This window comes from Microcoleus vaginatus HSN003 (genome assembly GCF_022701255.1).
In the GTDB taxonomy this organism is placed as follows: domain Bacteria; phylum Cyanobacteriota; class Cyanobacteriia; order Cyanobacteriales; family Microcoleaceae; genus Microcoleus; species Microcoleus vaginatus_B.
In genome coordinates, this window is sequence record NZ_CP031705.1 from 5,714,283 (window position 1) to 5,771,953 (window position 57,671).

Annotated in this window: 50 protein-coding genes, 1 tRNA gene and 1 pseudogene (2 of these 52 cut by a window edge); 27 read left to right on the plus strand and 25 right to left on the minus strand. The window is 44.8% G+C overall.

The window, feature by feature from the left end; all coding sequences use genetic code 11:
- The 5 genes from D0A37_RS24605 to D0A37_RS24625 all read left to right on the plus strand — a co-directional run.
- Window positions 1-1,187: the 3' portion of a tetratricopeptide repeat protein gene (locus D0A37_RS24605; protein WP_242718396.1), read on the plus strand. Its footprint begins 1,126 nt before the window's first position; only the last 1,187 of its 2,313 coding nucleotides appear in the window; its start codon lies off the left edge, out of view; its stop codon occupies window positions 1,185-1,187.
- Window positions 1,133-1,279 carry a TPR end-of-group domain-containing protein gene (locus tag D0A37_RS24610; RefSeq protein ID WP_242718398.1) on the plus strand — a complete coding sequence of 49 codons (147 nt, stop codon included), beginning with the start codon at window positions 1,133-1,135 and terminating at the stop codon, window positions 1,277-1,279. The genes D0A37_RS24605 and D0A37_RS24610 overlap by 55 nt, the downstream gene beginning before the upstream one ends.
- Window positions 1,280-1,719: 440 nt before the next feature.
- Window positions 1,720-2,922, plus strand: coding sequence for a tetratricopeptide repeat protein (locus D0A37_RS24615; protein WP_242718400.1), 1,203 nt, complete (start codon window positions 1,720-1,722; stop codon window positions 2,920-2,922).
- A 79-nt stretch (window positions 2,923-3,001) separates the two neighbouring features.
- Entirely contained in the window at window positions 3,002-4,525 is a 1,524-nt protein-coding gene (locus D0A37_RS24620) for a carboxypeptidase M32 (protein WP_242718402.1), read from the plus strand.
- A gap of 128 nt (window positions 4,526-4,653) precedes the next feature.
- Window positions 4,654-7,074 carry a sucrose synthase gene (locus D0A37_RS24625; RefSeq protein WP_242718404.1) on the plus strand — a complete coding sequence of 807 codons (2,421 nt, stop codon included), beginning with the start codon at window positions 4,654-4,656 and terminating at the stop codon, window positions 7,072-7,074.
- A 214-nt stretch (window positions 7,075-7,288) separates the two neighbouring features.
- Here the strand turns inward: D0A37_RS24625 and D0A37_RS24630 are convergent, their stop codons facing one another.
- Window positions 7,289-7,426: a hypothetical protein gene (locus tag D0A37_RS24630; RefSeq protein WP_242718406.1), complete on the minus strand. Its 138-nt coding sequence runs from the start codon at window positions 7,424-7,426 to the stop codon at window positions 7,289-7,291.
- 567 nt (window positions 7,427-7,993) lie between these two features.
- Here D0A37_RS24630 and D0A37_RS24635 point away from each other — a divergent pair.
- From D0A37_RS24635 to D0A37_RS24650, 4 genes are all read left to right on the plus strand, one after another.
- On the plus strand, window positions 7,994-8,701 hold the full coding sequence (locus tag D0A37_RS24635; RefSeq protein ID WP_242718408.1) for a peptidoglycan-binding domain-containing protein: 708 nt from the start codon (window positions 7,994-7,996) through the stop codon (window positions 8,699-8,701).
- A 487-nt stretch (window positions 8,702-9,188) separates the two neighbouring features.
- Window positions 9,189-9,270 (plus strand) — tRNA-Leu (locus D0A37_RS24640).
- Between the two features lie 459 nt (window positions 9,271-9,729).
- Window positions 9,730-9,897 (plus strand): hypothetical protein, encoded by a 168-nt coding sequence (locus D0A37_RS24645; RefSeq protein WP_242718410.1) that lies wholly within the window; start codon window positions 9,730-9,732, stop codon window positions 9,895-9,897.
- Window positions 9,898-9,932: 35 nt separating this feature from the next.
- Window positions 9,933-10,409: a hypothetical protein gene (locus D0A37_RS24650; protein WP_242718412.1), complete on the plus strand. Its 477-nt coding sequence runs from the start codon at window positions 9,933-9,935 to the stop codon at window positions 10,407-10,409.
- Window positions 10,410-10,428: 19 nt separating this feature from the next.
- Here D0A37_RS24650 and D0A37_RS24655 read toward each other — a convergent pair whose 3' ends face one another.
- From D0A37_RS24655 to D0A37_RS24680, 6 genes are all read right to left on the minus strand, one after another.
- Entirely contained in the window at window positions 10,429-10,959 is a 531-nt protein-coding gene (locus tag D0A37_RS24655) for a TniQ family protein (RefSeq protein ID WP_242718414.1), read from the minus strand.
- Window positions 10,959-11,255, minus strand: coding sequence for a TniB family NTP-binding protein (locus tag D0A37_RS24660; RefSeq protein WP_242718416.1), 297 nt, complete (start codon window positions 11,253-11,255; stop codon window positions 10,959-10,961). Before D0A37_RS24660 ends, D0A37_RS24655 begins: the two co-directional genes overlap by 1 nt.
- Before the next feature lie 23 nt (window positions 11,256-11,278).
- Complete coding sequence (locus D0A37_RS24665) at window positions 11,279-13,645, minus strand: transglutaminaseTgpA domain-containing protein (protein ID WP_242718418.1); 2,367 nt, start codon at window positions 13,643-13,645, stop codon at window positions 11,279-11,281.
- A gap of 359 nt (window positions 13,646-14,004) precedes the next feature.
- On the minus strand, window positions 14,005-15,075 hold the full coding sequence (locus D0A37_RS24670) for a hypothetical protein (protein ID WP_242718420.1): 1,071 nt from the start codon (window positions 15,073-15,075) through the stop codon (window positions 14,005-14,007).
- Window positions 15,068-16,249, minus strand: a complete 1,182-nt coding sequence (gene hetZ / locus D0A37_RS24675; protein WP_242718422.1) for a heterocyst differentiation protein HetZ — start codon at window positions 16,247-16,249, stop codon at window positions 15,068-15,070. The genes D0A37_RS24670 and hetZ overlap by 8 nt, the downstream gene beginning before the upstream one ends.
- Window positions 16,250-16,627: 378 nt before the next feature.
- A complete protein-coding gene (locus D0A37_RS24680) occupies window positions 16,628-16,858 on the minus strand; it encodes a hypothetical protein (protein WP_242718424.1) in 231 nt (76 codons plus the stop codon).
- Window positions 16,859-17,663: 805 nt separating this feature from the next.
- Here D0A37_RS24680 and D0A37_RS24685 point away from each other — a divergent pair.
- The 3 genes from D0A37_RS24685 to D0A37_RS24695 all read left to right on the plus strand — a co-directional run bounded on the left by D0A37_RS24685 (window position 17,664) and on the right by D0A37_RS24695 (window position 19,724).
- Window positions 17,664-18,203 (plus strand): Dps family protein, encoded by a 540-nt coding sequence (locus tag D0A37_RS24685; protein WP_242718426.1) that lies wholly within the window; start codon window positions 17,664-17,666, stop codon window positions 18,201-18,203.
- A gap of 436 nt (window positions 18,204-18,639) precedes the next feature.
- Window positions 18,640-19,143 (plus strand): helix-turn-helix domain-containing protein, encoded by a 504-nt coding sequence (locus D0A37_RS24690; RefSeq protein WP_242718428.1) that lies wholly within the window; start codon window positions 18,640-18,642, stop codon window positions 19,141-19,143.
- 5 nt (window positions 19,144-19,148) lie between these two features.
- The gene (locus D0A37_RS24695; RefSeq protein ID WP_242718430.1) at window positions 19,149-19,724 is read left to right on the plus strand and encodes an IS630 family transposase; all 576 of its coding nucleotides are present in this window, start codon (window positions 19,149-19,151) and stop codon (window positions 19,722-19,724) included.
- A 224-nt stretch (window positions 19,725-19,948) separates the two neighbouring features.
- On the opposite strand, the gene D0A37_RS24700 is transcribed toward D0A37_RS24695, so the two are convergent.
- The gene (locus D0A37_RS24700) at window positions 19,949-21,052 is read right to left on the minus strand and encodes a glycosyltransferase family 2 protein (protein WP_242718432.1); all 1,104 of its coding nucleotides are present in this window, start codon (window positions 21,050-21,052) and stop codon (window positions 19,949-19,951) included.
- A 57-nt stretch (window positions 21,053-21,109) separates the two neighbouring features.
- On the opposite strand from D0A37_RS24700, the gene D0A37_RS24705 reads away from it, so the two are divergent.
- From D0A37_RS24705 to D0A37_RS24730, 6 genes are all read left to right on the plus strand, one after another.
- Window positions 21,110-21,289 (plus strand): hypothetical protein, encoded by a 180-nt coding sequence (locus D0A37_RS24705; RefSeq protein ID WP_242718434.1) that lies wholly within the window; start codon window positions 21,110-21,112, stop codon window positions 21,287-21,289.
- 372 nt (window positions 21,290-21,661) lie between these two features.
- Entirely contained in the window at window positions 21,662-22,693 is a 1,032-nt protein-coding gene (locus D0A37_RS24710; RefSeq protein WP_242718436.1) for a glycosyltransferase family 2 protein, read from the plus strand.
- Between the two features lie 128 nt (window positions 22,694-22,821).
- Window positions 22,822-24,273 (plus strand): NAD(P)/FAD-dependent oxidoreductase, encoded by a 1,452-nt coding sequence (locus D0A37_RS24715; RefSeq protein WP_242718438.1) that lies wholly within the window; start codon window positions 22,822-22,824, stop codon window positions 24,271-24,273.
- Between the two features lie 268 nt (window positions 24,274-24,541).
- Complete coding sequence (locus D0A37_RS24720; RefSeq protein ID WP_242718440.1) at window positions 24,542-25,936, plus strand: branched-chain amino acid ABC transporter substrate-binding protein; 1,395 nt, start codon at window positions 24,542-24,544, stop codon at window positions 25,934-25,936.
- Entirely contained in the window at window positions 25,903-26,070 is a 168-nt protein-coding gene (locus D0A37_RS24725; protein ID WP_242718442.1) for a hypothetical protein, read from the plus strand. The genes D0A37_RS24720 and D0A37_RS24725 overlap by 34 nt, the downstream gene beginning before the upstream one ends.
- 33 nt (window positions 26,071-26,103) lie before the next feature.
- Window positions 26,104-27,180: a branched-chain amino acid ABC transporter permease gene (locus tag D0A37_RS24730; RefSeq protein ID WP_242718444.1), complete on the plus strand. Its 1,077-nt coding sequence runs from the start codon at window positions 26,104-26,106 to the stop codon at window positions 27,178-27,180.
- 129 nt (window positions 27,181-27,309) lie between these two features.
- On the opposite strand, the gene D0A37_RS24735 is transcribed toward D0A37_RS24730, so the two are convergent.
- Window positions 27,310-27,882 (minus strand): Uma2 family endonuclease, encoded by a 573-nt coding sequence (locus D0A37_RS24735; RefSeq protein ID WP_242725743.1) that lies wholly within the window; start codon window positions 27,880-27,882, stop codon window positions 27,310-27,312.
- A gap of 251 nt (window positions 27,883-28,133) precedes the next feature.
- Here D0A37_RS24735 and D0A37_RS24740 point away from each other — a divergent pair, with 251 nt between their 5' ends.
- From D0A37_RS24740 to D0A37_RS24750, 3 genes are all read left to right on the plus strand, one after another.
- Window positions 28,134-29,699 carry an ABC transporter permease subunit gene (locus D0A37_RS24740; RefSeq protein ID WP_242718446.1) on the plus strand — a complete coding sequence of 522 codons (1,566 nt, stop codon included), beginning with the start codon at window positions 28,134-28,136 and terminating at the stop codon, window positions 29,697-29,699.
- A 70-nt stretch (window positions 29,700-29,769) separates the two neighbouring features.
- Window positions 29,770-30,657, plus strand: a complete 888-nt coding sequence (locus D0A37_RS24745; RefSeq protein WP_242718447.1) for a class I SAM-dependent methyltransferase — start codon at window positions 29,770-29,772, stop codon at window positions 30,655-30,657.
- An 89-nt stretch (window positions 30,658-30,746) separates the two neighbouring features.
- A complete protein-coding gene (locus D0A37_RS24750) occupies window positions 30,747-31,526 on the plus strand; it encodes an ABC transporter ATP-binding protein (RefSeq protein ID WP_242718449.1) in 780 nt (259 codons plus the stop codon).
- Window positions 31,527-31,614: 88 nt separating this feature from the next.
- On the opposite strand, the gene D0A37_RS24755 is transcribed toward D0A37_RS24750, so the two are convergent.
- Complete coding sequence (locus D0A37_RS24755) at window positions 31,615-31,761, minus strand: PEP-CTERM sorting domain-containing protein (RefSeq protein WP_242725745.1); 147 nt, start codon at window positions 31,759-31,761, stop codon at window positions 31,615-31,617.
- Between the two features lie 152 nt (window positions 31,762-31,913).
- Entirely contained in the window at window positions 31,914-33,056 is a 1,143-nt protein-coding gene (locus D0A37_RS24760) for an IS4 family transposase (RefSeq protein ID WP_242715560.1), read from the minus strand.
- Between the two features lie 314 nt (window positions 33,057-33,370).
- Between D0A37_RS24760 and D0A37_RS24765 the strand changes: the two are divergent.
- Window positions 33,371-34,104: pseudogene (locus D0A37_RS24765) on the plus strand (IS1 family transposase).
- On the opposite strand, the gene D0A37_RS24770 reads toward D0A37_RS24765, so the two are convergent.
- Window positions 34,015-34,602 carry a hypothetical protein gene (locus tag D0A37_RS24770; RefSeq protein WP_242718451.1) on the minus strand — a complete coding sequence of 196 codons (588 nt, stop codon included), beginning with the start codon at window positions 34,600-34,602 and terminating at the stop codon, window positions 34,015-34,017. The pseudogene D0A37_RS24765 and the gene D0A37_RS24770 overlap by 90 nt on opposite strands.
- Before the next feature lie 317 nt (window positions 34,603-34,919).
- On the opposite strand from D0A37_RS24770, the gene D0A37_RS24775 reads away from it, so the two are divergent.
- Window positions 34,920-35,627, plus strand: coding sequence for an ABC transporter ATP-binding protein (locus tag D0A37_RS24775; protein ID WP_041623339.1), 708 nt, complete (start codon window positions 34,920-34,922; stop codon window positions 35,625-35,627).
- 180 nt (window positions 35,628-35,807) lie between these two features.
- Here the strand turns inward: D0A37_RS24775 and D0A37_RS24780 are convergent, their stop codons facing one another.
- The 5 genes from D0A37_RS24780 to D0A37_RS24800 all read right to left on the minus strand — a co-directional run bounded on the left by D0A37_RS24780 (window position 35,808) and on the right by D0A37_RS24800 (window position 44,552).
- Window positions 35,808-41,300, minus strand: a complete 5,493-nt coding sequence (locus tag D0A37_RS24780; protein ID WP_242718453.1) for a response regulator — start codon at window positions 41,298-41,300, stop codon at window positions 35,808-35,810.
- A 91-nt stretch (window positions 41,301-41,391) separates the two neighbouring features.
- On the minus strand, window positions 41,392-41,604 hold the full coding sequence (locus D0A37_RS24785; RefSeq protein ID WP_242718455.1) for a hypothetical protein: 213 nt from the start codon (window positions 41,602-41,604) through the stop codon (window positions 41,392-41,394).
- Between the two features lie 245 nt (window positions 41,605-41,849).
- On the minus strand, window positions 41,850-43,292 hold the full coding sequence (locus tag D0A37_RS24790) for a hypothetical protein (RefSeq protein ID WP_242718457.1): 1,443 nt from the start codon (window positions 43,290-43,292) through the stop codon (window positions 41,850-41,852).
- 580 nt (window positions 43,293-43,872) lie between these two features.
- Window positions 43,873-44,226, minus strand: coding sequence for a hypothetical protein (locus D0A37_RS24795; RefSeq protein ID WP_242718459.1), 354 nt, complete (start codon window positions 44,224-44,226; stop codon window positions 43,873-43,875).
- Between the two features lie 26 nt (window positions 44,227-44,252).
- A complete protein-coding gene (locus D0A37_RS24800; protein WP_242718461.1) occupies window positions 44,253-44,552 on the minus strand; it encodes a hypothetical protein in 300 nt (99 codons plus the stop codon).
- A gap of 902 nt (window positions 44,553-45,454) precedes the next feature.
- On the opposite strand from D0A37_RS24800, the gene D0A37_RS24805 reads away from it, so the two are divergent.
- Window positions 45,455-45,904, plus strand: a complete 450-nt coding sequence (locus D0A37_RS24805; protein WP_242718463.1) for a pyridoxamine 5'-phosphate oxidase family protein — start codon at window positions 45,455-45,457, stop codon at window positions 45,902-45,904.
- A gap of 95 nt (window positions 45,905-45,999) precedes the next feature.
- On the opposite strand, the gene D0A37_RS24810 is transcribed toward D0A37_RS24805, so the two are convergent.
- Window positions 46,000-46,872, minus strand: coding sequence for an alpha/beta fold hydrolase (locus tag D0A37_RS24810; RefSeq protein ID WP_242718465.1), 873 nt, complete (start codon window positions 46,870-46,872; stop codon window positions 46,000-46,002).
- Between the two features lie 297 nt (window positions 46,873-47,169).
- Here D0A37_RS24810 and D0A37_RS24815 point away from each other — a divergent pair, with 297 nt between their 5' ends.
- Together D0A37_RS24815 and D0A37_RS24820 are read left to right on the plus strand one after the other, a co-directional pair.
- Window positions 47,170-48,240 (plus strand): IS630 family transposase, encoded by a 1,071-nt coding sequence (locus D0A37_RS24815; protein WP_242717882.1) that lies wholly within the window; start codon window positions 47,170-47,172, stop codon window positions 48,238-48,240.
- A gap of 213 nt (window positions 48,241-48,453) precedes the next feature.
- Window positions 48,454-48,948 (plus strand): GAF domain-containing protein, encoded by a 495-nt coding sequence (locus tag D0A37_RS24820; RefSeq protein WP_242718467.1) that lies wholly within the window; start codon window positions 48,454-48,456, stop codon window positions 48,946-48,948.
- Window positions 48,949-49,230: 282 nt separating this feature from the next.
- Here the strand turns inward: D0A37_RS24820 and D0A37_RS24825 are convergent, their stop codons facing one another.
- From D0A37_RS24825 to D0A37_RS24855, 7 genes are all read right to left on the minus strand, one after another.
- Window positions 49,231-49,989 carry a hypothetical protein gene (locus D0A37_RS24825; protein WP_242718469.1) on the minus strand — a complete coding sequence of 253 codons (759 nt, stop codon included), beginning with the start codon at window positions 49,987-49,989 and terminating at the stop codon, window positions 49,231-49,233.
- 317 nt (window positions 49,990-50,306) lie between these two features.
- A complete protein-coding gene (locus D0A37_RS24830) occupies window positions 50,307-50,627 on the minus strand; it encodes a XisI protein (protein ID WP_242718471.1) in 321 nt (106 codons plus the stop codon).
- Window positions 50,615-51,031 carry a XisH family protein gene (locus D0A37_RS24835; protein WP_242718473.1) on the minus strand — a complete coding sequence of 139 codons (417 nt, stop codon included), beginning with the start codon at window positions 51,029-51,031 and terminating at the stop codon, window positions 50,615-50,617. Before D0A37_RS24835 ends, D0A37_RS24830 begins: the two co-directional genes overlap by 13 nt.
- A 219-nt stretch (window positions 51,032-51,250) precedes the next feature.
- Complete coding sequence (gene uvrA / locus D0A37_RS24840; protein WP_242718475.1) at window positions 51,251-54,211, minus strand: excinuclease ABC subunit UvrA; 2,961 nt, start codon at window positions 54,209-54,211, stop codon at window positions 51,251-51,253.
- Window positions 54,212-54,284: 73 nt separating this feature from the next.
- Entirely contained in the window at window positions 54,285-54,704 is a 420-nt protein-coding gene (locus D0A37_RS24845) for a pepsin/retropepsin-like aspartic protease family protein (RefSeq protein ID WP_242718477.1), read from the minus strand.
- A 145-nt stretch (window positions 54,705-54,849) separates the two neighbouring features.
- Window positions 54,850-55,476, minus strand: coding sequence for a 7-carboxy-7-deazaguanine synthase QueE (locus D0A37_RS24850; protein ID WP_242718479.1), 627 nt, complete (start codon window positions 55,474-55,476; stop codon window positions 54,850-54,852).
- A gap of 220 nt (window positions 55,477-55,696) precedes the next feature.
- Entirely contained in the window at window positions 55,697-56,395 is a 699-nt protein-coding gene (locus D0A37_RS24855) for a class I SAM-dependent methyltransferase (RefSeq protein ID WP_242718481.1), read from the minus strand.
- A gap of 958 nt (window positions 56,396-57,353) precedes the next feature.
- Between D0A37_RS24855 and D0A37_RS24860 the strand changes: the two genes are divergently transcribed.
- Window positions 57,354-57,671: the 5' portion of a hypothetical protein gene (locus tag D0A37_RS24860; RefSeq protein WP_242718484.1), read on the plus strand. Its footprint extends 453 nt past the window's final position; only the first 318 of its 771 coding nucleotides appear in the window; it begins with the start codon at window positions 57,354-57,356; its stop codon lies beyond the right edge, outside the window.

The window sequence follows — 57,671 nt, forward strand, 5'->3', positions numbered from 1 at the left end:
ATGATTTAGGAAGAGGGGAAGAAGCGATATCTTCCTACGACAAAGCCTTAGAAATCAAACCAGATTCCTACGAAGCCTCGTACAATCGAGGCAATGCACTCCGTAATTTAGGAAGATTGGAAGAAGCGATCACCTCCTACGACAAAGCCTTAGAAATCAAACCAGATTTACAGGAAGCCTGGTACAGTCGGGGCATTAAATTGGGTAATTTAGGAAGATGGGAAGAAGCGATCGCCTCCTACGACAAAGCCTTAGAAATTAAACCAGATTTACAGGAAGCCTGGAACAATCGGGGCTGTGGACTGGGTAATTTAGGAAGATTGGAAGAAGCGATAGCCTCCTTCGACAAAGTTTTAGAATTCAACCCCGATGATGACTTTGCTTGGGAAAATCGGGCCATTGCACTGAATAATTTAGGAAGATTGGAAGAAGCGATAGCCTCCTACGACAAAGCCTTAGAAATCAAACCAGATGATGACGCAGCCTGGCACCAGCGGGGCATTGCACTGGGTAATCTAGGAAGATGGGAAGAAGCGATAGCCTCCTTCGACAAAGCCTTAGAAATCAAACCAGATTTACACGAAGACTGGTTTAATCGGGGCAGGACACTGGATAAGTTAGGAAAATTGGAAGAAGCGATCGCCTCCTACGACAACGCCTTAGAAATCAAACCAGATTTACACGAAGGCTGGTTCAATCGGGGCCATACACTGGATAAGTTAGGAAAATTGGAAGAAGCGATAGCCTCCTACGACAAAGCTTTAGAAATCAAACCAGATTTACAACAGCTTGTCTGGTACATTCGGGGCCATGCACTATGTAATTTAGGCTTATTAGAAGAAGCCATCGCCTCCTACGACAAACCCTTAGAAACCAAACCCGATTTACACGTTTTCTGGTACCTTCGGGGCCATGCACTATGTAATTTAGGCTTATTAGAAGAAGCCATCGCCTCTTATAACAAAGCCTTAGAAATCAAACCCGGCGATCACTTTGCCTGGTTATTTTATTTAGGCTTATTAGAAGAAGTCATCGCCTCCTATGACAAGGCCTTAGAAATCAAACCCGGCGATCACTTTGCCTGGTACAGTATTAGACATCTGCGTTTTATAATAAAGCTTGCTGTTATGCGTTGCGTAGTCAAATTGACCAAGCGATTCAGAAGTGGCAGCAAGCCATCAATCTGAATCCTGACAGATACCGAGAAATGGCAAAAACTGACTCGGATTTTGACAGCATTCGATCGCATACTCGGTTTCAAGCCTTGATTCAAGAATAGGGATTTGCCCTTGGGCGGGGCGGGTTTATGAGATTGTCGGTTTTAGGCAATTATTGTTGGTAAAACCCGCCCCTACAGCATCAAAAATACTCTTATTATTTATTAGTCTGCAAAGGCGGACTTCGCTTGACAAGAGGCGCTTTCAACCGCGGATCGCTCAAAAGGGTTACGTGAAAATTATATCTTGGGCGAGGTTTGTCACACCTCAGTACGATCGCCCTTTTCTATTTTCTACGCAGTCCTATAAAAAAATAGTATTAATCTATACCTACAAATCCAAACTCTAGAATTATAATGAAAAAAATTGAAAAAGCTCCCAAATTCCTGTAAAATTGCCATAAATAACCAAATAGTTGCGATCAAAAGCACTCAAACGCGAAAAAGATCGCATATAAAAAAGAAAAGAATCAATTAGACAGAAAATAAAGAGGTGAAACCCCTTGCAAAAATTAGCCAGCATAGAAAAGCCGATCGACTCAGGGGAACAATCCATAGCAGTCAACACCCAAAAGGCTCAAACATTGTACGAACGCGGCAACGCCCTAGAAGCAATGGGACGATTCCAAGCTGCGATCGAATCTTGGGAAGAAGCGATCGAACTCGAACCAACATTTTATGAAGCCTGGTACAACCAAGGCGTAGCCCTCAAAAAATTGGGCCAGCTAGAAGAAGCGATCACAGCCTACAACAACTCCCTAAAAATCAAACCCAACAATCCCGAAGCGTGGTATAATCGCGCCAACGTTTTACGGAAACTCAACAGACTCTCAGAAGCGATCGCATCCTACGAAAAGGCGATCGCACTCAACCCCAGCTACCCCGAAGCTTGGACGAACCGCGGCAACACCCTCGTCAACTTAGAAAAATTGTCAGAAGCGATCGACTCCTACGACAAAGCCATAGCCATCAAACCCGACTACTGCGAAGCTTGGTATAACAAAGCATTTGCCCAGAGAAAATCCGACCAAAATACAGCGGCGATCGCCTCCTACGACAAAGCGATCGAACTCAAACCAGACTTGCATCAAGCCTGGTACAACCGCGGCTTAGCCCTAGCCGATGAAAAACTATACCCGGAAGCCATCGCCTCCTACGACAAAACCCTGCAACTGTGGCCGAATTCTGCCGAAGCCTGGAACAAACGCGGCAAGGCGATCGCACAAATGGGACAATTTGAATTAGCGATCGCATCCTGGGATCAAGCCCTGGCACTTAACCCAAACGACAGCGAAACCTTTTACAACCGCGGCTTAGCATTCGCCAACTTACAACGCTTTGAAGAAGCAATTGCCTCTTGGGACAAAACCCTAGAGTTGCAGCCAGACAACATCGAAGCCTGGTACAACCGCGCCATAGCCCTCACAAAAATCCAACGATTTACCGAAGCCATCGCCTCCTACGATAAAATCATCGCGATCAAACCCGACGATGCAAACCTGTACTATCAAAAAGCTTGCATTTACGCCCTGGAAAAACAAGCAGGCGAGCTCACAAACAGCCAGGAAATTGTAGCTACCAGCATCCGGCTGGCGATCGAAAACTTATCCAAGGCGATCGAACTCAATCCGCAGAAATACCGGAAATTGTGCAAAAATGACTCTAAATTGCGTACAATACGGGAAGAAGTGCGGTTTTTAGCTTGATTTCAGGGTAGCTATGATTGATGGAGACGGATGCCGCACTGCAACCTTTGTAGGCAAAACAGCACCATAAACCCCAATCATGCAAACCCTAGATAAAACTCAAGCAAAATTCGCTCAACTGGCAGCCCACCTGAGAGAAGTTACGGACATCGAATCAGCCTCGTCGTTGCTGCATTGGGATCAATCAACTTATATGCCCCCCAAAGGTGCAACTGCCAGAGGCCGCCAGTTGGCTACTCTCAAACAAATATCCCACGAAAAATTTACCGATCCAAAAATTGGTGAACTCCTAGAAGACTTGCGTTTCTACGAACAAACCCTCCCCTACGACTCCACCGCAGCCAGCCTGATCCGCATAGCCCGCAGAGACTACGATCGCGCCGCCAGAGTCCCCGCAACCTTCATGTCCGCACTCTGTCGCCACCAAGCCGACTGCTACGAAGCTTGGGCAACAGCCAGGGCAGCCAACAACTTCGCAGCCGTTGAGCCGTATCTCGAAAAAACCCTAGAATTAAGCAGGCAATACGCCGACTTTTTCCCCGGCTACGAACACATCGCCGATCCGTTGATCGATCGTAGCGACTACGGCATGAAAGTATCTCTGCTGCGCCCGCTTTTCGCCAAACTGCGTGAAGAATTAGTGCCGATAGTCGAAGCCATCACCTCCCAACCTCCCGCCGACGACTCCTGCTTGCACCAAGACTTCCCAGAATCCCAGCAACTAGAATTCACCCGCAAAGTCGTAGAACGCATGGGGTACGACTTCCAACGGGGACGGCAAGACACCACCCTGCACCCGTTCATGACCAACTTCTCCATAGACGATGTACGCATAACCACCCGCGTCTATGAAGACCACCTGGATCAAGCACTGTTCAGCAGCATCCACGAAGCTGGACACGCCCTCTACGAACTCGGAAATTCCCCGGAATTTGAGGGCACGCTGCTTGCAGGCGGCATTTCCTCCGGCGTGCACGAAAGTCAGTCGCGACTTTGGGAAAATATGGTCGGGCGCAGCCGCGGTTTTTGGGAATGTTTCTACCCGCAACTCCAAGGCGTATTTTTGCGACAGTTGGGACACGTATCCACTGACGCATTTTACCGGGCAATTAACAAAGTCTCGCGATCGCTCATCCGCACCGACGCCGACGAAGTAACCTACAACCTCCACGTCGCCATCCGCTTTGACCTAGAATTGGCAATGGTAGAGGGAAAACTAGCAGTGCGAGACCTCCCCGAAGCCTGGAACGAACGTTATAAAACCGACCTCGGCGTTGTCCCAGCCACCGACAGCGAAGGCGCGATGCAAGATGTTCACTGGTATGTTGGTACGATCGGCGGAATGTTCCAAGGTTACACCCTCGGCAACTTGATGAGCGCTCAATTTTACGAAACAGCAGTAAAAAACAATCCTGAAATTCCCGTAGAAATAGAAAGGGGAAATTTTACCGTACTCCACGACTGGCTAAAACAAAACATCTACCAGCACGGCCGCAAATACACTGCTGTCGAATTGATCGATCGCGTTACAGGTTCACCTTTAACTATCGATCCATTTATCCGTTACATTCGCCACAAATACGGGGAGTTTTATGTCATTTGAGGGATAGCAACTTCACTTTGCAGACTTTAAAATTACAAAAAAAGTAGCCGTTTAGAAAAAGGGCGATACTGTTTGAGTATCGCCTAATTTCACAGCGGAAATCAAAAGTCTTAAATAAGGGAGTATGTATGTCTGAACTCTTTCAGGCTGTGATTGCCAGCGACGAAAAAACCGAGTTGCGTCAGTTTATCAGCGATTTACGCGCTTTGGGTAACAAATATTTACTGCGAAACGACATAGTTAACGCTTTTGCCGCCTACTGCACCAAATACAAAAAGCCCGAACAGTTTCATCAATCTTCTCTTTTAAGCAAACTGATTTACTACGTTCAGGAAATTATTCTCGAAGATGACAGCTTTTGCGTCCTGCTGCGGCCAAAAATTGCTACAATGGAAATAGTGCGAGTTGCAGACGACTTGACTGTTGAGCAGATGACAGTGCAAGAATTGCTCGACGTGCGCGATCGCTTCGTCAACCATTTTCACCCCCAAGAAGGCGACATTCTCGAACTAGATTTCGGCCCTTTTTACGATTATTCCCCCACAATTCGCGACCCAAAAAATATCGGCAAAGGAGTGCAATTCCTCAACCGATACCTGTCCAGCAAACTGTTTCAAGACCCCAGACAGTGGCAGGAAAGTCTATTTAATTTCTTGCGGATTCACCGCTACAACGGCGTACAATTACTAATTAACGATCGCATAAAATCCCAAGAACAACTTTCAGAACAAGTCAAAAAAGCCCTCACCTTTGTCAGCGATCTTTCTGAAGAAGAAGGCTACGAAAGATTTCGATTGGTGCTGCAATTGATGGGCTTCGAGGCAGGTTGGGGAAATACCGCCGCCCGCGTGCAAGAAACCCTAGGAATTCTTGACGAATTAATTGATTCCCCCGATCCGCAAACCCTAGAAGCATTTATTTCTCGCATCCCGATGATTTTCAAAATCGTCCTAGTTTCTCCTCACGGCTGGTTCGGCCAAGAAGGAGTTTTGGGGCGGCCGGATACGGGAGGGCAGGTAGTTTATGTCCTTGATCAAGCTAAGAGTTTAGAGAAACAACTGCAAGAAGATATTCATCTTGCAGGTCTCGATAGTTTAGGAGTCAAACCTAAAGTAATTATTCTCACCCGGTTAATTCCTAACAGCGACGGTACGCGCTGCAACGAACGTTTGGAAAAAGTTCACGGCACAGACAATGCTTGGATTTTGCGGGTTCCCTTCCGGGAGTTCAATCCCAAACTGACTCAAAATTGGATTTCTAGATTCGAGATTTGGCCTTATTTAGAAACTTACGCGATCGATTCAGAAAAAGAACTGCTGGCTGAGTTTCAGGGCAAGCCAGATTTAATTGTGGGCAACTATTCCGACGGCAACTTGGTAGCGTTTTTGCTGTCTCGCAAACTCAAAACTACTCAGTGCAATATTGCCCATGCGCTGGAAAAATCTAAATATTTGTTCAGCAATCTCTACTGGCAAGAATCAGAGGAGAAGTACCATTTTTCGCTGCAATTTACGGCCGATATAATTGCCATGAATGCAGCTAATTGTATTGTCAGCAGCACCTATCAAGAGATTGTGGGCCAACCCGATAGTGTCGGTCAGTACGAATCTTACCATTGTTTTACCATGCCGGATTTGTACCACGTTGTGAACGGGATTGAACTGTTCAGCCCTAAATTCAACGTCGTGCCGCCGGGAGTTAACGAAAGTGTGTACTTTCCCTACACGCGGATTGAAGACCGGGTGCAAGGCGATCGCGATCGGCTCAACGAACTGCTGTTTACTCTAGAAGACCCAGAACAAGTCTTTGGAACCCTCGACGACCCGCACAAGCGCCCTTTATTTTCGATGGCCAGGCTCGATCGCATTAAAAACATGACCGGCTTAGCAGAATTGTTTGGAAAAAGCCAGGAATTGCAAGAAAAATGCAACTTAATCCTAGTTGCTGGCAAGCTGCGGGTCGAAGAAACCGAAGACTACGAAGAAGCAGAAGAAATTAAAAAGCTCTACGCAATTATCGACCAATACAACCTTCACGGTAAAATTCGCTGGCTGGGAGTGAGGCTTTCCAAAAGCCTGTCCGGCGAAATCTACCGGGTAATCGCCGACACCCAAGGTATATTTGTTCAGCCAGCCTTATTTGAAGCTTTCGGCTTGACAATTCTCGAAGCAATGATTACCGGTATTCCCACTTTCGGGACGCAGTTTGGCGGCCCGCTGGAAATCATTCAAGATGGAGTAAATGGGTTTTATATCAACCCGACCAACCACGAGGATACTGCCCAAAAACTTCTCGATTTTTTATCGAAGTGCGAACACAATCCCAACTATTGGTATGAAATTTCAACGCGAGGAATTGACCGAGTTTACAGCACGTATACCTGGAAAATTCACACTACCAAGCTGCTGACGCTGGCGCGCACTTACGGTTTTTGGAACTACTCATCCAAGGAAAACCGCGAAGATATGCTCCGCTACATAGAATCGCTGTTTTATCTGATTTACAAGCCGAAAGCGAAGGCTTTATTGGCAGAACACGCAAATCGATAACTGCCGAGTTTTGCTTTTTATATCCACTCGGTTGGTATCGGAATTATTCATCTCTCTCTTCCCTTTCTCTGTATCCTCTGCGTCAAGAGGGGTTTAATAATTCCGATACAACTGAGATGTTGCACCATTGTCAAGAACGGGCTCTCCGGCCCGTTCCACAAAGAATGAGTTTTCTTGTGGAACAGGCATCTTGCCTGTTCCTAAACAAGTAATATCAATTCCGGTTGCACTCCTTATGATGTTGACTGTTGACTGTTGACTGTTGACTGTGAATCGAACAACTGAAAATTGCGTCAAGAACGGGCTCTCCGGCCCGTTCCACAAAGAATGAGTTTTCTTGTGGAACAGGCATCTTGCCTGTTCGTAAACAAGTAATTGAGAATGGTGCAACATCTCCCATACAACCGAAATTGATATTAGGGGGGGATTAAAGGAAAAAACTTCGCCTTTCATAGAGCAACTTTGTACAAAATCTGCCTGTAAAGATTTATGAATGACGGCAGGTTTTGTACCATAAGACTGAGGCTAAAACACGTGGTTTATACGAAAATATTAGGTTTAGTAACGAAAAATATCGGAATCAACCGGGTGTATTAGGAATAGTGCGAACAGGCCCCTACTTCTAACAGGTAACTTCCAACTCGTAAATCCTGAGTGCGTCTGTCCCCATTGCCTAAATTCTAGAAGCAGCAGCAGATATAGCAACCGCGCCACACGCTTAGAACTTTCTTAATGGCCCAAACCTATGCGGTCTATTACCCCTTCCCTCGGACTTCTTGTTACCCAATCGCCAAGTGAAATGGCCTTGTTCCTTCTTCCTTTTGCTATATGTCTCAGAAAGCAGTCCGGGTAATACAATTAGATTTAGAAACATGAAAACAGGGAAACCTTGTCAAACCTCACTAACAGGATGAAATTTATGCGTGTGACTACTGTTACGATTTTCAGCTTGATTGCTCTGCTCGTTCCCGCGTTGACCAAAAAGGCAACTGCTGCTTTTGACTCCGAACCCTTGGTGCAGGAACAGTACCGCAGAGATTTTACGGCTCCGGCCGATCCGGGTGCGTCAGCATCGCCGGAGGGAAATTCCCAAGGAGATATGTTTCACAAGCCTTTTTACGCGGGCGAGCAGCCAGTGAGAAAGGAAAAAACTATCTCGGCGGGAGCTGACGGGCCAGAAGTTGCAGCCATACAGCAGCGGTTGCAGGTGCACAGTTTCAAGGTGGGGACGATCGACGGTTCCTATGGATCTCGCACCACATCGGCTGTGAGTGCCTTCCAGCAGTCTAAGGGTTTGAAGGCAGATGGCATTGTGGACAAAGAAACTTGGACAGCTTTAGCAACAGATCCGGCGTCTGCTCCTGAAACTGTGCAGAGCAACCCTCCAATTCTGAGCAATGCTGCTGTTCCGGGCAATCCTCCAACTCTTCTCAATAAAGGCGCTGTCGGTTCCAAGGTGAAGACGCTACAGGTGCGTTTGGAAATACAGGGTTACGATCCGGGCCCGATCGACGGCATTTTTGGCGCTCGCACTGCTACGGCTGTCAAGAACTTTCAGAAATTTAAGGGTTTGATGGCGAACGGCATGGTGGACGAAACAACCTGGAAATCGCTCGGCCAAAAGTAAGTGACAAGTAAAAAATACGGAAAATTGCTGTGGCGATAACTCATGATTGAACCCGGTGTCCAAAAATGACCGGGTTTCTCGATGTGGGGCGATCGAGCAATTGGGTCATCAGCCTGGGAATTTATCCGTGGCTCGCTTCCTTCAATCTAAAATCTAAAATCTAAAATCGATTGGGCGATCGAGCAATTGGGTCATCACCCTGCGGATTTATCAGGGGGTCGCTTCCTTCAATCTAAAATCAAAAATCAAAAATCACAAATCGACCGATCGAGCAATTGGGTCATCACCCTGCGGATTTATCAGGGGGTCGCTTCCTTCAATCTAAAATCTATCATCTAAAATCAAAAATCGACTGAGCGAGCAATTGGGTCATCACCCTGCGGATTTATCAGGGTGTCGCTTCCTTCAATCTAAAATCTATAATCTAAAATCAAAAATCGATTGACTGATCGCTTTGTTGTGTGCTATAGTAGTTAAATGTCAAAATGCGGATATGGCGAAATTGGCAGACGCGCCAGATTTAGGTTCTGGTTCCGAAAGGAGTGAAGGTTCAAGTCCTTTTATCCGCATAGCAAATTGTATTCCCAAAGCAAAAACTGTACAGTAACAAATAATTGGTTACTGTATAGGCGGCCATGACGCTACAACGGCTGAGGGAGAAGGAACCGGGGTTTACGAACTCGGTTTCGCTGGGGCGGTTTATGTTGTGCTGCGATTCATTCATAGCGATCGCTCCAAGTGGTAGAGTTTGAGAGGGAGAGTGCGATCGCATCCTTAAAATTTGGTCAGCCTGTGATTCCGGTATGGTTAGATCAGATACATCGGTATTCGGCAAGTAAGTAGGTAGGCGAGGTAAAACACAATTATGTAAACGATTGTACAGTATCCAAATGCCCTAAACGTGGCTAAGTTAGGGGTGTTTACATGCTGTTACATAGCTCTGTTTAATCCCGCTTACCTACTTAGATGATAGCGATGAGGACAAAACCCGAATTTCCCTGCTAAATTCTAAAGAAGTTGAGGCAGAATTGGCAGAACTTCCCGACGACTTCCAGACAGATATTGAGGCAATTATTGATAGTTATGGCGATTTAGATTTAACTTCCCTACTGGCGACAGTTTACGAGAAATATCCCGCTTATGCGAAGAAAAGTAAGCTGAAACAGCGAAAAAAAGCTGATTCCTCAGATACCTAACCTAAAGTTTCTATTAAAAAGAAGGAGTTGTTACAATGTCACCCGATCAAGACGTACCAATTAAAGTTTTACCATCAGGCAGCAATATCGGAATTTTTCTTGACAGCGTTAATGAAAATGCTTATGGAGACTATTTGGAAAAACCCGATGGGTTAGTTGTTCTTCAAGAAGATTTATATATGGTATCAGGTCGCAAAAGAGGCAGACACAGAATGTGTGATGTACAAGCTGATCTCATTATTGATACGCCAACTTTTGCAGGTATAGCAATGGAAGCGGTTGCCTGCGGAGTTGAACCTGATGTTGTTGAACTACAAGAGAATCGATTGATTGTGCAAGTGACAAGTTTAAATAATGCTCTTAACATTGCGACTCGTCGCCTCAAGCCTAAACGTCAGTCAGGTGGAAGGGTATACAGCTATCTAGCTTTTATCTATGATAGGCGTGCCTATTCTATAGAAGCAATCAGAAAAAAGGTTGAAGCAGGAAAGTGGGAATTTCCACCAAACTGATTTTCCTATTAAGCAGCAACTATCGCAATCCTAAATTATCTATGAAGTTTATAGGCTTTTGCCACTTTACCATTTTTGCTAAGGGTGTAAAACACCGCTGACACCACCCATCCGCCCAGACAGAAGGTATCTTAAATCTTGCCCCACAACTTGGGCATTCCGAAAGTAAATTCAATTCGTGGCGATCACATCCTTCTGCCGTCTTAAACTGCCACTCTATTTTGGGGCAAGGAGACTTAGCATAACAACCCGCACACAACCTTGGAGGTTCCATTTTCATACCCACTCCAGCAGGCGGCAACATCTGGACTAAGCGATCGCCCTCCACCCTTACCACAACAGCTAATGCCTCCAACTGCTGAAGAGAAGGAGGGGGATTAAAGCGAAATTTTTCCCAACGGGCGATCGCACCTCCCAACCCCGCCATCTTACCCAACCGAGTCGGCGTTAACTCATTGGCCCGCCGAAACCGCCCCAAAAAAAGGCTCAAACTCTCACCCTCCAACGGTTCCACCCGAAACAGCCAAGGCTGGATTTCTATCGCTTCCATCACTTGTACTCCGCAGCAACTTCATTGAGAGTCTCCAAATCAATCCTTGACAACCCCTTCTTCAAAGCCCGAATCGCCGTCTCCCTAAGAATCATATCCAATAGCCCCACATAACCCCCAGTCGCCTCCCCCAAAGTCTTCAGCATCGCCTTACTAGAAAGATTAGAAGCCACAGGTAACTGCAAAACCTTCTTTTCCCAAACTTCCACCGTCCGCTTAAACTCCTCCCCCGACAACTTACCAAACCGATGACTTGACCGAAAACGGTTATAAACCTGTTCATCCCGCTTAATCACCGCATCTAAGCGATCGGTATCGCTTAAAACCAGCGCTTTTTGAGTTTCTTCAAGTGCGATCGCCTCAAATTTTCCACCAACTGCCGCAACTGGTTCAAATTACCCGCTTCGCCCCCATACTTCCAGCGCACGTAAGCCTGCGAAACTTCATCAATCACCTCAGCTTCATCAGTTGCATGATTCCCGCGCATAGCCTCAGCATACTCCAAAGGCGTTTGAGCGCGAGGTTTCACAAATCCCCTACTCGCCAAATCCTTCAGCATTTCCTGATAAACCCCCTCCACCGGCGGCAACTTCGCAAGCCAGCGGCGGTGGCGCCACTTGCGCCACAGTTGCCAAATTAACCAGCCAATAAAGCCAAAGGCGATCGCAGCAATCAAACCAGTAAATAACCCCACCCAACCCTTAGCAAACTGTCCCAGAAACCAGCCCACAATCAAAGTTATCCAGCCAATTACAAAACCTATGACTGAATCCAGCCCGCTTCTGAGAGGAGTCGGTAGCCAACCCGCGATCCACTTCCAAAACGATTCGATCGCACTAAAAGTCTGGTTGTCTTCCACCGAAGCCGGAATCAACGGATAACCGGGAATCGGATTAAAACCAAACCAGCCATTATTGGGAAAATATACCTCCGTCATCAAGAAAGCATCGGTATTTTTCACAACATAGTAACCAGTAAACGGGTTAAATTCCCCCGTATCGAAGCCACCCGCCAGTCGCGCCGGAATCCCGATCGATCTGAGCATAATTGTCAGTACCGTCGAAAAGTGGTCGGGATATCCACCTGTAACTTTTTTGCCATCCTGGGTATTTTTGTAACCAAACAGAAAACCCTCAACTAAATCTTCACTTTCCTCTAAGTAAGGCAAAGCTTTTTCAATTTTATAATTAGGGTTTTGCTTCAAATATTGAGCTAAGTACAAAGCTTTTTCGTAAGGAGAATCAATCGGTCTGTCCGACTGAGACACTCGATTTCTTGCTGCCAATATTTCTTCAGTTTTTTCTCGCACCTTCTGGGCAATTTTCGGCGGCACATCCAAATAGAAGTTGCGAATATTTTTCGGGTAATTAGTACCAGTTTTCCCCAACAAAGAGCGATCGCGAAAAGGCACATTAGAAATAACTGTATAAGTCACACCCTCTCCCAATTCCGCAGGCGCTCGCAAACCCCCCTCCGCATCAATCGCCGCCTCTGGACTCGGAAAATAAAGCTCCTTCGGCTTGTTTAAAGCCGGAATCAAATTCGGCATTGGAGCAACAATAGTATAACTTTGAATCACCTCTTGAGTCCGAGGCGCATTGGGAAACGGATTCAAATAAAATTGATAAGACCAGCTAGGTCGAGTCAGCTTTTGAGCTTGTTCGTTGCGAGAAATTTCCCAACCCTGACCAGTGTATTTGTCAAAGCCTAATACCCGCCAAAAACCCGCAGCCTGCGATCGCACCCGCATCACCACTTGAGGTTTCATTTCCCCCCGCAAATTTTGATTAATGCGCTGGTTGAAACCGTAATAAAAAGTAGAGTCCACCTCTCCTGGCCCAGAGTCTGGGTTTCTCCCCCTTCCTCCGCCAGTCCCTTTTTCATTTCCCCCTCTGACATACCCTGGATTCAGAATGCTGCGCGAGTCAAACTCCCCCTGATATTCCATAGGAGCACTCACCGGAAAAGTCCGTAACTGATAGCCAGGGAGGCGTGGCAAAAACGCAAAAATAGTCAGCCCCAACCCGACAGTTATCAGCAGCAGCCAAGCAAAATTCTTTGGGGATAAAGTAGCAGCAAATAGCGACAGGCTATCATTTTTTCCTTTACCTTGTGCTTTTTCGCCAATGGCTTCTGGCTTCACAAATCCCAAGCGCGATCGATAATCCAACACCAAAGTCGGAAGTGCTAAAGCCAAAAACAGCAACAACAGCGGCCCAAAAGTCAAGGTTTGGCTGAGAGTTGCTGCTACCCCTAACAAAATTAGCCCGATTACCATCGAATAGCCTAAATCCTTGCGGCGAGGCAAATCGAAACTGTGCAGCACTTGAAGTTGGATTAACAGTTGCGCCAAAACTAACCGCGTATCATTCAATTCTCCCACCAAGCGGCTAAAAAAAGCGAACAGCGCCACCAGCATTCCAATAGCTATGCAGAACTTAGCAGCTACATTGCGATCGCGGCGGCGGTACCAACTCCAAGTTGCTCCCACAATACTAACAGGCACAGCCCACAGGTTCTGGGCTTCTTCAGCAGCAACGTCAGTAGCTACAATCCCCACAATTACCAACAACTGAACTAGGATTCGCAGCAGTAAAGAATCCTCAATCACCGGCGGAGGCATCGCCTCAATCTGCTCCCACAGCTTACCCAAAACAGGTATATTTCGCAGGTTATCAGTTGTCATGTGCACCCATCCAACTATTTTAGATTTTAGATTTTAGATTTTAGATTGAATCCACAGATAAATCTGGGTTTTACCTAATATCTAAATCTTATTTCCCTGTCAAACGATTTTAGATTTTAGATTTTAGATTTTAGATTGAATCCACAGATAAATCTGGGTTTTACCTAATCTCTAAATCTTATTTCTGTGTCAAGCGATTTTAGATTGAATCCACAGATTAACTTCACAGATAAATCTGGGTTTTACCTAATCTCTATTTTTTTGGTTTTCCACGACAGAAGTAGAGGAATTGCATTTGTTTTTGTGTGAGGTCAAACCAGCGAGTAAAAACCTAAATTATTTACTCTAATTACACCTTTCTAGTTGCTATCTTGTCCGGTTAAGATGGGACGAATAGCAAACATCAAAGGTCTAGTCTCGAAGTTTTGGAATCGAACTTCTAGAGCATAAGTCTTGTTCGGTTGTGGGTCAAACAACTCCACACTTAAATGCCCGGAATTCGGACGATGTGCAGTTGCTTCGGCATCTCCTCCCTTGAGTTCCAAACTTCCTGCCCCCGGAAATTGGCACTCAACTCTTAAACACGGCATTGGCTGTTCTCTGTTGTGGTTCGACAGGTATTGAGCTTCCAGAGTCAGCGAACCCAAACCAGTCAGCCACTCCCGCGAAACAGGCGGCTGATTCACAGGACAATCCAAAGTTAGAGACTCAATGATTTCCCTCGCGGCCAACAGCGACAGCACCATTTGTTGATCGGTACTCGCAGCTTCGTAAGTCGGGAAATCTTCTAAATCTAGAAGTCCCCGCAAAGAACCTCGGAGCACTAAACCAGCTAACTCGTTGAGTTCCTGAGAATGGCCGGGAAATAATCCATCTACAGCGCGAACTAACTTCGAGCCTTCCCGCAGCGACGACATTACCAGTTCCTGACAAGGTTCTAGCAGTTGAGCAAAAACCCCTTGGGCGATCGGAATTGGCAGGCGGCCCCACCTGATATTTTGTAGTTGGGGAGTCCAGAGGTGTAGGGGGGGAACCCATTGCGGGGCTACATCGTCTGGGTAATCGTGGTCGTAGCTTTTGAATTCTGTTTCCCAGGGGAACAGCGGCGGGTTAGATTCAATTTCGGCTCTAAGCCTTTCTTTTAACAAGGTCTGAAAACGGTCTTGCACGGTCGGTATTTCTCCAATTGTCTGCGGTTGTGCGGGTGCATTGCTGTGCGCCCCCACTTGATAGTCCAGCGGGTCTGGTTCGTCCCATTCCCAGTATTCCACCCCGGAATTGTCTTCTGTGTCGCCCCACTCTTCTGAGCGAGGGGATGGATTGAGGTTTTCCTCATCTTCGTTAGAGGTATTCGCGATCGGCGCCTGCAATATCCAGTCTAAAAAATGGCGATCGAAAGCCTCTGCATCCCTGTTCGTTTCGTTATTCATCACTAGATGCCCCTTCTCCGGAATCTGAACGATTTCGCAATTCCCAGGCAAGTTCCAGCAATTTAAACCACCGTTTCTGTACCTGGGCTACCGTGCTGCCGAGGCTTTGCGCGATCGCTGACTCTGACAGACCTTGTTGTTTCAACTTTAGCAAACGCTGTCCCTCTGGACCAATTTGCTCGCCAAACGCCTGCCACTGAGAAGGCAGCAAACCCAAATTGCGGTCTAAGTCTGCTTCCAGCCACTGGTGAACGAGTTCCCAGCGATGCGACATGGCGAACCTGAGCAAATGGTACTTGAAGCGCTGCTGCAAATAGTCTCTTTGGCGAGGAGTTATGCCCAAAAGCGACTCTATTTCATTAGTCGGCAAGTCTTGCAAGCGCAGCACGAAGTAATCGGCGCAGTCTTGTTGGTTGCGCTCTTTCAAGTAAGCTACTAATTCCTCAATCACGTTTTGCCGCAGAGATTCTGACTCGTCGCCTAGGGGACGAATTGCCGCCGAACCCTGTCCCGCCATCGCTTCCCGCACCGAGTGCACCGAGGTGTCGTTCCAAGTTTGGTCGGAATCTGAAGCCCCTCCGTCGGCGGCTTGTTCCATATCTACGGAGGTTTCTTTGGGCTGCTGCTGGGAAAAGGTTTGGGCCCGTAAAATAATTAGTTGCTGGCTGCGGTTCCGAGGTAAAGGAATGCGCCGCTTCCCGAAGCGCTCTACAAAGGCCATGTACTCTGCTAGTTCTAACCGAGTGCGGGGACTGTAGGTGGGTGGTAGTTGGGTTTCGCGCCGGAATGCCTTTAAAGCTTCGAGATAAAATCCTTGCAAAAAATCTTTGATCAGTTCTACTCGCGCCTGATAGCTAGACTGCACCTGCGGAGGAGTGATGTAGCGATAGACGATCGCGCTGAGGGTACTGTGCAATTCTACTCGCCCGGGCCCGGAGCCTAAATTGTAATAGTGGAGGCATTGTTGCAAGCGGTGCTGAGCGAGGCTCTGGGCTGAACCTTCTATATCTCCAGAGGCTTGAATCCGCTGGCTTTCTGTGCATATCCTGTTGACTTCTGCTGCGAGTCGCCCTGCTACATCTTGGCAGCTCTGCTCAGACGCGCGAGTGGACTTTGTGAGTTCGTCTAACAGCAGTTGAAATATGGTTTCCACGCTCTGGCAGATTTCCCGCATGATGGTTTACAGCTAACAATGAAATTAGCACAGTTAGTAAAAGTATGGATAAATCTTTCCTACTGCTACTTTACCCCGTCTTCCCCAGAGAGGACAAACTGCAATGCCCTCTATCTCCTCTTCAGTGCAAACACAGAGGACTGCTTTTTTTATCTGTCTTGGACGCGCCATCCCCCCAAAACGGGGTTTCAACAGTTGGCACTACAACGATGCTTCATCAGAGGGTCGCGTTTGACAAAGCCTTCATGCGGGGCGAAAACGCGACACTGCCGTTGATAGCTTCGGCTTAGTGCTGTGGGGGTCACAGCAGCAAGTGTTCCCGAAGGTGAAGCGAGCACACAACTTCTCCCGGTGGTCTACTAGATGGGACAAAGCGTGTCATGGCTGTATTTGTTTGTTAGAGTCGATCGAGGTGACAGTGGCCAACGGTTTTTCAAATCGGTGATGGATAGCTTGGGATGGATTATTCAGGTGATTGTACGATCGCAACATCCAAGGCTTTGTTTTACTGAAAAAAAGAGCCTTGGCTGAACTCACATCTTGCACCATTGTCAGCAACAGGCAAGATGCCTGTTCCACAAGAAAATTTATCCTTTGTGGAACAGGCATCTTGCCTGTTCATAAAATGCTAATTGAGAATGGTGCAAGATCTCAGTTGAACAAACTTTTGCTTCGCTCAATTTAGTATCGAGGGTTGAGCAAGGATGCTCAGCGATTACCGGCTTCCTCACAGGTCATTATATAGATCTCCTTGATTCGGTTTATCGCTATTTAACAAACCCAAGATTATCTGTGTTCATGTAAGCCGATTTGAACCCTATCAAGGGTTCCATCCTAGAAATATTTATACTTTTGGGGCTTAACCATTAAAGTAATCATCAGCCACTTTGGCCATAAAGTTTCGATGGCGATCGCCCGTTTGTTTCTTGGCAGCATCCTTGAACGTCTATCTAACGGTTTGACTCAATATCATTTCTAGCATCCCAATCACACAGCTCAGAACCGCTCATGTCCGAAAATCTGTTTCCTAGCCTTCTAGGATAAATAGGGTTATATTTAATTGCAAGTCCCTTATGTCGTCATTTAAACCCGCTCGCACAATTAAGTGTGTATGAGGTTCGTTAACTTCGGCATAAATTCCTTTATTTTTACTAACAATCAGAGTGCAGCCTTTTTATAGCCGGATTGAGCGGGGGATCACCTGCCGTCCAATCGGTGTAAGCGCCAAACAAAGACCCTCCGGAACAATAAGTTTTATTGCATCTATCTAAGGGTATCAATATTGCGATTACTTTAACCTGAAATGCACATATTTTACTAAAGTTCGATCGTCTTCGATCGTCCTCTGGGTTGATGTAAGTGGCTGGCGAAATTTGTTCTAATAGTAAAGTTAGAGTTGAAGGAACAATTTTCAATGCGTAAGTTAAACATAGGGCTATCTGACGAGCAGCGTGCAGGCGTTATCGAACTATTGAATCACGACCTGGCAGATGCTTATCTGCTGTTAATCAAAACCAAAAAGTATCACTGGGATGTAGTGGGCCCACAGTTTAGATCGCTCCACCAGTTGTGGGAAGAACACTATCAGGCGTTAACATTAAATATCGATGCTATGGCCGAACGGGTGAGAACTTTAGGTGGCTATCCAATTGGTACTGCTGAGGGTTTTCTGAAGTATGGCTCGATTCAAGAACATATCGGCGATTTGCCTTTGGCTACGGAAATGGTAGCGCGTTTAGTTGATGACCACGAAATGATTATTCGCAATCTCCGCCAACACGTTGAACAGTGCGGTGAAGAGTTTAAGGATGATGGAACCGCAGACTTTTTGACTGGTTTGATGGAACAGCACGAGCAAATGGCTTGGATGTTGCGCTCGTTTATTGAAGGGGAATCCCTTGCGCCAGACGGCCAGCAGCCGAAAGCTCAAACTCCTACAGCTTCTCACGCTTAGAGAGATTAAGTAGAAGGAAGAAGTAAGAAGTAAGAGGGAAGAATGGAAAATTTAGATTTTTTTATTTAACCCTCTTTCCTGATTCTTAATCGAGCAACCAGACAGAAGTAAACGCCCTCTAGCTTCCTCACAAACCCGGTTTCTCCAAAAAACCGGGTTTTTCAATGTTGGGTTTATACCAAATCCGGGTTAGCCACCCCCGTTATGATGGCGATTGAGCGCTTTAGGCGCTCAATCGCCATCTGTGTGTTTGCGGCAAGGGAGGAATCAGGAATCTCCCGAACCCTCAAAACTGTTTAACTAAAGGTGAGGCGGGATGCAGCAGGCGCTCAACCAGCCGCAGGCGAGCGACACAGCCGCAGGCGAGCGACAGACAAAAACAGGTGGCGTTCCTGAACTACAATTGTCTTGGTGAGTTAATGGTTCAAACAAAAAGATGACAAGAGTAGCACATCTGGAACCTTACTTGAGTGCTGCACAACTCAAGCATAATTACCGAGAAGCGACCCACCCGATCGAAGCGCGTCGCTGGCAATTACTATGGTTAATTGCGCTGTCCTCAACTATTAAAGAAGCAGCAGCAGTAGTGGGGATTAATTATGACTATGCCAGAGCAATAGTAAAAAGCTACAATCAACAAGGAGAGACAGCAATTCATCTCAAAAAGCAGCCCCCAAAAAAACGTCCCAGCCATGCCTTACTTAACACAGAGCAATTAGAAGAACTGCGTTTAAGTCTCAAAGGAGAATCGCCCGATAGAGGCATCTGGAGTGGGCCAAAAGTCGCATTATGGATCGCCCAAAAAATTGGGAGAAAACAAGTTGGAAAACAGAGGGGTTGGGAATATCTAAAAAAGTGCGGTTACTCACCTCAAAGACCTCGACCCCAACACAAGAAAGGGGATGAAATTGAACAAGAAAAATTTAAAAAAAACTCTTAAACCGAGTGAGGGAACTGCAAAAAGAGTTTCCGTCACACCAGATAGAAGTATGGTCATTTGACGAACATCGAGTAGGACTCAAGCCAATTATCCGTAAAGTGTGGGCACCAATTGGAGAAAGGCCATCAGCAGTTGTTTGTCACCGTTACGAATGGGTATATCTTTACGGATTTGTTAACCCTCCAACGGGAAAAACCGAATGGTTTATCATTCCGAGAGTTAACATAGAATGGTTGAATCTAGTATTAAAAAACTTTGCCGAACAAACAGTGGTCGGAAAATCGAAAATCATCTTGTTAGTCATGGATCGAGCTGGCTGGCATAGGAGCGAGCGAGTGGTTCTACCATCAGGAATTTATGTAGAATATTTACCACCTTACTCTCCGGAACTTCAACCAGCAGAAAGACTCTGGTCTGTGGCGGATGAACCGTTAGTCAATAAAAGTTTTGACAAAATACAAGACTTGGAAGCAGTTCTGGAAGAACGTTGTCAAATTTTATCGACAACCATGACAGAACCCATCAAAAATCTTACCAATTATTATTGGTGGCCACAAAACATCTCCTCTGAAGCAGGGTAGCTGATAATTGTTTGGCATACTTATCTAAATAAATAATCATCAACGAGCGGCCTCGGCTTGCCAAGCGAATAGATTCACTTGGCAAGCTAATTCTTAATAGTTATATTTAGTGAAATTAGTGACATTTTTCCTTCAAAATATACCCTCACTTTAAATTTTTTAAAATAACACAAGCGAGTAGTTTTTTTGTCCTCATAACGGGGGTATGATACCCGGATTTGGTATTATTTAGATTTTCGCTTGGCTAAACTGTTGAGCCGCCTTCTTTCGTATACCTGGGACGGCAACATTCTGTAAACCTTCGCCCGCGTCTCAATCCTAGCAAGTGTCGTCCCTTCACTCGATTCGGATGCTTGTTGTAACTCTAACCCTGATTCAGTTGGCGCTGGAACTATTATTTTTAATATACTTTCTATTGACAGCAGATACAAATTGTGGCGCAAAAGTGCCATTAATAAATCTTCTTTTAAAGCTCGATACAGCCAAGATAATGTACTCCGGTGATTGCCGCTGCGGTTGCTTTTAACAGCTAAGTAAATGTAAAAATTGCTGCTAGACCAGCGATAAATGCTGCTGGGAATTTCGGGATGTTGCTGCCGGACATCTGCCATAATTAAAGAGTAAGATTTTGCCATTACTGCATAGTTGCTAGACATACTACTGGCCATCTGCCGGTAGCCGACTAAATATTTTGGCACTACTTTAAATTGATAATGTTCGGCTATGCGGAGGTAAAGTTCCCAGTCTTCGCAGCCTTGAGCGTTTTCTAGTTTAAGTTTGCAGTTGTAACCGCCGACTTTTGCAAAACAAACGCGGCGGATTAGAGAGGCGCTGGCATTTCCTATAAAATATTTATAAACTAATGCTGTGTAAACTTCTCCTTCGATGGTGGAGTTGTAAAATCCCCCTGTGACCAACAAGCCTTTTTCATTTATATCAACTGACCAGGAATAGACAACTCCGACAGATGGTTCTGAGGAAGTCAGGCATTTCACTTGTTTTTCTAGGTTTTGCGGATACCAAATATCGTCGGCATCGATGGGAGCAATATATTCGCCTTTTGATTTTTCAATTGCTAGGTTGCGAGCGGCGGCGACGCCGGCATTTGACTGCTGCAATAAGCTGACTCGGCTATCTTTTTGAACAAAAGATTTTACGATTTCGGCTGTTGTATCTGTAGAGCCGTCGTCAACTACTAAAACTTCTATGTTTTGATAAGTTTGAAATAACACAGATTCTAAGGTTTTAGCAATAAAGTTTTCAGCGTTGTAAGCTGGTATGATGACTGAAACTAATGGCTGATTTAAATTGTTTTGGGAGGTGTTCATGTAATATAAAAACTTGTTTATGTAAAAGTTTTGGCTCAAAGGGAGCTAGCTAAGGATATGTTAGCAAATTACCAAAGCTCGATCGTACAGCGTCGGAAATTTCAAGACGTATATTTAAAAAAATATATTGCCAAAAGTCATAAAATGTGCATTGAGTCCGCAGGCGCGATCGAGACTTGGTGCAGGAGTCACTCGCGGATGAGGTCTGTAAAAGAAATTGTACCGCGCAAGTGCTGACAGTTCCCGGTGTCCGTATAAACAATGTTTGATTTTATACGGTGTACCTACTTAGAAAACCAAAGTCTTGTGCATTGCAACACAGCCTCACGAAAATGCTGCTGGGGCTTTTTCCCAAGTTTACACAAACAATCCTATATTTAAAGATTTTGTAAAGCTGTTGTCTGCATCAGGTCAGTCTCAGCAAGATATGGCGTAGAATACAGGTATGAATTGGGGAAAATCCAATCGAGAATGCCAGCAAAAAACCTAGTTGAATACAAACAGCAATCGAGTTATAAATAAAAAAGTAGAGCTGATTTTACCCTTAGTAAAGTAGCACAAATAAAATTCCAGCAAATTTTAGCCCCTGCAATTTAAACAATTTAGGTAATGATTTCTACCGCCGACCCCACTGTATCCGTTATTATCCCAGTCCACAACGGGGGCGCTTACTTCCGCACCTGTTTGTCAAAACTGGCTCAAGCTGTGCCCAGACCGATCGAGATTATTGTAGTAGCAGATGGCGAAAGCGACGGTTCCTGGCGTTTGGCCAATGAATTCGGCGCCAAAGTCATCAGGATTCCCGAATGCGGGGGGCCAGCGCGGGCAAGGAATTTGGGTGCCCAGGCTGCAAAGGGAGATATTCTGTTTTTTGTAGATGCTGATGTCGCTGTTTGTCCAGAAGCTGTGGGCTATGCGATATCGGTGTTCAAAAATAATCCTTACTTAGCTGCTTTCATCGGCTCTTACGATGATGCTCCAGGAGATCCCGATTTTCTATCGCAGTACAGGAACTTGCTGCACCACTACGTCCACCAAACAGGTAACGAAGAAGCTTCGACTTTTTGGGGCGCTTGCGGAGTGATTCGCCGGGAAATTTTTTTGCAGATGGGTGGCTTTAATGAGAGTTACCGCCAAGCTTCGATCGAAGATATTGAGTTCGGCTACCGTTTGAAACAAGCAGGTTATAACATTCGGCTGTGCAAAACATTGCAGGTGAAACATTTAAAGCAGTGGAAACCGATGGGTATGGTAAAAGCTGACTTTTTCTACCGAGCACTGCCTTGGACAGAACTGATTTGGCGCGATCGCAAATTGAATAACGACCTCAACTTGCAAGTTTCAAACCGCATCAGCGTGATTTTAACTTATGCAGTCCTGCTGGCAATTTTGGGAACCTGCTGGTCGCTGAGCTTTCTCCTACTGGCTGGTTTGTTGGCCATACCACTGGTAGCAATTAATGCACCACTTTACCGATTTTTCCACCGTAAACACGGTATCCTATTTGCCCTGAAAACTATTCCGTGGCACTGGCTTTTCTACTTTTACAGCGGACTGGCATTCGCGATCGGCACGGGTCGCTACTTATACCAAAAAAAGCCTGTGACTGGCAAAGTTAGCTTGCCAGTATCGGCTCAATAAATCAAGGCAAATTGTGCTTAAACATCAGGTCGATCGAGAGTTTCTCAGGGTATTCACGGGTGCATCTCTCCCTTTGACAAGTTATAAATAACTGTATAGTTTCGATAAAAAAGCTGGAGGTAGGCTGAGTGAAACATTATCCTGTTGCGATCGTCGGTGCAGGCCCTGCGGGCTTGACTGCGGCCTACGAGCTCGTCAAGCAAGGCATTATCCCTGTTGTACTAGAAAAAGGTGATAAAGTTGGGGGAATAGCTCGCACCGAAACCTACAAAGGCTATCGTTTCGACATTGGCGGCCACCGCTTTTATACTAAAGTTGAAGCCGTGCAGCAGTTGTGGCAAGAGGTACTGGGAAATGAGTTTATTAAAGTGCCACGATTGTCGCGAATTTTTTATCGAGGTAAATTTTTTAACTATCCGATCAGTGCCTTCAATACTCTCTTTAATTTAGGCATAATTGAGAGTATGCTGATTATTTTGAGTTATGTGAAAGTGAGAATTTGGCCACTTACAGAAGAAAAAACTTTTGAACAGTGGGTGATCAATCGTTTTGGCGAACGCTTGTATAAAACATTTTTTAAGACTTACACAGAAAAAGTTTGGGGCATTCCTTGTTCGGAAATTCAAGCAGATTGGGCGGCGCAGCGGATTAAAGGATTGTCGCTGACGACAGCAATTATTAATGCTTTGTTTGGCAGCAACGACACTAAAACATTAATCAAAGAATTTGATTATCCGGCTTTGGGGCCGGGGATGATGTGGGAAAAGTTCGCGGAAGCTGTGGAGAATAAAGACGGCAAAGTTTATCTGGATACTAAAGTGATTAGCTTTGAGCGTGAAGGTAATAAGATTAAAAGTATTACTGCGGAGCAAAACGGAGAAGTAGTTCAATATTCTGCGGATAATTTCATTACGAGTATGCCGATATCGGCACTGGTAGCAAGACTGAAACCGCAGCCACCAGAAGAGGTGCTGCACGCCGCGCGATCGCTCAAATATCGAGATTTTTTGATTGTATCACTGATTGTCAATCGCAAGGATTTGTTTCCTGACAACTGGATTTACATTCACTCCCCCGAAGTCAAAGTGGGACGAATTCAAAACTTTAAGAATTGGAGCGCCGCTTTAGTTCCCGACGCCAGCAAAAGTTGTTTGGGAATGGAATATTTCTGTAGCGTAGGCGACGAGGTTTGGGAAATGTCGGACGCGCAACTTATCGAATTAGCAACTCGCGAGTTGGTTGGTTTGGGTTTAGCAACAACTGCCGAGGTTGAAGATGGAGTTGTCATACGGCAACCCAAAGCTTATCCAGTTTATGATGGCGAATATCGAGGACACTTGCAGGTACTTGAAGGTTTTGTGAAGGGAATTGAGAATTTGCAGACGATCGGGAGAAACGGTATGCACCGATACAACAACCAAGACCATTCCATGCTGACGGGAATGCTGGCTGTGAGAAATATTCTCGGCGAAAAGCACGATTTGTGGGATGTGAATACTGAGCGATCGTACTATGAAGACTTTAGTGTCGATCGCTCAAAAGAAAAAAGCGATTCGTCTTTAATCTCGCAATCAAGCTGATTTGACGCTGCAGGGTTGAGGAAGGGAAAGGAAATCTGTATTTTCCTTTCCTTTTTAGTTTTTAACTGGTTGAACCGGTTTTAACTGGTTCCCCGGAAGCTCCTGGAAACCCATTGACCGAGGCTCTGCCTCGTTTCCTGACCTGGTACGCCTTCCCAGGTTACGGGAACGAGAGAAGAAGCTTGTTGCAGCGGTGTATCTTTAAGAGTTCATGTAAAACTTGAAAATCTGTGCTAACTCTTGACTTACAGACTTAGAGAGTGGAAATATGCTAAGACGCAAGCAACAAACGAACCAACCTATGAACTTTTCCCAGAAGTCAGGGGGCAAAAGTCCCACACCCCCAAAAACCAACTCAACACAGAATCTCGGCGTCGGAGGATTGCGGAAATTACTTTTTGCCGCCGGAATAGCCTCTTTGTGCACTAGCTGTCAAAATCCTCCAGCACCCACCGCCACAACTCCCGGAGGCAGCCCCGGAACCAGTCCCGCAGCCACTCCCGTCGCAGTCAGCAGCCCCGGAGATCCAAATACTGTCAAAATTGTCTCCATGCTGCCGATGACAGGCAGCGCTTTGGGTCAAGCTCAAACACTGGTCAACGGCATCCAACAAGCACTGGCAGAAACCGACTCCAAAGCTTGCGACGGCAAAATCCAAATCCAATACGAAGTTTACGATGACGCCACCGCCGCCGCCGGCAAATGGGACCCGGCCCAAGTAACGTCCAACTCCAACAAAGCCGTCGCTGACAGTTCGGTAGTTGCCGTCATCGGTCACTATAACTCCGGTGCCGCCAAACTTTCCATTCCCGTGCTCAACCAAGCTAACATCGTCATGATCAGTCCGGCCAACACTTATCCGGGACTGACTAAACCAGGAAAAGGCGAACCCAAAGAACCGAACGTTTATTATCCCGCTGGCACTCGTAATTTCACCCGCGTTGTCCCCGCTGACGACCTTCAAGGGGCTGTAGCTGGCAACTGGGCGAAATCTTTAGGCGTGCAAAAAGTCTACATTCTCGACGACCAAGAACTCTACGGCAAAGGCATCGCTGATGTTTTTGAAGCAACTGCTAAAAAGTTGGGAATTCAAGTCCTCGGAAGAGAGGGAATTGATATTAGAGCTAGCGACTACAAGGCGTTAATGAATAAAATCAAAGCTTTAAATCCCGACATGATTTACTTCGGTGGCACTACTCAGAGCAATGCCGGACAAATAATTAAAGACATGAGAAATGTCGGAATGACGCCTGAGGCAGTTAAATTCATGGGCCCTGACGGCATTCAAGATAAAGCTTTAATTGACGCGGCAGGCAAAGATGCCGAAGGAATTTACGCTACTTTTGGCGGCTTGCCTCCTCAAGAATTGACTGGTGCGGGCGCCAAGTGGTACACAAGTTACAAGGCAAAATATAATGCTGAACCGGAAGCTTATGCAGCTTACGCCTATGAAGCTACTAAAGTTGCGATCGGCGCAATTAATAAAGTTTGCAAAAATGACCGCGCTGCTATCCGTGAAGCTGTGTTGGCAACTAAAGATTTTAACGGGGTACTCGGGACTTGGAGTTTTGACACCAACGGCGACACGAGCTTGACTACAATGTCAGGAAATGTGGTTAAAGGTGGCAAGTGGGAGTTCGTGAATGCGCTCAAGACGGAATAATTAATCAGAAGGAAGAGGGAAGAGGAAGAAGGAAGAAGGAAGAGGGAAGAGGAAGAAGGAAGAAAAATCATTCAAGTTGTTTGATTTCCCAATTCCCAATTTCCTATTTCCCCTTCCCTATTTCGCCTTCCTAATTTGCAATTACCAATTCCCAATTACTCAAAAACATGAAGAACTGGAAAAGTATTCTCTTATATCTAGGTGTAGTTTATATAGTTTTGCTATTAGGCCCGATCGCAGGATTTGATTTGCCAAAAATCGTTGGAGAAATAGTCAGCCGTCCTGAAGTTTTTATCCAACAATTATTAGTTGGTCTTGTCAACGGCGCGCTGATTGCAATTATTGCTTTGGGTTACACTATGGTTTATGGCATTATTGAGTTAATCAATTTTGCTCACGGCGATTTGTATATGTTGGGGGCTTTTGCTTCCCTAACTGTGTTCGGGGCTTTTGGCATTCAAGATGGCGCATCTTTAGGTACTGCTATACCGGTGATGTTAGTCGCTTTAATTGTATGTTCGGTGTTTTGTGCTGGGCTGAATATTGTTGTGGAAAAGTACGCTTATCGGCCTTTGCGAAATGCTCCCCGTTTGGCTCCTTTAATTTCAGCGATTGGAGTTTCTTTTATTTTCCAAAATATGGGCCTGTTTTGGGGAGGATTGAAAGCTTTTATTCCGGTGATGGGTTCTAACTCGGCAGCTCCGAAAAGTTTTCCCGATTTGTTGCCACGAGTTGATATTCTCAAATTTTTGGGAATTCAAACGAGTATTGTATTTACTACCAAAGATTTAATTGTGTTGGTAGTGGCGGTTGTATTGATGGTTTTGCTTCATGTTTTTGTCCAGTACACTCGTCTGGGAAAGGCGATGCGGGCAACTGCTCAAAGCCGCGATGCCGCTAAAATTATGGGAATTAATGTGGATCAGATTATTGCTCTGACTTTTTTGATTGGGGGAGCTTTGGCTGGTTCGGCTGGGATTCTGGTTGGTCTGTACAACAATACTATTGTGTTTACGATGGGGTTTACGGCGGGTTTGAGGGCTTTTACGGCGGCGGTTTTGGGGGGGATTGGCAATATTGTGGGGGCGATGTTAGGAGGGGTTTTGATTGGGTTGCTTTCGTCTTTGAGCGATCAGTATTTGTCAAGCCGTTGGACTAATGCTTGGGTGTTTGGGGTTTTGGTGGTGATTTTGGCTTTTCGTCCAGGGGGCTTGTTGGGCGAGAATGTTCAGGAAAAGGTTTAAAATTGCATGGTTTAAATAATGGCAAGAGACATTTAAGTAGATCTAAAAAAACATCGCACCCAGATCCCCGGCTTCTTTAAGAAGTTGGGGAACTAAAAGCGATCGCGTTTTACGTTTTTGTTTTACGTTTTAAATATTCCCTGGTTTGAGCCAGCCAAAAACTTCGCCTAAAGTCAACTGCATTTCCGGCATAAAGTTGGGCATCGGAAGTATATCTGTTGGTTCTTGCAATGAAATCGGCTGCTGCCTTGCGGGATAGGCTAAAATGTTTTTTTCATCCGGATCGAGCAACCAACCCATCTGACAACCGGCATTCAAACAGTGCAAAATATTGTTTGTGACTTTGGTTGGGCTTTGGGCTGGGGACAAAATTTCTATTGTCCAGTCTGGGTGAGCATTAAATGTATTGGCAATTTCGCCGTCAGCGTCTAGGGGAATGCGATTCCAAACAAAAATCGCGACATCGGGGACAATAGAACGTCCGCCAAAGGTGCAGCGAAGTTCTGGTAGGGCTAGGGCAATTTGCGGTTTCTCTGCGATGTCGTTGGTGACTGTTACGAGTCTGCATTGTAGTTTGCTGTGTTTTCCTTGGGGCAGAGGTTTTTGGACGATCGCACCTTTGATGTATTCGCTAGCGGGTTTGGTTTCTGGGAGTTGCAAAAACTCGTCCAGGCTGATAGTTTTTTGAGGTGCTTCTACCATATAGCGATCGCCCGTTTGAAGTGTGTTGGGGTAACAGTTCCAGTATATTTGAAGTTTCGTCACTTTTGGTGCAATAATCGGACTCAAAAGACTCTAAACTGTAGCTAGCCGGATCGACCGTTTCCACGATAAGCAGTCGATCACATTCATTGAGGCAGAATTTGGCACGGCCCGCGTCAGTCGCATCTATAAACTGCGATTCCTAGCATTCTTTCATCTAACTACTGATTAATGACTAATAACTTCTTCCTATGTCAAAAAAACTAATTAAAGCAATTAAATCGACTGGTATTTTAGGGGCGATCGCCTCTTTGACTGTTTTGCTATTCGGCGGTTGGAGTGGCACCGTAATCGGCTGGCTGATGGGTACGGCGGCGGGCTTTATTAGCTGTCGGGAGCAGAAGGTTTACAGCCCGAAAATGGGTGCGACTATCGGCAGTTTAGCGGGATTGGGATTTGGAGTTTGGCTATTAATTGCGAGTGTGTTAGAAGGGGTTTTGATTAGACCTTTTTCTGGGCAATCGGCTGTGGCTTTGCCGACTACGCTGCTGTACGGGATTTGCAGTTTGACGATCGCAATTTTGACAGCTACGTTAATGGGTGCTTTGCAGGGTTTGCAGGGAGAACGCCAGCGGCTGGCAACTCTGGTGACATTAGCTTTTATTCTAATTCTGTTTCCGTTTATCGACATTCAGGCTCAGACTGGCTGGATTGCTACTGTAGTACAGATTCAAATCTTTATTATGTTGGCGCTGGGTTTGAATATTACTGTGGGTTTTGCGGGTTTGTTGGATTTGGGATATGCGGCGTTTTTTGCGATCGGCGCTTACACGACTGCTTTGCTATCTTCTGGGCAGTTAAATATTACTTGGAACTTTTGGGTGGTATTGCCGATCGCGGCTGGTGTAGCTGCGATCGCGGGCGTAATCCTGGGTATTCCGACACTGCGACTCAGGGGCGATTATTTGGCGATTGTTACCCTCGGTTTTGGCGAAATTATCCCGGTTGTCTTTAGGAATTTAACCGCGATTCGCATCGACGAACCAGTCTCGAAGATTGTTGCTGCTGTTTTGGGTAAACCTGAGTTGGTGCTGTGTCTGGTTGGGTGCGATCGACCTTTTAACCTCACCGGCGGCGAAGCGGGAATAAACCCGATCGGGCGTCCATCTCTCCCCATTGTCGGTACTTTCAGCACGGGCAACTACTTTCCCTGGTACTACCTAATTTTGCTGCTAGTTGTCTTCGCTTACTTCATGATTTCGCGGCTGCGAGATTCCCGCTTGGGCAGGGCGTGGAATGCCATGCGCGAAGATGAATTAGCGGCTAGTGCGATGGGGATTAACCTGGTCAAAACCAAACTTTCGGCTTTTGCGATGGGAGCGACGTTTTCAGGCTTTGCAGGCGCGTTTTACGCCGCCTATATCAGCGCGATTTTTCCCAGCGTTTTCGATTTCTCGGTGTCGGTAATCATCCTGTGTATGGTGATTTTAGGCGGTTTGGGGAACATGACGGGGGTGATTTTGGGCGCTATCATTATCATGTCTGCAGATCGGCTTTATTTGCCACAATTAGCGCAAGTCCTCAAGGGTTTTCTGAATACTTTTGTACTCCCCAGGATTGCAATTCCCCAGTTACGAGACTTTCTGGCAACCAGTTTAGATCCGATTCAAATGCGCTTATTTCTATTCGGCCTAACTCTTGTTGTCATGATGCTCGTGCGGCCGGAGGGGCTGATTCCTGATAAGATACACCAAGCTGAACTGCATTCGGATGCTGAAGCGAGCAATGAGTCTTTAGCGGATGCGAGAAGTCAATAAACGAGTAAGGGCAAAAAAACATAGTATTTGGTAGCGGGTTTAGCTAAGAATCTAGCAGAGCAGGGAGTTTATGAGTGTAAAAACACCTCCTCATCTAATGTTTATTTGTAACCAACTACTTAGTAAGGGTGAAAGATTAGCCATGAACAATGTAACTGGTACTGCTTTTATCGTTGCGGAGTTTAGAGCAGAAGAGAATGAAGAGGCAATGCCTCTTTACACTGATCAAGTAGTAAAAATTTGGCTCAATGAGGAAACAAAAGAAATAGCTGCAAAAATAGCTCAAAACTCTCCTGCGGCTAAAGAAATGGTTAAGTTGCGGACTAAATATTTTGATGATGTTTTGTCAAATCAAATTTTAGGAGGTTGCAAACAAGTAGTTATTTTAGGTTCGGGTTTGGATACTCGTGCTGCTAGAATTAATGGAGAAGGAGTGATTTATGTTGAAATAGACGACCCTGCGACACTGCAATTAAAAGCAGAAACTCTCAAAGCTAACAAAGTTACTGCCAATGTTCGCTACCTTCCCGGCGATTACATAACAGACGGTTTAATCTCCTTGCTGAAACAGAGTGAATTTGATTTCACTCGACCGACCTATTTTTTGTGGGAAGGTAACACTACCTTGCTTGCCAAAAAAGAGGTAATATTTGTGTTAGAACAAATTCGCGACAATGTTCATAATTTTCGCTTGTCCTTTGATTATATGTCGGAAAAGGTGATATTGAGAACGACGGGCTACCCAGATATCAATGATTACATAGATAAATACGAAAGTATGTATGCACCCTGGATTACTGGGTTTGAAAACATTGCAACTTTGGCTGACGAACTCAATCTCAAAGTTATTGAAAACTTTTCGACGGCCGATTTACACGAACAATATCGCCCTCGCCGTTCCTTAGAATCTAATCTTTTTAAGTTTTATTTTGTTTGTACGTTAGAGAATATGTCCTAAAAACTCCCAATCTCAAATTGATTCGCGTGCGTGAAAGCTTGTGACCAGGACGCTCGCACTACTATAAAATCTTAGAAAACAGAAACAAAATGTCATTATTAGAAGCACAGCAACTTACAATGCGATTCGGCGGTTTGACTGCGGTCAATCAGGTTAGTTTAACATTGGAAAAAGGATCGATCGCCAGTTTGATCGGCCCCAACGGTGCGGGCAAAACTACTTTTTTTAATATGCTGACGGGGATCTATAAACCGAGTGGGGGACAGTTGGTACTTGAAAATAAAAATATCACGGGTTTACCGCCGGATCACCTGACAACCTTCGGCATTGCTAGAACTTTTCAAAATATCCGCTTGTTTAACAACATGACTGTGCTGGATAATGTTTTAGTAGGTAGACACTGCCGATTAAAAACAGGTTTGTTGGGTGCAATTCTCCGCCCTCCGGCTGCGATGATTGAGGAACGGGAAGCTAAAATAAAAGCGCTGACTATGCTGGATTTTGTCGGTTTAGGTGTTGCTAAAGCGCCGGAGTTGGCAAAAAACCTTTCCTACGGCGATCAGCGCAGATTGGAAATTGCCCGGGCTTTGGCTTCCGATCCCAAAGTGTTGCTTTTGGACGAACCGACGGCAGGGATGAACCCGAACGAAACGGCTGATTTAACTCGCTTTATTTACCGGATTCGCGATGAGTTGGATTTGAGTATTTTGCTGATTGAACATGATATGAAGGTGGTGATGGGAATTAGCGATCGCGTTAGTGTTATGGAGTACGGTACTAAAATTGCTGAGGGCACTCCGGCACAAGTTCGCGCAGATCCTCGCGTGATTGAGGCATATTTGGGAAAAGAAGAAGAAGGCAATGGATAATACAGAATAACTAGATACCAGACTTTTTTAATAAGAAGTCTAGTATCTAACAGCGATAGTTGAGCTACTTAGATGTTTGGCGTCATTCCTAAACTTTTGATTTAACTTCAGACAATTGATTCTTAAGTTTTCTCCTCTTGGTCAGGAAACCGAAAAACAGGGCAGTGCCTAATATAGTAGTAGGTTCTGGAACTGGTTCTGCTTCGGGAACTGGTTGCGCTTGTGCCACTGCCATATTGTTCTTAACTTCTACTAATCTTAAATTAGTGGTGCTGTCAAAAGTCCGCGAATACACTCCGGAAGTATACAAGCTCAGGCTTGTTGTATTACCTTGAGCGAGAAAAGCAAAATTAATTTGTGTGGGATCTGGGGGGGTGACAAAGAGGTCTACGAGATAGACTGTATAAGGGTTGCAGCCCGCATACCTTGTTGATAAAAGCGGCGTTTAGAAGGAGTTAACTTCATTAACTGTTCCACCTCCAAAGAATATTGTTCTAGATAATTAACCCACTTTTCTCCATCTAATCCAACACCAAATGTACTCCGTCTGCGATATTTTTTCTTTGGTTCTGTGCGACGAGATACATATTCTTGTACCTGCTTTTTCTTCAGTTCATTACCTTGAAATATTGCTGAACTGTACGCAAGTGTCATGAGCAGAATCATGTTAATAAGTCGGTTCCCTTTGAGGCTTGTTCCTTCAAGATCGTAGCCTCCTGTTTTACAGTCTCGGAACATTTCTTCAATGCCCATCCGCTGCTTATAAGCATTGAGCGCTGCTCGCAATGAGCCTAAGTCCGTGAGAATAAACCAGGCTTCTTTAACTTGATATTTCCCATAGTTCCTTTTCCACTTACAAGCAAGCTCAAATCCGGTAGTAGGTAGAGTTTTCCTCACTTTTTTCCCTTGAACATACAAAGAAGTTCCGGGTACTATTCCTAATTCATCCAACCGTTGCCAAACTAAATGTTCTGTTTCGATACAAAGATTCTTTTTCAGTCTTAAGCAAAAAGACACACCCTTTTCCTTAAGCCAGTTTCCCAAATCAACAGAACAAAATTCACGGTCTCCTAAAACGATGACTTTATATTCTGAAAATAATGGTAAAACTTGCTCTAAATTGGTAGTTTGTGACTCGAAGTTACTATTTCCTAATTTGGGCAACAACGACCAGTATAATGGAATTGCTCTTCGCTCCCAGATCAGGCTAACCATAAAGAGATTAATGCACCCCCATTGACTGCGGTCGATTGCAATTGATAAACGAGTACCAATGCGGCAATAAGTGGTCAACCAATAAGTAATTAAGGGGAACCAAATTAATGAGATAGTTAAGTTTGGTAAATCCAGAAATCTTTGTAGTTTTCTACGCCGACTTTCCGTTGTAATTGGGTAAGGAAATACCCGTGCCAGTCGTTCTAATCTCACTTGTTTTTCTGATTGCATCACAGATAGCAAAGTTGTCATTACAAGAAACTGAGCTTTGGTCAGTTGTTTTTTTAAATGAGTCTGGTAAAATGTTGGTATCATTATTTTTTGGATAGGCAAGCGTGTAACAATTATGCTGCCTATCTTTTTTTAGCACACATTGGCTCAATCCTCACCACCTCTGGGTTTCAGGCTGGTTGTCACCCCCCAGGTGTGGGATTAAAGTTTCCAGCGAGGTTGTATGACAAACTCACTTCCGGGGCTTTAAAAGAGTGCACACCGATCCCAAATTGAAATGATTCTAAAAGAAGGTTAGAAACAGTGTCAATTAATGCAAAAGAGGCGTTGCTGAATTAGGGTATGATAAGGTTATAGTGCGAGCGCCAAAAAATAACACTTCAAAAAACGCAGAGCTTATGCAATGTCCTGAATGTCAATCAACTCATGTTAATAAAAATGGTCACAAAAAAGGTAAACAGAATTATATTTGTGTCGGTTGTGGCAGACAATTTATAGATTGCTATCAACCTCATAAAGGTTACTCGGAAGAAGTTAAACGTGAATGTCTCAAAATGTATGTCAATGGTATGGGTTTTCGAGCAATTGAGAGGATTAAAGGAGTACATCACACCAGCATTATAAATTGGGTCAAGCAAGTAGGAGAATTGCTCCCTGATGCTTACGAACCAGACACAATTCCCCGGGTGGGAGAACTTGATGAACTAGAAACGTTTGTTGGTCAAAAAAAATAAGCTTTGGCGAGCGACGGCAGTAAATCACTTTCAGCCAGGGATTTTAGGATGGGTATTGGGAGATCATAGTGCTATAACTTTTCGACAACTATGGGAATTAGTTGGCAATTGGAAATGTTACTTTTATATCACAGATGGATGGCCAGTTTACCCCATGTTTATCCCAGATGGAGACCAAATTATCTGTAAAACTTACATGACCAGAGTAGAGGGCGAGAATACGCGACTACGACATTACGCAAGCCCGGCTTCATCGCAAGACACTGTGCTATTCTAAGTCGGTAGAAATGCTTAAACATTCTATTCGGTTAGTAATTCATTATCTTAAGTTTTGGGATGTTCCGGTTCCCTATCCATCCTATGATTTCAATCGCCCTCAAACGAGGCAAATCGGGTAGCCCAAACATCCCTTGCCCGCACTTATCATACCTCAATTCAGCAACACCGGCGCTAGCCCGTTCTGATTGGGGATTACTAACAGATGTTAAAAGATGTAAAATAGTCTGAACAGTGAAGGAAAAAGTTTCTTTGGCCTTAATAGAGAAGTCACCGATTACTGCTGCTTGACTTTGGGCTAAACCGGAATAGTTATTCCCGCTGCCTATGACTTCACTTTGCGAGAGATTTGCTGCCAGCAATTCGTGACAGTTAGATATAAAAACTGCATCAGCCTTCGCTTGGCTAATAACTGAATCGGTGTTAGCTATTGTCTGAGCGTAAGTGTTAGTAACTGTACCTGTATCAGCCGGTGTGTGACTGAACTTGTCAATCGTTACTGCTGCCGCAGAACCGGCTATTGTGGCAGCACTGCTGGGCGCTATACCTACACTCAAGCTGGTTACTAAAGGAGTGGCTAATAAAAATGCGATCGATCTGCTAATGTGATTGAATTTCATGGTAGATTTCCTTAAATTTGAAAACTTTTAAGTGCTGTTATTGGTAACTTGTAGCGGTTGATTTCGCTTACGTACTAATATTACCTATTTACTTAGAGATTTTTGTAAAGCTACTGTCAAGAAATCTGGTGTTTAAGTAAAAATTCTGTAAAGTTGGTCGCCACCGCTACTAAAAATACATTGTATGGGAGCTAGGGCGGGTGTTGACCTAAGTAAAATTACTGATTACTCTAAAAAAAGTTAATTTTAAATAAATGCAATAAAAATTTATAATTAGTCTGGATAATATAATAAAGCACAAAGCAGAAAGAGTAATTATGTTGGAAATTAAAGACATTCACACTTACTACGGAAATATCCACGCTCTCAAAGGAGTATCGCTAACAGTCTCGCAGGGAGAAGTTGTGACATTAATCGGCAGCAACGGGGCGGGGAAAACGACCACTCTCCGCACGATTCAAGGACTGCTGCGCCCGCGCCAAGGCACTGTATTATTTGAGGGAAAGCCTTTAGAAGCACTATCTACAGAGGCGATCGTCCGTTTGGGGATTTCTCAAAGTCCAGAAGGGCGGTTGATTTTTCCGCGAATGACGGTGCAAGAAAACCTAGAAATGGGTGCTTATCTCCGCAACGATACTCTCGGTATCAAGTCCGATATGGAAAAAGCATTAAATTTATTTCCTCGTTTGCGAGAAAGAATTAGTCAAAAAGGGGGAACTCTCAGCGGCGGCGAACAGCAAATGTTGGCGATCGCCCGCGCTTTGATGTCGCGCCCCCGCTTGTTATTATTGGACGAGCCGAGTATGGGATTGGCACCGATGTTAGTCAGTCAAATTTTTGCGATCGTCCGCGATATTAATGCTGAAGGAACAACTATTTTACTGGTGGAACAAAACGCCCGTATGGCTTTAAGTGTAGCCCACCGCGGCTATGTTATCCAAACCGGTCAGGTTGTAGTCGCTGGTAGTGCTAGCGATTTGCAGTCAAATGAAACTGTTCGCAAAGCATATTTAGGTGAAAGTTAAATATGGGCATTGGGCATTGGGCAGTGGTTATTGGTTATTGAAACTGACAACTAACAACCCACAACCAACAAATAACAAATAATATCGTTTCCGGTTGCATCGGTATTGTTCAAACAGTCAACAGTCAACAGTCAACAGTCAACAATTCCGGAGGAGTGCAACCGGAATTGATCTAACAAATTACCCTATTTGCGATCGCAACTTCCCCGTTTCCAATTCCGTCTCAAAAGCCACCCGCACCTTTTCCCACTCCGCTTGAGCTTCCAACAGGCGATCGCGCGCCGTACTCACATCAAAAACCTGTTCCCCTCCAGACTCAACCGCCACGCGGCCCATATACTCCAACTCCTTGCAAACAGCAGAAAAAGACACGGCTCCTAAATTGGCGCTGCTCGACTTCAGCGTGTGAGAAGCCAGCTTCAAACTATCAGCATCGCCCAGAAAAATAGCCTCCTTAATAGTTTCTAAATGTTGCGGTGCGTCTACCAAATATATCTTAATCAGCTCCCCCAAAAAATCTGGGTCTTCATCATCGTCTAGCTCGCGGAGATTTTGCAAAATATGAAAATCAATAGGCGAATCTGCTCCCGCTTGAACGCTGGAAGATGCCGCAGTATCACTGTCAACTTGATCAGAAATATCTTGATTGTTTTGCTCAGTAACCGCATCCAATTCATCCCGAATCAGAGGTGAACACTTGCTCAAGGCGCTCGCCAACTCTTCCCGGCGTACCGGCTTAGTAATATAATCGTCCATACCTGCTTCCAGACACTTTTCGCGATCGCCCTGCATCGCATTAGCAGTCATCGCAATAATTCTGGGCTTCTTGTTAGCAGGCCATTCCTGACAAATGCGGCGCGTCGCTTCCAACCCATCCATGTTCGGCATCTGCACATCCATCAGCACAACATCGTAAGATTGCCGCTTCAGCGCCTCCAAAACCTCCAACCCATTAGCTGCAATATCAGCGCGATATCCTATCCTGTCGAGCAAATGCGTAGCAACTTTTTGATTCACCACATTGTCCTCAGCCAGCAAAATCCGAATCTGACTAGAATTACTTGCATCCTGTCCCGCAGAATTCCCCGCAATCTGCCTCAAAACCGCAGGCGTCCGCTGCACGCGGTGCTGTTCTTGAGAATTTTCAAAATACTTCAATCCCGAAGTCAAAGTCACCACATTTGAAACTTCTCCCCTGCCGCTTCGACCCGTAACATATCCAAAAACTTGCAGCAACACATTATAAAACTGTGACTGTTTTAAAGGCTTAGTTAAAAAAGCCGAAAAATGTACTTCTGTAGTTTCAAGTTTTTTCCAAACTTCCGCCTTACTTAAATAAGTAAACAGCACCAAAGGTAGCGCAATTTTGCGAGAGTTTTTAACGATGACATTCGGATTTAGGCCGTCGCCGCTTGACAAATTGCTCAGCTCAAATTTCCGAATCTCCACAGCCAAAGCCACACCGTCCATATCTGGTAGATTCATCGCCAAAATAGCTAAATCGAGCGGCGAGTTTCCTTTGATAATTTCCAAAGCCTCAGCACCCGAAGTTACAGCCACGGGTATCATTCCCCAAGACTCTGCCTGACGGATCAAAACTTGCCGATTAATGGCATGATGCTCAACAATTAACAAGCGCTTACCAGCGGCAAATTCCGGCCTTTTTTCCTCAACATGGATGTCATTGGCTTCAGCAGTCACCGTGAAATAAAAAATCGAACCCGAGCCCGATATCGATGGCGGAGTAAATTCTGCAGGCGACCTTCCAGCGATACTTTGTCCGATCGCAGAAACGGCCAGTTGAGACTTAGAACTTCCCGGAGTCACCTGGCTGACAACCCACATTGTACCGCCCATCATATCGCTCAAACGCTGGCTGATAGCCAGTCCCAAACCCGTCCCGCCGTAATGTCGCGTTGTCGAAGCATCCACCTGCGAAAAAGCTTTAAACAGGCGATCCATCCGGTCTGGCGGAATGCCAATTCCCGTATCTTGGACAGCAAATTGAATCTCGTATTGCCTGCTACGTGCCAACTCTCCCTGGTTAATTGCTAGCGGTTGTGGCGCTAGAATATTAATTTTATCTGGCGAACTGTTAGCAGCTACCTGTTCAATTTGCCTAGCCGTACAGCACACCACAATTTCTCCAGATTCTGTAAATTTAACTGCATTACCCAGCAGATTTACCAAAATTTGGCGCAGCCTCGTGACATCTCCTAAAATGTTTTTCGGAACCGAATCATCAATAAAGTAAGCCAACTCTAAACCTTTTTCTGAGGCTCTAGGAGCCAGTAATTCCAGAGATTCTTCTATACAGTTTTGCAGCTCGAAGGGGCTGCGTTCCAAATCCAATTTTCCAGATTCAATCTTGGAAAAGTCGAGAATATCGTTAATAATAGTCAGCAAAGCATCGCCGCTGGTACGAATTGTCTCCACAAAATCCCGCTGTTCAGGAGTTAGTTCCATATCCAGCAGCAAGCCCGTCATCCCGATTACCGCATTCATCGGAGTGCGGATTTCGTGACTCATAGTCGCTAAAAATTCGCTCTTAGCTCTATTAGCAACTTCCGCCGCTTGTCGTGCTTGATCCAAAGCTTCATTTTGCTCGGCTAACTGTCGCTGTCGCTGAACTTCCGTTTCTAAAAGTTGTGCTTGAGCTAAGGTAATTCCGACTTGAGCAGCAACATCTTCTAATAGTTCAATTTCGTCGGGATTCCACTGGCGAGTTGCATCGCACTGGTGCAAAGTAATAATTCCATTCGGTTCTCCTTGATAGGAAGTACGAACAGCCAACATAGATTTTAATCCGATGCGGCGGCACATCGGCCCCGAAGATTCCAGCAAAGGATCGGCAAACACATCGGGAGATGCCAGGGCTATATCCTCAGCGAGGAGTTTTTCTGTGTAGGGGTTATAAGTGACAGAAAGTTCTAAATCTAAAGCCGATTCGTGACCGGGTTCTAAGTATTCCGCGACGCAAGGAAGGTGGGGATAAGGTTCGGAAAGATAGGTGTGAATTGTACAGCGATTGACACCAAATACGCGGCCGATTTGGGTGGCGGTAGTTTGAAAAATTTCTTGAGTATCTAAGGTCGATCGCACTTTTTGGGTAATTTGTTTGAGTAGTAAAACGCGCTGGTACTGACGTTGCAAAGTTCGCTCTCGCTCTTCGCGGGCAATTTCTGCGCCGATGTAATTGCCCATCAACTTTAAAATTTCAAAATTCAGCGGTTTAAAAGGAGATTTAGTCGTGCGGGAAGTAAAGCTCAAAGTGCCAAAAATTCGCCCTTGCACTATTACCCTCATCCCCACAAAAGCCTCCAACTTGCGGACGCTGTAAGCGGGGTGGTTGCGCCACTGAGTAGTGCCGGCTGATTCGACAGAAATAGGTTCACTCGATCGCAAAACCTCTCGCTCAAAGGTTCTGCTCAAAGCAAAACCGTCTCCTTTAGCAAATCCAAAGGGAAAATCTTCCGGTACATAAGCCGAAATCACTTCGTAGCGATCGCCCAAAACCCTGCCCAACAGCCCGATATCCATCCCAAACTGACTGCAACCCATTGCCAGCAACCGGATCGTTCGATCGTCAAAAGAGCCTTCCGAGGTCACCATTACCTCGTAGAGCGATCGAATTGCCCGCTCACTTTCCCGCAGTTCCTCAACTCCTTCGAGGCGGTTGCACACATCGTGCAAAGTCCCGAAAATTCCCGCTATTTCGCCTTGAGAATTTCGCCGGATTTGGGCAAATATTTCAACGGAAACAAAGCCGGAATTACTGTGAATTCCCAAGGAGTTTTTCCCCGAAACCGACTTGGACTTAAATCGCAGTTCTCGCCGTTCAAATTCCGACTTACCCGACAGCAAAGACTCCAATAAATTTGCACATTGCTCGCGTTCATCTGGATGAACCCAATCTAAAAAATTAGTTTGCAAACTTTCGGAAACGGAAAAATTTGTAATTTCCGTCCAAGCGTGGTTAAGAAATGTCCAAACTCCCGCCGCATCTATCTGGAAAATTACTGTTGCTTTCAAAGAGTCAAATAGTTGGAACTGCTCCCGATCGCGATCGCGGTTTTTGCCTTCAAACTGCTTGTTTGGAGTAATATCGGTATGAGTTCCTACTACCCGCAGCGGTTTGCCAGTAGCGCTGCGTAAAACTTGACCCCGGTTCAGCACCCAGACAGTGCTGCCGTCTTTACAGTACATCCGATATTCTGCTGCAAAATCCGGTGTCTTTTGGGCGAAGTGTTCTTCTAAAGCTGCTTTTACCAAGTCAATATCATCTCGGTGGATGCGACTCCACCATTCCGCTCGGCGATTCGATATTTCCCCTTCTTTGTAGCCCAGCATTTCTTGCCACCGGGCCGAATAAAAAAACTCATCTGTTTCGAGATTCCAATCCCAAATCCCCTGATTGTTGACTGCGGCGGGGACATTTTGGCGCTCTACGAAACTGTTTTGAGAAATTTCAGCACCGAGGGGGCGATTGGCTGCCGGAAGCTGTATTTCTGCTGAGAGTTTTTTGTATTGAGCGTTGCTAGATTCTAGCTGGCGCTGCAAAGCGATCAAGCCAGAATGCAGAGATTTTGAATCCAGCGCTTGTAAAAGGATAGTTTTAGGATTGATAATCCCGATCGGGTGATTTGTTTCGTTGATGACTAATAAAGGCAACTGGCAGTAGTGTTTTTGCAGCAGCGCGACGGCTGCTTCGAGGGTTGAGTGCGATCGCACCAGCGGTGGCGAACTGCTGCAAATTGATCCCGCTTTAATTTTGTTAGAGTCTCTTCCCAGCGCCTGCAACTGCACAATATCCCGCGAACTTACCACCCCAACCAGTTTGTGAAGGTTGGGATTTGTAAATTTGGAATTGTGAGCCGCACCAGTCGAGTGTTGATCGGGGGTTTCAGTGATTAATACATAACTAACATTGTGTCTAAACATCAGTTGCGCCAAATAGCGAACCGAAGAATTAGAAGGAGCGTGAATTATTCGCGAGGCTGCGATTTGAGGGATTTGATAAAGTTTAATTAAACTTGCGGGTAGCTCTAATTTCTGATTCACAATTGGCAGCGGCGGAGGGAACGCGAAAGCCGCAGGTGGCGAAGCGCTGCTAATTGCTTTTGGTGTCGATTCCCCAATTCCCTGCAACATTTGCACCAAGCTTTGAGAGCTAATTAAGCCGACAAGTTCTTCAACCTCGTTGACGACGGGCAAATGGCTGATCTGATTTTTCTCCAGCAGATTTGCTAAGGCAAAAAAGTCGGGAATTTCCGATTCTCGGGCTACAGTTACGCTTCTGATCATGATTTGCTCGATCGCAAATCCCCTCAAAGCAGCGCCGATCGAATTTAGCTGGACGATATCTCGCGCTGTAAAAATCCCCAACACTGTCTGGCTGCTCGGATAGGGAGCCGTTGAGCCGTTGAGACGCAGCCCGTTGCCTCCTGCCTGTACCGCACGCGGTACGCCGTTGTAGAAACCCGACTGTTCCCGCGACTGTGGGGAAACCCCGTTCATGAGATTTCCCACTTGAGAATTCCCGCGCGGTTCTACCACGAGGACGTAACTGGCTCCTGTGCTGCTCATCAGCTCGATCGCCTTTTCTACGGGCGTCTCAGGCGTGACGGTAAGGGGATTGCGGTTGATGACCTGACTGAGGGAGGGAATAAACATCAGGGGGCATAAAAGTGATATTTGTTGGAAAAACCCGATCGCAAGCAGCAGATTGATTGAGAGGCTTTGCCCGCGAGATTTCCAAGCGCGCTCAAAGTTTCTGTACGATTAAACTCACGCCTACTTCCAGCATCTTGGCATTTAAAATTAATTCCGTGCCATATCCTGATAATTGACGGCTTCTGACTTTCAGAACCAACGCTATCTGCCAGATGGCCCAGATGAAGGCGGGCGAGTAATTCCTCGCCTCGCCTAACTGCTGCGGGTTTACGAGCAAGAATTTTTGCCATTGTCTAGACTGCACCCTACTTTCTGCCCCTCAACGGAACTCTCGCTCGCATTCTGTTTGAGGCAAGATACCTGCACGCTACCAATTTACCAGCCACAGGAGGGGAATCACAACAGGACGACTTAGGTATGGCAACTGTGCAATTAGGGGTTCGAGGGTTCCAGGGTTCCAGGGTTCCAGGGCCAAACAGGCCGAAAATAAATAATTCTGAGCATAACTAATTCTATCTTATCCCAATTATGGCCCAGAGGATTTGAGCTTCAATTCTGGCGATCGAACTTGATGAGAATAGCGCTGTTCCCCGCCAGTGCAAAACTAGCATTTCCGCCCTTCAGCCTTAAGTTACCAACAACCTCATCCATTGTTTTAGAACTAAACTCCCGCACCGTACCATTACCAGTTTTTATCAGAGCCGAAATATCAGCATTAACAGTGTAAGATTTTGCTCGGTCATTGACAACCAGCAAGTAAACATTCTTGCTAGCATCAAGAGTTGCAACTGCCATTAAATCCGAACTGTTAGTGATAGGAAAAAAGGTAGGTTTGCCGCCCTGCAAAGCCCTAATTCCCATCCGCAAAGCATAGTAGCCGGCGCGCCGTTTTCCCCCGTCCCCTAGCAAACCTTCCGCCAGTCCCTGCTTACCCCAGTCGTACAAACAGAATATGTGACTGCCGTAAATATAATTATCCCCCGGTTGGGAACCTCGAATCAAATTCTTAATCAAATTTAAAGCTAAAGATAAATCGCCGTAGCTAAGGTTGTAAGTTCCCCATTCTCCTACCCAAAGCTGCGAGTTAGCGCGGACAGTACCGTTCATCCAGCCGCGCACTTTGCGGGTGTAGTTAGAAATATCTGCATCGTAGTTGTGGACATTGACTGTATCGAAATAATTCGGTATTTCCTGCAAAGCACTAGCCGGCCAATTGCTGCCTCCTACGGTTTTCGGGCCGTGGATGCGGTAAGTGCGATCGGGCAAATAAGTTTTGTAAACAAAGTCGATCGCATCTTTTGCCACCTTAACCAATTCAAAATAGTCAGCCCTAGTCCCGCCCCAACCCTGATCTCGATTATCCGGTTCGTTGTGAATTTCCCAATCATCAACACGGTAATCATTGCGAACATTCAGCCAATAAACCGTAGCAAAAACGTGTTCCCACCACTCGTTCCAATCTTCTCCTGTACGCGGCGGATTCAGTTGCAGGGCCCAACTCGGCCGCCAGTTATTATCAACATTACGAATACTGACTACTGGGCGAATATTTGTTTCTTTTAGAGTATTAAAAATCGTCCTGGCATTGCCTTGCCAAACCGTACCGGGTTGTCCCGACCACCAATAATCGCTACCCTGGGGCGGATTAGTCATAATCTGATCCCAATGCGCCCAATTAATTATATTGGGATTTGTCTTAATTTCGTCAATAGATGGCCAACCGTATTTACCGTCGTCGTCTTCGGGTTCCCACCGGGACATCCCCCCGTAAATGCGGTAGGTATTAATTCCCAAATCTTGCAAATCTTTGATGTCGAAATTGATATTGCCCTCGACTGCACCGATGTAGCGAGTGCTGACACCCGCAGCAGTACCGGAAATTTTAATTGTTTCGATGTTTTGAGCAAAAGTTGTCGTTCCGATGAACAACTCTAGGCTGAGGGCAATTAAAAGGCCTAGGAACAAATTCAGAACTCTAGTTTTTGATAACACGTGATTATTAACTACTAATTTAGGTTATTTTAGGCCCGATGTAAAGAAACCAATCGCTAATCTAACTCGATGGGCGATCGAGTTTGTTAGCTGTTGTAATAAAAAAGCATTAACTCTAGCAATTTCAAGAATTAATACATAAAGTAAAATAGCACAGGTAGCCGTCAAAAGTGAAGGTTCACCTCGAATAACCGCAGTAAAATATTTGGGTATAGCAATTAACCCTATAAATTGCGTTAAATATAGTTTCTAGTAAATATAATAAATCCATGTTAAAAATCCGTTATTAAGTCATATAAATTTATTAAATTTATTAAATTTCCACAAACATTAACAATTATTATAAATCTGCCCAATCCAATGAAAGCATCATAAAAAGACAGTGTACTCGGTATGATTACACCTGAAAAATTTATTCTATTTGAAAAAGTGAAGGAACCCATAATACCCAATATTTCAAAAATTATTGCTAGGGCTATTGTGGCGGGCTTAGTTAGGTAATTAATTAATAAAGTAGGATTACTTGCATAAATCTTCGCCATTGCCATTCCTAAACAAAACTCAAATAACCTTGAAATTGCTAAATATCCGCGGGATTAATCATGTCGCCCCATATTGGTTCAAACAGGTTAAATTCTAACAGTAAAACTAAAAATGTATAGGTGACTTTAATCACAAAAGAAGTTAAAATAAACTGTTTAATAAAAAACTTTTGTAAAAACTTAAACATCAAAAAGAAAGACAAATAAGATTGAATTAGTGGAAACATAAACAAAGAAAATGGTAGGGCTTTATCGAGAATTATCCAACTTCTCCAAAATGACCACCAATCAAAATAGGCATAAAATAAATCCGCTCTTAACCGAGTAATTATCAAAGATACAGCTAAAAGTATCCAGTAGGTAGGGTAGAGCCGGATATTTTTTTTCCTCATAAAATTAATCCAGCTTTCATCAGGTTTTAAAATTCTTGAATAAGCCAGTCCAAAACCACTGAGAATGAAAAAATATGAACTCCCTGATATCCAAGCAAGAAAAATATATTCCCTAAATCAAAAACTATATTGCCTACACTATTAAACGGTAGGGGAAAAAACTTAGCAATCGTCGAGGCTGGATCTACTACTTTGGCATACTCGAAAAAGTGGTTGTATCCAAGAAAAGGAGGCACGAAATTGAAATACCAACAAGGAACCCCCACTACCCAGCAGGCAGCAAAGCCTCTCATCATATCTAATTCTTGAAACCGATTATACTTCATCAATAAAAATATTCGTTTAACTCAAACTTATAGCAACAGTCAAAATATTTATAATGTCAAGCTTAGGACGTACTCGATCGCTCTTAGGATGCGACAAAAATTCTACTCTATGTTATAAGCGCCAGCCCTGTCAAGGTGGTGAAGAACACCCTCAAACCCTTGAAATATCGAAGGCTGCGATCGTTAAATCTGATTCTTTTAACAGGTGATTAAGCATAAACTAGGTTTATTGCCGATCGCCAGCCGATAGGATGAGGTAAAGCCGATCGATCGCACCAATACGCTATGAGGGCAGTGTGCACTCACAAACTACGAGATTTCAAGCGTTTGAGGGAGTTAGATACCAGGCTCGGCAGTGACGCCAGACAGGGCGGGTCATCAGCGTCAAGCCGATCGCATTTGCCGCATAACCGCAGCGTGAACCATCCCTAAATTGCGCGCTGCAGTTATGCGGCGACGTTTTTTGAACACGGATTATATCTAGTGTCAGAGAATTCCAGAGGACGATCGCCCTTTGTTCGCTGGTAACAAGAAAACATGGACGCCCAAGTTGCAGAGCAAGCGAGTTTGGGTTTTATCTGGGCTGAAAATTTGTTTAAGTCCAGTTAGGAAAAAACGCTTTTATTAATTAGACGATCGCCATTTAATAAAAACAATAAACCCTCAGCAATTGCCGAGGGTTTATTTCCAAAATCCTACAATTTTCCCCACAAAAAATATCTCGGTCTAAAGGTAGATGATATTTGGAACTGACTAAAGTTATATTTTGTGACATTCTCTACTTGTTTATAGCCCCAAAACACGCGCATCAAAAACGCAATAATTAGACCCCAAGCCCCACTCGTGAAGCAACCTCAAAGATCGATGGATTTCTCTAGAGTAAGTCTTAAAGGAGCATCAGAATGTTAGATATTGATGAAATGAGTTCCAAAGAAATACAAGAACTTTTACAGCAAGTAGGACACGGACACCTCGGCTGTGTATTTGAAGGGCATCCCTACGTTGTGCCAATGCACTATTATCTCCAAGATTCGGACATATACATTTTCACAACAGTCGGGATGAAAACGAAGTATATAGACAGCAATCCAGAAGTCTGCTTGCAAGTGGAAGAAGTCCGGGATTTCCACCACTGGCGCAGCGTTGTGGTGAACGGGCGAGCAGAACGCCTCACGGAACAGTCAGACATCGATCGCGCGATGCAATTGGTCAAAGAACACAACCCCACACTTTCACCCGCCATCAATCGCACCTGGGTTGACTCTTGGGGGCGTGCGGAGGCAATTGCAATCTACCGCATTCACCCCAGCGAAATGAGCGGGCGCACGACGGAGGGAATCAGCAGTCGGTGAATGTCTCTGCTGGCATGGGAATAATAATTTTCTGAGTGAATCGCGCTCGTCCTACTCGTAGTCTCAGTAGCCTTCGGATCTAACTGGATATGATATTAAATGAACTTACTTCCCAAAAAATCTCTCATGTACCGATTCACTAACTGCGGCTCTTCCTGGTGTACCCAGTGGCTGCAATTGGGAAGGTACTGAATCTGAAAATCTCGCACGTAATCTGCTGTCCCATAAGTTAACTCTTTGCCGAGGGCGACATCTTTTTCTCCCCAAATCATCAGCGTCGGAACTTGCAGCACAGTCCAATTCTGGCGCTCGAGAAATCCGCCAGCTATATTGCGGTAATAATTGATAGTAGCAGTCAGAGCGCCCCGTTTGGCAGCGGCATCTTTGTAAGCTTCGATATCTGAGGGGGTAAAGGTGCTTTTGTCCACTGCCATACCTTCCAAAGCAGCAGAAATTGCCTGATAGTCGCCCAACTGAATTAACAACTCCGGCAAAACTGGCAACTGAAAGAAAAAGATGTACCAACTTCTCAGCAATTGTTGAGGAGTGCGTAAGCCTTCAGCAAACTTTGCCGGATGTGGTAGATTCATCACAATTAATTTATCCACCATTTGGGGATAAGCATAAGCAAAATTCCAGGCGATCGCACCTCCCCAGTCGTGACCAACTAAGACGCAACTTTCGTATCCCAAACCCTGAATAATTCCCTTGACATCTTGCACAAACTCTGCCATCACGTAAGCAGATTTATCCTGAGGTTTGTCGCTGTCGTTGTAACCCCTGAGATCCACAGCAACAACTTTATAATCTGATGCAAATTCCGGGATTTGATGCCGCCAAGAATACCAAAATTCAGGAAATCCGTGCAGCATCAGCATCAGCGGCCCAGAACCTTGAGTGACATAGTGCAGTTTAATGCCGTTCGTAGCGATAAATTCGTGTTTCCAAGCAGCTTCGAGCACAGACATATTTAATGCTTTCTTTAGCTTTAGAAAAATGGTAGCAGTTACTGTGTTTGAGAGGAACCAACTTTAGGCAGATATAGCAATTCTCCCAGCACTTGTAAACTCTTCCTTTTCTCTTCCTTTGTGGAACAGGCGTCTCGCCGATGGTTCTTCGCGAAAGGGCTGCGTAAAAAAAAGCCGTAGCAGGGGCGAGGGTTCAACGCCATCGCCCGTTTCCCGAAAAGATTGCTATAGCAATCCTAAATCATTATCATGATTGTGATACAATTATATGCAATACTCGATCGTGACCATAAAAAAATGAATAACTTACAACTGCAACAAAAAGATAGGCAAAAAGAAATAGATTGTTTAGAATCTTTCATTAAAAGCGATATAGATGCCAGAGAACTAAAACGAGCAATAGCTGTAAGGATGGCGCTCTCAGGTAATATCTACCATGAGATCAGCAAAATTTTAGGTGTAAGTAATTTTTTTATTGGTTATTGGAAAAAACAATTTAAAACCAAAGGCATCGCCGGAATCAAACTAGGACATAAAGGGTCAAAAGGGTATTTAACAGCTCTACAAAATACTGAAGTAATCGAGTGGTTAAGAAATAAAGAATATTGGAATTTAGATGAGCTAGTTACTTATTTAGAACAAGAATTTGGTGTGATATATAAATCAAAACAGAGTTACTATGAACTTTTTGACCGGGCGAAAATTAGTTGGAAAAAAACTCAAAAAATTAATCCTAAATTTGATAAAGAACTGGTAAAAAAAAAGACGGAAGAAATTAACGATATTTTATTTAAAAACAAGGCTGGTATAGAGTCTGGGGAAATAATAGTATTGTTTTTAGATGAATGTCATCTACTTCATGGTGATCTGACTGGTTATGTTTGGGGTCAATCCCAAATCCGAATTGAAGTCCCAATTACCAATGAAAAAGATAGACAAACTTATTTTGGCGCACTCAATTATCAAAGCAAAGAATTCCATGTTCAGAGCCATCCATCTGGTGATGGAAAATCAACAGTTAAATTCATAAAATACTTACAAGATAAATATAAAAATCGCAAGATTATCTTGATTTGGGATGGAGCTAGTTATCATAAATATGGAGAATTTAGAGACTTTTTATTAGAACTCAATGCTGCCAAAGAACCTGCTAATTGGTCAATTACTTGTATTTTATTTGCTCCCAATGCTCCCCAACAGAACCCCGTTGAAGATATTTGGTTACAAGCTAAAAACTTTTTAAGAAAGTATTGGTATTTATGTAGGTCTTTTAAGATTGTCAAGTTTCTGTTTGAGTTTTTTACTAACGAACATAAATTTGATTTCCCCAAAATACGTCAATATACTTACACACAGAAAATCATTTAGGATTGCTCTAGATATAGAAAATCATTTAGGATTGCTATATCTCAGGCAAAATAATAGTATAATATTCCTGGCATCTCAACAACTGTCAAGCCCAAAATTACTGATTTTTGAGCGCGCGAAAATCCCGAAGCGCAACATTTTGAGGTGTTGTGATGGTGCCAGTTCAATAATTAAGATCGGGCGAGTGTACTAGGAATTAAAGGAGTTAATACTATGTCGGGCGATCGGCTGCAAAACATTGTTAACCGCTTGACAGATCGTCTAAAGCGCGACGTATTAGTTGAAACATCCCTCTACGACATTCGAGAAGTTTTGCAGAGCGATCGCGCGGTGCTTTATCATTTTTACACGCAATGGCAAGGCCGAGTGACTTACGAGATGTTGAGTGCGATCGAACTCTCAATCTTGGGTTCAACAGGGCCAGATGAGTGTTTTAACCACGAATACGCTGCTTTGTACGAAGCCGGCAGAGTTAAATCAATTACAGATATTGAAGTAGAACCAATCCACGAATGCCACCGAGATTTTCTGCGTAGCCTGAAAGTTCGTGCCAATTTAGTTGTGCCAATTTTAACGAACAAAGGACTGTGGGGGCTGTTAATTGCTCATCAGTGCAGCGGGCCCCGCACTTGGTCGCGATCGGACATTGAATTCATGCAGCAACAAGCGCAAAATATGGCCATGTCTCCCACAATTCAAGATAGTTAATCTTTCATCCAAAATCCCGCTTTGTGACAGTTGGGGTGCATTGTCTGTGCGATCGAAAATTACCAACCAACCAAAATATGGTCTTCTATTGTTAAGCGGGGGTTTGTATTGACTGATAGGGCTGGATGAGACTCTCAGCGGGAATTCCTAACTCTTGATTCAGCTTCCGATGTCATAACGGATTGAGACAATCAGCCGTAAAATGCAGCGACGAGAAATAACCTCGAATTCATCAGCAGTGGTTTTTGCTCGTCCGCTGCCATAAACTGTTACCCCTAGCGCTTATGGTGACTGGCTTTCATCCTTTTTAATTAGCTTTAAACAAGCGTGTATCGTTGCCAGAGAATAATAGAACATCCAATTATACCAAATGGCTTTGTCATAATCCTGCTTTTGGCCATCCTTGTGGTGTCGTATTGAATAGTTATTAGCTATATTAAATAAAGCGCTCTCGGCATCGCTTAATTTTACTTCCTTAATTTGCTCACGCAGAAACTCCAAAACAGCAAATAAGTCTCGAATTGCATCATACTTTCCATCTAGAGATGAGCGAGAACGTCTAAATTTAAGAGTTGCGGATTCAACTCGCTGCTCAACATTTTTAGGATCGTAAGGAGGCAATTTTTCAAGAACTAAGTCCTCCAATCCTTGCTCAGGAAGTTCTAGAATTTCACCCTTTTCCGATAGTTCATATCCCTCTCTATAGTCACACAATAGCTTATTCATGCTATCTCTAAATTCTTGCTTACCAGTCTCCCTATCGAAGGTGTCATAAGAATCTCCATGATGACCCCATTCATCGTATCGATGAATCGGCTCAGAAACACAATCGTAAAGAAACTCGATGACATCAAACAAGTCATCCTCTGAATAATTATTACATTTTTCCTCAATTGGCCATAAGTCAGGTTTCTTGAGCTTGATAAACATTTGTGCTTTTATATCAGCACCTAGCTTGCCTGGGACAACTCTCGAGTTTTCATAAAAATAATCGTTATTTAGAAAATCAAGATAAACAAGTTTGAAAAGTTCAACGAACATGGGTAGCTCGTAGCGACTCGCCTCAGGATTTTTGCCAGTACGATTAGAATAGTATTTCCGATTCATGAACGATTATCCCAATTTTATAAATATATCCGGAGGGGCGAAGGATTCGCACCTATATTCTATCAATTATACGACGTATTTTAATTGTAGGGTGCGTCAGGTGAGTTTCTTAAACGATTATTGAAGGTTTAAATATATGACGCACCTTACTAATTAAACCACCGTGCTCGCGGCGAGCGCATATTGCCAAGCAACCAGAGCCCTGTCCCAATCGCTCCCGATATTCATCTAACTGTTCCACACTTTTGTCTCTAGCAAGAGTTGGCGGCAAGAATTTTTCGGATGCTGGGGGAGCGAAACCCAAGAATGATATCTTGAGGAGACACGCCACGTTGAATCAGTTCTCGATCGATATAGATTTCGGTACTGTTGTGTTGAATCCAGATTTGATTTTCGATGATATCGAGCTGCATGGCACAGCCATAGATGCGATATTCGTCGCGCCATTCGTTGTGCATAACGAGGTATCGATCGCGGGCGAAATCGAATATTAGCTGAGCATTTGCGTCATTTTTAGAAAAGTCTTCGAGAAAGTCACAAACAATTTTGCGGTATTCGTTTAGCCTATCCATTGGTCGATCGCCTCACGAGTTGGATTGTAAATAATTAGTCGAATTTCATAACGTTCGATGACAGTTTTTGCGGGTTCAAATCTGAGAAACATTTGGTAGGTATCGGTGGGCACTGCCAGATACAGCATACGTTCTGGTTCGCTAGAGACTTCGATGGCAACGCGATAGTTGAGGAATTGACCGAGGGCGGTGTGGAATTCAGAAATGGTGGAGCTACCTGCGAAACTTTTGACTTCTACAGCTATTTTACGTCCTTCTTTTTCAGCGGCGATCGCTTCTTCGGCTGCAAGATCGATGTAGACATCAGCAACACCATAACGTAACTGGTAGGGATCGTGGGTTATCTTCCAGCCCTCTTTTTGTAGGGCGATTTTGACCGTGTTGTGGAAGATATCCTTTGCCATTTTTAGATTTTACCCAAGGATTTACATCGGACACTATTAGTACATAATATAGCCGAATGTTACGCACCAATAACTGTAACCGATCGCCCCATTGGAGTAGTACGAATTTCAGTTGTAAGATGCGTCAGATATTTTAACTATCAATAATCGTTCTAAAAGCTCACCTGACGCACCCTACAATTTGATTTTAGTATGCCAATTGCATAATTCCTGTTACTATTAACTAACAGCTACAGCCTCCCCTAAAGGATGCTGCTGCAAAACCGCTTGCAAATACTTCCCAGTATAAGACCTCTGATTTGCCGCCACATCCTCCGGCGTCCCCGCCACAATAATCTCGCCGCCCTTATCTCCCCCTTCAGGCCCCAAATCGATCGCCCAATCGCAGCACCGAATCACATCTAAATTGTGTTCGATTACCAAAATTGAATTACCCTTATCCACCAATCTTTGCAGCACATTTAACAAATGGTGAACATCATAAAACGACAAACCAGTCGTCGGTTCATCGATCAAATAAAGCGTCTTCCCAGTAGCGCGGCGCGACAGTTCCGTTGCCAATTTTACCCGCTGCGCTTCGCCCCCAGAAAGCGTCGGCGCCGGCTGTCCCAACTGAATGTAACCCAAACCAACATCAACCAAAGTTTGCAGTCTGGCGCCCGCCCTGGGAATATTTTTAAACATCTCCAAAGATTCCTCCACAGTCATGTTTAAAACATCAGAAATCGACTTGCCTTTGTACTTAACTTGCAGCGTTTCTCGGTTGTAGCGCGCACCTTTGCAAACCTCACACTGCACGTAAACATCGGGCAGAAAATTCATCGAAATCACGTTCACGCCTTGGCCACCACAAGCTTCGCACCTTCCCCCTTTCACGTTAAAAGAAAACTGCCCCGCTTTGTAACCTCTTGCCTTCGCTTCAATGCTTTCGGCAAACAAATCCCGAATCACGTCAAAGACTCCCGTGTAAGTAGCGGGATTAGAACGCGGAGTGCGGCCGATGGGAGATTGGTCAATTACAATTACCTTATCCACCACATCCTCTAGAGAGCGTTCGCCTTTAGTTTTGAGGGCGTCCATATCGGGTGGTAAAGGCACTTTTTTGGTGATATAGTGTTGCAGCGACGGGTACAGCAATTCATTGATTAAAGTTGATTTTCCAGAACCGGAAACCCCGGTCACGCAGACGAGTTTTCCGAGGGGAATTTCCACATCGATATTTTTTAAATTGTTGCGCGTCGCATTTATGATTGAGAGAGCTTTGCCGTTGCCTTTTCTTCTTTCATTAGGAGTTTCAATTACTCGCTTTCCCGACAAATAAGCACCAGTCAAAGATTCCTCTGCCTTTAGCAAATTTTCTAAACTTCCTTCCGAGATAATTTTGCCGCCGTGCACGCCAGCACCGGGCCCGATATCGACAATATGGTCTGCCGCTCGCATGGTTTCTTCATCGTGTTCTACGACAATCAAAGTATTGCCTAAATCGCGCAATTTTGTTAAGGTTTGCAGTAGGCGAAAATTGTCTCTTTGGTGCAGTCCGATGCTGGGTTCGTCCAAAACATAGAGCACTCCTGTCAAACCAGAACCAATTTGAGTCGCCAGCCGAATTCGCTGGGCTTCTCCGCCAGAAAGCGTCATTGCTGCGCGGTCTAAAGTTAGGTAATCTAACCCGACATCGAGCAAAAATTGCAGCCTTGCTTTGATTTCTCTCAGGGCTAAATCGGATATTTGGAATTGCCGATCGCTCAATCCCAAATTATTTACTCGTTCGCGACATTCGCGAATCGAAATACTGGTTAAATCTACAATTCCGTACTGTCCCAAGCGCACCGAAAGCGCCTCGGGTTTCAAGCGTTTGCCCTGACAAACCTCGCAAGAGCGATCGACCCGATACTGTTCCAACTTCTGCTTGATCAGATCAGAACCAGTATCGTCGTACTGGCGCTGCAACATGGAAATTACGCCATTAAAATCTCTCCTCAAATCAGTGCTGCCGTCGCGCTTTTTACTTTCTGCGGTGCGCTTTTGCTCATTGCCGTACAAAATCACGCGCTGGTGTTCGGGCTTTAATCGATACCAAGGAGTGTCGATATCAAACCCACAAGTATCAGCAATACTGCAAAGCAAAGAGAGATAATAGGAATTGTCTTTATCTGACCAAGGCGCGATCGCACAATAAAGAGGCGCTTTCTCGTCGGGAACTACCAACTCCGGCGCAAAAGTCCGCAAACTCCCCAAACCGTGGCAGTTCTGGCACGCGCCGTAGGGCGAATTAAACGAAAATAACCGAGGGGAAAGTTCCTCCATTACCGCGCCGTGTTCGGGACAAGCAAAGTTTTCCGAAAATACGATCGGCCCCTGTGGTTGGGAATTTTCTTCAGTCGGTAACTCTTCAATAATCGCAATCCCCTCAGAATGGCGCAAACAAGTTGCCAGAGAATCAACTAAACGTTCTTCTAAACCGGGTTTTTTAATTAACCGATCGACAACTATCTCGATATTGTGCGTATGATTTTTATCTAATTCGATATTTTCCGAAAGTTCTAAAATTTCTCCGTTAACTTTGACGCGAATAAATCCTTCCGCAGCTAAACTCGACAATAATTTGCGGTGAGTGCCTTTTTTTCCGCGCACAACTGGTGCCAGAAGGTGAAAGCGAGTGCCGTCGGGAAGCGCCATGACTCGATCGCACATTTCATCAATTGTCTGCGGCGCAATGCAGCGATCGCAAATCGGACAGTGCGGTTCGCCGGCTCTGCCGTAGAGCAATCTGAGATAATCGTAAATTTCTGTAACAGTGCCAACCGTCGATCGCGGGTTGTGAGAAGTTGACTTTTGGTCGATCGAAATAGCCGGACTCAAGCCTTCGATCGCGTCCACATCCGGTTTGTCCAACTGTCCCAAAAACTGGCGCGCGTAAGCGCTGAGAGACTCGACGTAGCGGCGCTGTCCCTCGGCAAAAATTGTATCGAAAGCGAGGGAAGACTTACCTGAACCGGAGACACCAGTAAAAACGATCAGGCGATCGCGCGGCAGTTCCAGATCGATATTTTTCAGGTTGTGCTGTCTCGCACCGCGAACCCGAATCGTATTTTGGTTGTTAGAGTGAGAATTCGTCACATTATGCCCGTTGCGGGATGCACTTGGCTGGCTGTTTGAGGTTTTGGCGCGTTGGGACATGAGAGTAGTGCAAAACAGTGCTTAACCATCTTAGCGCTGCCGATCGAGTAGCTGGCATCCAAACTCAAGAATATCAAAGAATTGTCAAATAAGTTTCCGTCGGCCCGTCGGGCAAAACCTTCAAACTTTGATGCTTCAAATCCACTTCAATTCCCAGCGCTTCCATCGGAATCACGCCTAAAAGTGGCGTTTTCCCCTCAGACAATTCCCAACCCTCAAAAGTCCCTTCGCGCCCGCACAGAGAAATCGAAGCATCCCGAAAAATCCTCGCCTCACTAATGCCCGTGGCTGTTTCCCCAACCACTTGCTTGAGGATTTTCAAACCCAGTCTGGCGAGGACATCTTTAGGCGAACACAAAGTAGTCGCGCCCGTATCCACCAAAACATTTTCTAGAGTTACAGATCGGACTTCCTCTAGGGGAATTAAACCATCTTCTGCTTTAGCTTCATCGATCCGATTCGTAATTACGACGGTTGTGATCACTTTCCCCATTGGGGTTTCCGTAGTTGTTTCCCTTACTTTCAAATTATCATAAATTGCTGCTTTAATTATAGCACATATTTCCACAAATTGTAGGACGATGCACTCCCCATTCTGCACCGCCAACCTGACGAATAGCTCTGGCTAAATCATCAAATTACTGCACGCCAATAAACTTGTGAGTTTGTAAAGACAACCTGTAACTCGGATTCTTTTTTAGCAATTTCAAAATAATGGGAATAGCTGATTCTTTCGAGTTCCATTCTGGTTGCAAGAAAACCGGAATATTCACATTATTTTCCAAATGCTTGTGATAAAATTCAACTTCTTCACCAGTGCTAACCACCAACTTAATTTCATTAGCTCTAGTCCAAAAAAGCTCTTGCACCGGATATTTAGGATTGACGTGTTCTTTAGGAGAAAGAGTAATCCAAGCCAGTGGCGAAACATCCTGCCAGCAAGCGCCCGAAGTTTCAATACTCACCTGCTTGTCAGCTTGTAACAAAGCTTCAACTAACTCAGGCAAATCGCGGTGAATGAAAGGTTCGCCACCAGTAATGACAACCCTCGGAGACTGCAATTGAGCGAGCAATTGTGCGATCGACTGCGGTACAGACGGCAAACCTTTGCCCCCATCGGCATAACCGGTGTCGCACCAAGGACACCGCACAGGGCAACCGGCCAATCTGATAAAATCAACTAAAGTCCCCGTCCAATAACCTTCGCCTTGAACCGTACACTGAAAAGTTTCATGAATTGGTAATTTTAGTTGTAAATTAGACACCCGAAGTTACGCCTCAAATCAATTAATTACGTTATTTAGATAGAATATTCTTAAAGTGTTATTTCTTCGCGGTTTGCAGCAATTAAAAACAGTCCGGGACGCATAAACGGGGTTTATGAAAAAAAATCCGTTTTATCCCAGAAGCTTGACTCAGAAATCCGGTTTCTTCATAGCTTTTCTATAAGTCCTTAGAAATCCACCACAAACCGCAAATAACTCTTTAATTATCTTGTTCAGGTTCCATCATAGTAGCCCAGCGGCGTTTCAATGCCAAAGTCAGCCCGTCAGCAATGGGGACAACACTGAGAGTAACTCTGGGATCGTTACGCAATTTGTCGTTGAAACTACGAATGGCGAGGGTGCTTTCGTCTTGTACTTGAGGATCAGCAACTCGTCCTGACCACAGAACATTGTCAATTACAATTAAACCGCCATTGCGTACAAGTTGCAGCGATCGCTCAAAATAAGCCTCATAATTTTCTTTATCGGCGTCGATGAAGGCAAAATCAAAGGTTCCAGCTTGTCCCTCGGCTATTAGTTTGTCCAGAGTATTTATTGCTGGGCCCAACTGCAAAGAAATCTTATTAGCAACGCCTGCAGCTTCCCAATAGCGTCGTGCGATCGCAGTATATTCCTCGCTGACATCGCAAGCAATAATCTGACCGTTAGGAGGCAGCGCTAAAGCTACGCACAGCGAGCTATAACCAGTAAAAACGCCAATTTCTAAGGTTTTGGTCGCTCCCATAAGCTGCACCATGAGCTCCATAAACTGACCTTGTTCGGGAGCAATCTGCATCATCCCCATAGGATGTTTAGCAGTTTCTTCGCGTAGTGAAGCGAGAATATCGGGCTCCCGCAGAGAAATAGATAACAGATAATCGTAAAGTTGATGTTCTAGGCCAAGAGTTGAGTTCGCCATCGGTTTGTCCTTGCTGCTCACTTTTGATTTTAGATTGTAGACGCGCTGTTAAGGGAAATCGGAGACTGTAGAGTTAAATTTGGCACCTATTTTGCTGTGGCTGATGACAGGTTGCAGTAGCAGTGTCTCGGTTACACAGAGGCAACTTGCAAAACGCGCGATCTACTTCCAAATCAGTTTATCTCAGCCACAGGTGATTTAGCACCTCTGGAAAATAAAAATGGATAGAGGGGAGCGTTTTGAGATTGCTGCGTTGCTAGCAGCGTGTAACGCCGTTAGTGATAGCAGTTCAAAAAATGAATGCAACTCTACACAAGCTGCAAAGTCATACATAATAAGCTCTTGCCCATCCCAAATTTCAAATAAATCTCTAATGGTAGGAGTTGGGGAAAAAGTGAGTTCATCCTGATCACTAAGTAGATGAACTGCGAAAAACATAAGTATGTCATTGCCAGTGGAATGAAGCAATCGCAGAGGTTGTGAGTCGTTTACATTTTGTTACATAGTCAAGTTTTTTTGGGTTGCTCTACTTAATCGCCAATGAGTAATTATTGAGGACTTACGCACTCCCAAACCAGCAAACCGTTTCATTTAATTAACTCTTATGGATGGGCTCAAGCCCGTGTACGTTCCTGGAACAAACCAGGCGTCTGGAAACCCTTGTCTCCCGGAGTATTACTAATCACTAATAAACTGGGTTCAATAGGACGATTTCTTAACTGTCACACCTTATGAATCCATACCTAAACAACCTACCCCAAATCTCAACTACCTTCCACGATTGAGGTAGAGCAAGTATTTGTGGGAAAAAACAGGTTGATGGCAACCCTTGGTCTGCACTTTTACTCATAACTAATGAACCGGGATTAATAGGACGCTCACTTAACTGTCACAGTTTATTACTCCAGACCTAAAACACCTACCCACAATCAAAACAACATTCCACCAAGGCATCGCTATGTATTACACTTTCGCAGGTTTTGGTGCCGTCACAGGCATATTTTTGCTGCTAGTTTTTGCCATTCTGCAATGGCTGCACGTCTCCGCCGGCAGTTTTATTGATTGGGTAATTGCCATTGCTATTTTTGAATGGCTGTTGTTGATAGTTACAGTTCCCTGGAATATCCACTTTGAAGCTAAAGAAGTTTTAGCGCAAGCCGCAGAATCGACTAAGAAAAACATTGCTGTCGATCAGGAACAAGTCAAATACGTTACTGTATTAGTTAGCCGATCGCTCTTTGCGGCGATCGCACTTCACTTGTTTAGCGCGATCGCA

Coding starts and splice junctions, on each gene's coding strand:
- D0A37_RS24620 (WP_242718402.1), top strand. CDS start 3,002: ATGCAAACCCTAGATAAAACTCAAGCAAAATTCGCTCAACTGGCAGCC.
- D0A37_RS24625 (WP_242718404.1), top strand. CDS start 4,654: ATGTCTGAACTCTTTCAGGCTGTGATTGCCAGCGACGAAAAAACCGAG.
- D0A37_RS24630 (WP_242718406.1), bottom strand. CDS start 7,426: ATGCCTGTTCCACAAGAAAACTCATTCTTTGTGGAACGGGCCGGAGAG.
- D0A37_RS24635 (WP_242718408.1), top strand. CDS start 7,994: ATGCGTGTGACTACTGTTACGATTTTCAGCTTGATTGCTCTGCTCGTT.
- D0A37_RS24650 (WP_242718412.1), top strand. CDS start 9,933: ATGTCACCCGATCAAGACGTACCAATTAAAGTTTTACCATCAGGCAGC.
- D0A37_RS24655 (WP_242718414.1), bottom strand. CDS start 10,959: ATGGAAGCGATAGAAATCCAGCCTTGGCTGTTTCGGGTGGAACCGTTG.
- D0A37_RS24665 (WP_242718418.1), bottom strand. CDS start 13,645: ATGACAACTGATAACCTGCGAAATATACCTGTTTTGGGTAAGCTGTGG.
- D0A37_RS24670 (WP_242718420.1), bottom strand. CDS start 15,075: ATGAATAACGAAACGAACAGGGATGCAGAGGCTTTCGATCGCCATTTT.
- hetZ (WP_242718422.1), bottom strand. CDS start 16,249: ATGCGGGAAATCTGCCAGAGCGTGGAAACCATATTTCAACTGCTGTTA.
- D0A37_RS24680 (WP_242718424.1), bottom strand. CDS start 16,858: ATGCCTGTTCCACAAAGGATAAATTTTCTTGTGGAACAGGCATCTTGC.
- D0A37_RS24685 (WP_242718426.1), top strand. CDS start 17,664: ATGCGTAAGTTAAACATAGGGCTATCTGACGAGCAGCGTGCAGGCGTT.
- D0A37_RS24690 (WP_242718428.1), top strand. CDS start 18,640: ATGACAAGAGTAGCACATCTGGAACCTTACTTGAGTGCTGCACAACTC.
- D0A37_RS24700 (WP_242718432.1), bottom strand. CDS start 21,052: ATGAACACCTCCCAAAACAATTTAAATCAGCCATTAGTTTCAGTCATC.
- D0A37_RS24705 (WP_242718434.1), top strand. CDS start 21,110: ATGTTAGCAAATTACCAAAGCTCGATCGTACAGCGTCGGAAATTTCAA.
- D0A37_RS24710 (WP_242718436.1), top strand. CDS start 21,662: ATGATTTCTACCGCCGACCCCACTGTATCCGTTATTATCCCAGTCCAC.
- D0A37_RS24720 (WP_242718440.1), top strand. CDS start 24,542: ATGCTAAGACGCAAGCAACAAACGAACCAACCTATGAACTTTTCCCAG.
- D0A37_RS24730 (WP_242718444.1), top strand. CDS start 26,104: ATGAAGAACTGGAAAAGTATTCTCTTATATCTAGGTGTAGTTTATATA.
- D0A37_RS24735 (WP_242725743.1), bottom strand. CDS start 27,882: ATGGTAGAAGCACCTCAAAAAACTATCAGCCTGGACGAGTTTTTGCAA.
- D0A37_RS24740 (WP_242718446.1), top strand. CDS start 28,134: ATGTCAAAAAAACTAATTAAAGCAATTAAATCGACTGGTATTTTAGGG.
- D0A37_RS24745 (WP_242718447.1), top strand. CDS start 29,770: ATGAGTGTAAAAACACCTCCTCATCTAATGTTTATTTGTAACCAACTA.
- D0A37_RS24750 (WP_242718449.1), top strand. CDS start 30,747: ATGTCATTATTAGAAGCACAGCAACTTACAATGCGATTCGGCGGTTTG.
- D0A37_RS24755 (WP_242725745.1), bottom strand. CDS start 31,761: ATGGCAGTGGCACAAGCGCAACCAGTTCCCGAAGCAGAACCAGTTCCA.
- D0A37_RS24760 (WP_242715560.1), bottom strand. CDS start 33,056: ATGATACCAACATTTTACCAGACTCATTTAAAAAAACAACTGACCAAA.
- D0A37_RS24770 (WP_242718451.1), bottom strand. CDS start 34,602: ATGAAATTCAATCACATTAGCAGATCGATCGCATTTTTATTAGCCACT.
- D0A37_RS24775 (WP_041623339.1), top strand. CDS start 34,920: ATGTTGGAAATTAAAGACATTCACACTTACTACGGAAATATCCACGCT.
- D0A37_RS24780 (WP_242718453.1), bottom strand. CDS start 41,300: ATGTTTATTCCCTCCCTCAGTCAGGTCATCAACCGCAATCCCCTTACC.
- D0A37_RS24795 (WP_242718459.1), bottom strand. CDS start 44,226: ATGAGGAAAAAAAATATCCGGCTCTACCCTACCTACTGGATACTTTTA.
- D0A37_RS24800 (WP_242718461.1), bottom strand. CDS start 44,552: ATGAAGTATAATCGGTTTCAAGAATTAGATATGATGAGAGGCTTTGCT.
- D0A37_RS24805 (WP_242718463.1), top strand. CDS start 45,455: ATGTTAGATATTGATGAAATGAGTTCCAAAGAAATACAAGAACTTTTA.
- D0A37_RS24810 (WP_242718465.1), bottom strand. CDS start 46,872: ATGTCTGTGCTCGAAGCTGCTTGGAAACACGAATTTATCGCTACGAAC.
- D0A37_RS24815 (WP_242717882.1), top strand. CDS start 47,170: ATGAATAACTTACAACTGCAACAAAAAGATAGGCAAAAAGAAATAGAT.
- D0A37_RS24820 (WP_242718467.1), top strand. CDS start 48,454: ATGTCGGGCGATCGGCTGCAAAACATTGTTAACCGCTTGACAGATCGT.
- D0A37_RS24825 (WP_242718469.1), bottom strand. CDS start 49,989: ATGTTCGTTGAACTTTTCAAACTTGTTTATCTTGATTTTCTAAATAAC.
- D0A37_RS24830 (WP_242718471.1), bottom strand. CDS start 50,627: ATGGATAGGCTAAACGAATACCGCAAAATTGTTTGTGACTTTCTCGAA.
- D0A37_RS24835 (WP_242718473.1), bottom strand. CDS start 51,031: ATGGCAAAGGATATCTTCCACAACACGGTCAAAATCGCCCTACAAAAA.
- uvrA (WP_242718475.1), bottom strand. CDS start 54,211: ATGTCCCAACGCGCCAAAACCTCAAACAGCCAGCCAAGTGCATCCCGC.
- D0A37_RS24845 (WP_242718477.1), bottom strand. CDS start 54,704: ATGGGGAAAGTGATCACAACCGTCGTAATTACGAATCGGATCGATGAA.
- D0A37_RS24855 (WP_242718481.1), bottom strand. CDS start 56,395: ATGGCGAACTCAACTCTTGGCCTAGAACATCAACTTTACGATTATCTG.